This is a genomic window from Pantoea sp. Fr+CA_20, assembly GCF_024520835.1.
Taxonomy (GTDB): domain Bacteria; phylum Pseudomonadota; class Gammaproteobacteria; order Enterobacterales; family Enterobacteriaceae; genus Pantoea; species Pantoea allii.
Window position 1 is genome coordinate 57,906 of sequence record NZ_JALNPN010000009.1, and the last position, 57,671, is coordinate 115,576.

Below are 57,671 nucleotides of genomic sequence, written 5' to 3' on the forward strand. Positions count from 1 at the left end.
GTTCAATGCCCAGTAACTTCTGCACGTGGTGGCCGACTTCATGTGCAATGACATAGCCCTGCGCAAAGTCTCCGCCTGCCCCCAGTTTGGTTTTCATATCGTCATAGAAGGACAGGTCGATATAGACAGTCTGGTCTGCCGGGCAATAAAAAGGCCCCATAACAGACTGCCCGGTCCCACAGCCGGTGCGCGTGGCCCCGCGATACATCACCAGCTTCGGCGGCGTATACTGTTTGTTCATCTGTTTGAACAACTTATCCCAGGTATCTTCGGTCGTCGCCAGCATCACCGAGGTGAACTTCGCTGCCTCGTCCTGGTTCGGGTTAGTAGTGCGCTGTTGCTGGCTCACCGACACGCCCTCGCCTCCAGTAAGCAGTGGCGTCAGGTCATAACCGTAATACCCCGCCACCGCGACCAGAATCAGCATGATAATGCCCGCTTTGCCGCGCGGCAGAGGAATACGGCCTCCCCGGTTGCCCGATGACTGATTACGGCGATCTTCTACATTGTCGCTTTCGCGACGTCCTTGCCAGCGCATGTTTTGCTCCCTGTGGCAGGTTAACTCTGATGGCATGATTTTAGATGCGTGACGGAGCAATCACCAGCTTTACGCCAAAATGAAAAAAGGAGAGCCGGGGCTCTCCTTTCATTGATTCACTGAGTTTTATTCAGTCGAGTTTGACACCCAGACGCCGGGCTACCGCTTCATAGGCTTCAATCAGGCCACCCAGGCTCTGACGGAAGCGGTCTTTATCCATTTTATCCAGGGTTTCTTTGTCCCACAGACGCGCGCCATCGGGTGAAAATTCGTCACCCAGCACAACTTCACCGTTGAACAGCCCAAACTCCAGCTTAAAGTCCACCAGGATCAGACCCGCATCATCAAACATTGTGCTCAGCACGTCGTTCGCTTTGTAGGTCAGCTCACGCATACGTGCCAGATTCTCTTTGCTCACCCAGCCAAAGGTTTCACAGTAGGATTCATTGACCATAGGATCGTGTTTAGCATCGTCCTTCAGGAACAGGTCGAACAGCGGCGGGTTCAGCACCATGCCCTCTTCAACACCAAGACGCTTGACCAGCGAACCTGCCGCACGGTTACGGACCACACACTCAACCGGGACCATGTCCAGCTTTTTCACCAGCGCTTCGTTATCTGACAGCAGGGCTTCCATCTGCGTCGGAATGCCCGCTTCCTGCAGCTTCGTCATGATGAAATGGTTGAACTTGTTGTTCACCATGCCTTTGCGATCAAACTGCTCAATGCGGGCGCCGTCACCGGCTGATGTATCGTTGCGGAATTCAAGTATCAGCAGATCCGGGTTATCGGTGCTGTATACGGTTTTCGCTTTACCGCGATACAACTCAGCTCGCTTTTGCATCTTATTTAACTCCAAACATGAAAGATCCGGTTCTGAGGCAGACTATTTGCGTTGATTGCCGTGACGCAATCGATTACCTCGTCTGGCGCTATTATGCCAAAAAACGAAATAAAAAGGCCGGAGAATCTCCGGCCTGGGGTAATTTTTTATTTATTCAGTGCGGCCTGGAACACCGCCACTAACGCATCGTTTTGCGCCTGTGTCAGTACATGGCCTTTAGGATCAATAAATTGCAGGCTGGTCCGGTTGTCGAGGTCGCCAACCTGAACCTTGTAATCGCCGTTTGGCAATTCAGGATCTTTGGCACCTACGCTGTCCCAGGTGCTGCTGCCTGGCGACTTGTAGGTCACTTTCATGCTGCCAGTCGAACGCGTGCTGTCAGTCACTTCCATGCCAACACGGTTCATGGCTGCCGGTAAACGCTGCCAGGCAACGTTGAACGGCGTACGCAGCACCAGCATTGGCAGACCGGTATCATCGGCACCGCTTTGCACGTCAATCGCACCGCTGACGCGGCCCGCTGCGGCGTTTTCATTTATGGTGGCGATCTTATCCATTCCGGCGGCGATATCATTCAGCATTTGTGCGGTATAACGCTGAACCTGCACCGGCGACGTCACGCTATTGCCTTCCTGTTGCAGTTCAAGCAGACGCACGGTCAGGACCTGCTGATAACTCTGCGACTGAACGCTGATTTGGTAACGGCCACGATACTGCTTATCTTCGTCCGCCCGGTTCCACTGTACCCAGTCGGTCGTCAGCTGCTGTCCGGCGTCATTACGGGAAGCGATCGGGAAGTTATTCGACTGTACAACGCCTACAACCTGAGACCAAATCGAGCCGCGGCTGTTATCAAACATCAGCACGCCGGTGTTATTGCTGAACTGCGCACGTGAGCCGTTCATCAGCGCCAGAGGCTGAGCAGGTGGCCGAATATCGAGCTGCTTGCCCACTGGCGCCTTGCTGGTTGACGGTGGAATATCGTATTCGCCGTTCTGGACAGGCAGAATCATGCCCGACGGCGCTTTCAGTTCGCGCAGCCCGCTGGCCTGTAAGTAAGACTCATCACCGCTGACCTGACGTTTATAACGCTGATCGTTCGAACAGGCCGACAACAGCATCAGGGTGGAAAGCCCCACCACCGTTGCAACCGTTGACCGCTTTACTGAGTAATTCATTCAAACTCCCTAAATTATCGCAAACCCGCCTTCACCAGCGCCTGCTCCACTTTCGGCTGTGCAACCGCAGTCAGTGGCGTCATAGGCAGACGCAGCGTGTCATTAGCGATTAATCCTAGCTGTTTTGCCGCCCATTTAACCGGGATTGGATTAGGTTCACAGAAAAGCGTCTGGTGCAGGTGCATCAGACGCTGATTCAGACGGCGAGCTTCCACGAAATTACCCTGCTGTGCGAGCCTGCACAGCTCGGCCATTTCGCGTGCTGCTATGTTTGCCGTCACCGAAATGACGCCCTTGCCGCCCAGTTGCATAAAGTCCAGTGCGCTGGCATCGTCGCCGCTCACCAGGATGAACTCATCATTAACCAGCTCTTGGATCTGGCTGACACGCGATAAGTTCCCCGTTGCCTCTTTGATTCCGATAATATTTTTGATTTCAGCGAGGCGGGCAACGGTTTCCGGCAACATATCACAGCCGGTGCGCGAAGGTACGTTATACAGCATTTGCGGCAGGCTGGTACTGTCAGCAATCGCTTTAAAGTGCTGAAACAGGCCTTCCTGCGTCGGGCGATTGTAATAAGGCGTAACGGTAAGGCAACCGACAACACCCGAATTCTCAAAGCGTTTGGTCAGAGAGATACCTTCCGCAGTGGCGTTAGCACCGGTTCCGGCAATCACGGGAATACGCCCATCCGCCAGTTCCAGGGTTTGCAGCACCACATCACCGTGCTCGTCATGGCTCAGCGTGGCTGACTCGCCGGTGGTGCCGACGGAAACGATCGCCGCTGTACCGCTGGCGACATGGTAATCAATCAGTTTTTTCAAACTCGCACGGCAGACATTACCTTTGTCATCCATTGGCGTAACGAGTGCAACAATACTTCCCGTAAACATTGGCGATCCCCTCGACAAACAAGTGCTTCATGGTACGTTTTACACTTAGGGAAAAGCAAGCAAGCTCCGCCATTCCCGCGCTTGTCAGCAGTTTTTTTTATGTTTACCTTATGGTTATTAGCAAATGCACAGGGAATCCTATTTTGCCGCAATCTCAACCCCACCACCTGGTGATCACCGCTCTGGGTGTTGACCGCCCGGGTATCGTCAATACGATCACCCGCCACGTCAGCAGTTGCGGTTGCAACATCGAAGACAGTCGCCTTGCCATGCTCGGGGATGAATTTACGTTCATCATGCTGCTTTCCGGTAGCTGGAACGCGATTACGCTGATTGAGTCGACGCTGCCGCTGAAAGGCGCTGAGCTGGAGCTGCTGATCGTCATGAAACGTACCCATGCCACAGCCCGGCCGCCGATGGCGGATACCGCGTTTATTCAGGTCGAAGTGGCTGACTCGCCGCATATCATTGAGCGCTTTACGGATTTGACGGATAAGCACCAAATGAACATTGCGGAACTGGTGTCACGTATCCAGCCCGCCCAGCAGGATCGGCCCGCCACGCTGTATATTCAGATGACGGCGCACAGCCCAACGCGTAGCGATGGCCCGGCATTTGAACAGGCATTTAATGCACTGTGTCAGGAACTTAATGCCGAGGGCGCGTTACGCCTTTATAGCCTGAACGATGCCGATAACCGTGAACTGGTGATACCCGGCAGGTAAAGACGAGCGCCGCCTTGACTGTTCTGCTACGTTAAAAGTACGGTCAGGTGAGGAAATCGTCTGAAATTGATTATTTTCCATTTGGCAGTTTCTCGCCTCTTGGTGTATTAACCACAGCATGAACTCAAAATGGAGAGATGTGATGAATCCACTGAAAGCCGGTGATACCGCACCGAAATTTAGCTTGCCCGATCAGGATGGCGAACAAGTGAATTTAGCCGACTTCCAGGGGCAGCGCGTTCTGGTCTATTTCTATCCAAAAGCGATGACGCCGGGTTGTACCGTGCAGGCATGTGGTCTGCGTGACAACATGGATGAGCTGAAGAAAGCTGGCGTCGAGGTGCTGGGAATCAGCACAGATAAACCTGAAAAGCTGTCACGTTTTGCAGAAAAAGAGCTGCTTAACTTCACTCTGCTGTCGGACCAGGAGCATCAGGTTTGTGAGCAGTTTGGCGTCTGGGGTGAAAAAACCTTTATGGGTAAAACCTATGACGGCATCCATCGCATCAGCTTCCTGGTGGATGCGAATGGCAAAATCGAGAAGGTGTTCGACGACTTCAAAACGTCAAATCACCACGACATCGTGATGGACTATCTGAAATCAGCCTGATGTCTTCAGGGCGCGGCATCTACCGCGCCCTGAACGTTTAACGATTCAGCGTTTCATCCAGCGTGGCCTCAGGCCAGGCGTGCACCACCGCCTTGACCAGGGTTGCGAGCGGAATCGCAAAAAACACGCCCCAGAATCCCCACATCCCGCCAAAGATCACCACCGATAAGATGATAACCAGCGGATGAAGATTGACCGCCTCTGAGAACAAAATGGGCACCAGCACATTGCCGTCCAGCGCCTGAATCACCAGATAGACGGTAAGCAGCGTCCAGAACTCGCTATCCAGCCCCCATTGGAATAAGCCCACGCCAATAACCGGGATGGTCACCAGCATCGCGCCAATGTAAGGAATCAGAACTGAAACGCCCACCAGCACGGCCAACAGAAGCGAATAGTTGAGGCCGAGGAACATAAATGCCAGCCAACTGGCGATGCCCACCACCACCATCTCCAACACTTTGCCACGAATGTAGTTGGTGATTTGCTGGTTCATCTCCTGCCATACTTCACCCGCCAGCCCACGGTTACGCGGCAGGACGCGTCGCACGGCACTTAGCATCTGCTCTTTATCCTTCAGCAGAAAGAACACCATCAGCGGCACCAGCACCAGGTAAATCATCAGGGTCATTAATCCCACCAGCGATGCCAGGGAATACTTCACCAGAGAATCGCCCACGCCGCTGAGACGACCGCGCAGGTTCTCGACGATGACATCAATGATGCCGGCATCGACCAGGGCGGGAAAACGTCGCGGTAACCCCGCCGCATACTGATAGAGTTTGTTCAGCATGTTAGGCAGATCTCGCGTCAGGTTGATGCCCTGTTGCCAGGCCACGGGCGCGACGATCAACACCAGAACCAGCAGAATTCCGGCAAACAGCACCAACACAATGCTGGTCGCCCAGCTACGCGTACAGCCAATGCGTTGCAGCCGTACCGTTGGCCATTCAAGCAGATAAGCCAGTACCACCGCCACCAGTAAGGGGGCCAGCAAACCGCTCAGGAAGAAAAGAATGCAGAACCCCGCCAGCAGAATCACCAGCAGGCCAATCGCCTGGGGATCGCTAAAACGGCGTTTGTACCATTGAATCAATAAAGCCAGCATGCCGTCAGGTCCATAAGGTCAGAAAGGGCCATGATTGTACCGGATATTCTGGTGCTGGAAAGACGTGAAAATCAGTCCGTGACCTGACAGGCGCTAACGGATGATGAAAAACGGCACGCGGTGAAGGTGCGTGCGGCACCATTCCCCCCGGCCTCAGGCTTCCCGCCGTTACGCACTGGCAGGCAAATCGTCGCCGACGGGGGTCATTATCTTCACCGCAGGCCAGCAACACGCCCGGCCTGCTGTGGGTCGTTTTCAGGCGTCAGGCTTCATTCACCCAAATACGCATCTCCCCTTCTCCCCGGTTCGCCCAACAAAACCAGGGAATAAACGTCAGCGTCTGGGTTTGCTGCGCGGCAGGGGCGTGATCGAAGTGCCACAGCGGCTGGTGTTCAGGATCGCTGGCGGTTTTTTTCACCCCTTCAGCCTGTATTAACACCTTATGCGCAAAAACACCGCGTCCTTGAATGGTGGTGAACGATGCCGACGCGGGCAGCCACAGATTGTGTAACTGCTCGCCGTTATCGGCCTGCTCCAGGCAGTACACCAGCGGGCCGCGCTGAACCGCCACCTTGCCCACCACGTGACGCACTAACGGATTACCGTAAACCCGGCGCACCGGCATCGGGAGCGTCAGGGTGAGCGTATCGCCCTCTTGCCACTGTCGCTCAATGTAGAGATAACCCTTGCGGGCGCCATCGGTCACAGCGTCGCCGTTACAGCTTACCTGCGGCGCCTCACACCAGTCAGGCAGACGTAACGCCAGCGTATGTTGCACAGGCTGCGCGACATCGACGCTGATGGTGACCTTTTCATCCCAGGGGAAATTACCGCTTATGCTGATGCCCAAAGTATGCTCACCGACCGGTATTTCAACCCGGTTGCCGACATAGAGATTGATATAAAGCGCATCCTCGCGTGGCGTATAAATATAGTGGCCGAGTGAGGTCAGCACACGGGCAATGTTCGGTGGACAGCAGGCACAGCCGAACCAGCGCTGACGCACAGGTTTCACATGATCGTAGATATGATTAAAACTGAGGGTTTTCGGGTGCACCTCCAGCGGATTGACGTAGAAGAAGTGTTTCCCGTCCAGCGCCATGCCGCCCAGTACCGTATTATACAGCGCGCGTTCCATCACGTCGGCGTACTGGCTGTCGGCTTCCATTTCCAGCATACGTCTGGCAAACATCATCAGGCCAATGGACGCGCAGCTTTCGGCATATACCGTGTCATTCGGTAAATCGTAATCGCTGCTGAATGCTTCACCGCTGCCCTGGGAGCCGATGCCACCGGTAATATACAGCTGCCGCTGCGCCATGTTGTGCCATAGCCGCAGGCAGTCCTGACGTTTTTCTTCGTCCTGGCTCAGACGCGCAAGGTGCGCCACGCCGGTCATCAGATAAACGAACCGCACAGCATGTCCCACCGCGTGCTGCTGTTCTGCAAGGGGTTGATGCGCCTGGCTGTAAGCCTTGTCCTTCACCATCCAGGCCGGGCCATAGGTATTCCAGTAGGAGGTCTGCCCGCGCTTCTCGTACTCAATATCATAGAAGTGAGGCTGCGTTCCCCGCTGCGCGACAAAATAATCTACCAGCGCCATATAGCGTGGGTCCTGGGTCACTTCATACAGCCGCATCAACGCCAGCTCGACCTCCGGATGGCCTGGGTAGCCGTGCAGCTGATTTTCGCCGGGGCCAAACACGCTGTCGATGTGATCGGCAAGCTTGCACACCACCTCGAGTAAACGGCGTTTACCTGTCGCCTGGTAAAACGCCACGCCCGCCTCAATCATGTGTCCGGCGCAATACAACTCATGGCATTCGGCAAGATTCGTCCAGCGATCTTCCGGCGCTTTCACCGTGAAGTAGGTATTGAGATAACCATCCTCGCACTGCGCCGCCGCCACCAGTTCAATCACCTCATCCGCCGTCTTTTCCAGTTCTGCATCAGGCTTCTGGCAAAGTGACCAGGCCACGGCTTCCAGCCATTTCGCGACATCGCTGTCCTGGAAGACCATGCCATAAAATTCCCCTTCCTGCTGGCCAGCCGCGATACGAAAGTTTTCGATGGCATGGCTGGGATCGGCTTCGTCGATCCGATCGTTAAGCGCCTCCCATTGATAAGGAATGACCACCTCCCGCACCAGTCGTTGATACTGACCGAGAAAGGGATCGTGAATCGTCAGCTTATGCAGATCGACTTCATTGACAGACATTTTACTCTCCTCAGGACGGGACATGGCGAATTCGCAGGTCGCTGGAAATCTGCGCCATCATCGGGTTATTGAGCTTGCAGGCGCGGATGGCGAATAGCAGCAGCAGATGAAACAGGGCAGGCAACAACGTTTCCATTGCGGTAATGCCCTGCAAGGATGCCGGTGTCTGATGCGTAATTCCTGGCTTGTAAGCCACCAGGATAAACAGCAGGCTGATAATGACGCCGCTGGAGGCCCAGGCAAGTTTAATAAAGAACAGGTTAAACGCGAAATTCATGCCCGATGAGCGGACGCCGTTTTTCCATTCACCGTAGTCATCGGCAAAGGCCATCAGGGCAAAGTGCAGCGGGAGCGTGAACCCCAGAATGACGCCGTTGGCGAGGATCACCACCAGCCATAATACCTGCCATGACGGCCCCACCGGCAGGAACCACATCATGACCGCCAGCACGGCAAGCACACAATTGGTCCAGTAGTAGAGCCGGACGGTGTCGATGTGTTTTGCCAGCGGATTAACGATGACCGCACCTAAGATAGAGGCTAAGGTCACCATGGTAAAAAACAGCGAAGTGTAGGCGGTGCTGCCCTGTAACACATAGGTGATGAAGTACATGTAGCCGCCGCCACGGATATTGAACACGTTAATCAGCAAAAACGACATCACCAGCATCAGTAACAGCTGATCGTTTTTACGCAGCCCGGCCATATGTTCGCGCAGGGTAAACTTGCCCAGGCTGTCCAGCGGTACGCGCTCGCGAACCCAGAAGAAGCAGCACAGGAACATCACGACCGCCAGAGCGCACAAAATGCCGACGCCAGACTGATAGCCGAGTGCCGCATTCCCCTTACCTAAGACAGAAACCAGCCACGGCAGCCCTACCGAGACCAGAAATCCGGCCACGCCGCACAGCACAAACCGCCATGACTGGCACGCCAGCACTTCTGTGTGGCGGGTAGTCATGGTGTTAATCAGCGCGCAATAGGGCACATTAATGGCGGTATAGCTGACGGAAAGCAGCAGGTAGGTGGCAAACGCCCAGACGATTTTCATGTCCATGCTGACGGCGGGCACCGTGAACGTCAGGACACCAATGATGCCAATGGGGACCGCGACCCACAGCTGCCAGGGACGGAAACGTCCCCATCGGCTATGCGTACGGTCGGCAATCACGCCCATCACCGGATCGGATATCGCATCAAACACGCGCAGCGCCATAAACAGGGTGCCGACCAGCGCAGGTGTTAAGCCAAAGACATCTGTGTAGAAAAACGTCAGAAAGTTCATGATCAGGCAGGTGATCACCGTGCCGCCGGCGTCTCCCAGCCCGTAACCTATTTTTTCACGCAGGGACAGCGCACTCTGCGTCGCCGACTGGCTAAGATCGGCCTGAGCGATGGTGGTAGAAGTCATAAAAACGCCTCATGCAGGACAGAGAGGATGACCCGCTTTCTGGCGGGCTTATTGGTGTTTTAGCGCCTTACCCGATGTATTCTGTCAGGAATCCGTTAACCAACAAGAGCACAAAAAAGTATAAAAACGGGGTAATTCCGACCTGTGAAGCAAACTGTGAAGTGGATCAGATACATTCGTGATTTTTTGTTAATAATCATAGACAAAGGTGATTATCAGGGTTGTCGCAGCGGGAAAATGAATAATGATGTTCGAATTATCCATAGCGTTTCCGGTTCGGGTGCAAAATGGCGGGCTGTTTATTTCACGCGGTGTCGGGACACATCCGGCACGCAGGCTGACCTCGTGGGAGATCATCTTCGTTGAGCGCGGTCAGTTAACCATTCGCGAGGATGACGTGCTGTATAGCGTGCAGGCGGGCGAAAGCCTGCTGCTCAGGCCCGGGCATTTGCATGTGGGTGAAGGGATTTTTCCGGCGGATCTGAAATTTTACTGGCTGCATTTTGACTGGTTGAAACAGCCGAAGCCTCAACATGGGTTACACCAGGCGCTGCTGCATCTTCCCCAGCATACCCGCGTTGGCGATCCGGCCTATATCATCGCCCTGTTCAGGCAGTTCCTCAGCGAGCAGGAAAACATTCACCGGAGCGTCGCACTGGAATGTATTTTACTGCTGATCCTCCAGCAGCTCGCCGCTCCTGCCCTGCATGAGAACGTCGTTGACAGCCCCGGCGTTGACCTGGCCTGGAAAGCGAACCAGCTCATTCGTACCCAGTATCACCTGCCGCTTTCGACCTCCGCACTGGCAAAAATGCTGCATTGCAATGCGGATTATCTGGGACGCGTTTACCGGCGCGTATTCCGTCTGACGCTGACGGAAGCCATCCACCGGCAGCGCGTCTTAATGGCAGAAAAATTGCTGATCGGCGATAAGCTGCCGCTAACCGAGGTGGCGCGCCAGTGTGGGTTTAATGATGTGAGCTATTTTCGCCAGATATTCCGCAAGCACACCGGCTTAACGCCCGCCAGCTGGAAGCGGCGCTACTGCCGGGAACATATCAATTCCTGATGATTCGCCCCGGCCCGCGCGGGATTTCACTGCACGGGCGGAGCGCCAGGTCTGCCGACGCGGTTAACAATTAAGACGCTTTAACGCGTTTCGCGACCACGGTGCAGTTGCGTCCGGTGTTTTTAGCCTGATACAGAGCATCATCGGCCCGCTTCAGGCTGCTTTCCAGTGGCAACCGGCGCGCGTCCCATTCGGCCACACCGATGGATATGGTGATATGACCGACTTCCTCAATCTCTTTTTCCGCGATGCTGTTCCGAATCCGCTCGGCCGTGGCCTCTGCTTCTTTCAGAGAGGTATTCGGCAGCAGCATTAAAAACTCTTCGCCACCGTTACGGCTGACCACGTCCGACTGCCGGGCGCTCTGCCGTAGCGCCTGCGCCACCTGCTGAATCACCCGATCGCCAACATCGTGTCCCCAGTTATCGTTTACGCTTTTAAAATGGTCGATATCCAGAGCCAGGACGGCGAAAGGCTGGCGTATGCTCTGGTAATAATCGAGTACCGCGTTCAGCCCGCGCCGGTTCAGTAACAGGGTCAGTGAATCGGTCTGTGCTTCGGAGCTCAGGCGACCGATTTTATCCTGCACCAGACCAATGCCGGTGAGTAGCGCCCGTTTTACCTGCGCGGCCTCAAAGTACCATGCGCGAATGCCGCCAATTTCATAAGTGGCACTTGAGGCATCAATTTTGCTGGCCTTGCGGGCCAACTGCCAGAGCGGCATGGCGATCATCCGCGCCAGAATGACCGCCACCAGCAAGGTCAGCAGTGCAAAGGGCACAGAACGTTTCAGGACTTTCAGGAGCAGGCCCGACAGCGGTTGCAGCGTGACGTCGACAGGCTTCAGTGCCACTACCATCCAGCCGGTCGTCGGGACGATGGCGTAACCCGCCAGCCGGGTCGGTTTGTCGGTCTCCGTTAAGACCAGCGAGCCGTTATCTTTTTCCTGGCGCTCACGTTCGCTCATCAACGGCGGCATAATTTTGCCGACCATTTGACGATTCTGGTGATACAGCACCTGGTTATTACTGTCGAGAACAAACACGCTGGTGCCGTCACGATAAAACTGTTCACCCAGCAGCGCGTTCAGAATACTTTTCTTTTTAAGGTAAATCGTGCCGCCAATATAACCCAGATAGCGTCCCTGATTATTCCAGATCGGCCATGAGACAAAAATAAGCAGGTTATTCGCAGCGGAAACCGTCGGTTTGCTAATTAACGGCTGTCGGGTTTGCAGCGCTTCGCGGGCCGCATCGCTGGTCAGATGCATCCCCGTTAAAGTCAGGGATTCAGGTGATATCGCCCGAACGTTGCCGTTGTCATCCACCACGGCGACAGAGTTGAAACTGTCGGTCTGTTCACGTAAACGGTTAACTTCCGCTTTGAGCAGTGACGCATTATTGAAATCTTTTCCCAGTACATTGGCACTAAAGTGCAGTTGAGACTGCGCCAGACGGAAAAAAACCTCACTGGTGGAGGCCAGCTTGGCCGCATACGCGCGGTTGGCTTCCAGCGTGCTGTCAATCAGCACCATGCGTTGCACGCGCCAGGTCGCATATAAATTATTGGCAAGCGTGATGACAATACTGGTAATTACCAGCAGCGCAATAAGCGTGCGTAAGTCCGCCCGGGGACGGAAATTAATTAGCATGGCGTGGACGCCACAGTGCAAAGATTCATTTTGCTGTGCCTGACTCTGTTGTTTTTATGGTAATAGCGGTCCTACTGCGTGTAAGTCTACACGCTGTAGGACAATTTGAGCAGGTTTAAGCGCGGCATTCACCAAAAAGTCAGCCTGTACGGCCTTTAATCGATTAAACCGTTTTGGTCATAAAAAGGCCAGGGCCCGTCATAGTCACCAATGGCACATTGATGCGTCGTCATTCCCTGCTGTGGATGCCAGCGATGGAGCAAAAACCCAGCCGGTTCCAGCACAAAATTTGCGGGCCCATCCGGTTGCAGATCCAGCGCGACCTGATGGGAGACGCCAGGCGCAATACAGGCCAGCGTACCGGCAAAGCGCGTCTGAATGGCGCGATGCACATGGCCGCACAGCACGCGTTCTGTCTGCGGATGGCGGGCAATAATCGCCGCCAGTGCGTCGGGATCGCGTAATCGCTGGCGATCCATATGATCGATCCCGCAGGCAAACGGCGGATGATGCAGCATTACCAGCGTCGGCACGCTCGGTGACGCGGTCAGTGCTGCATCCAGCCAGCTAAGTTGCTGCTCATCAAGCTGGCCCCACGGTTGCTGCGGCACGCTGGAGTCGAGCGCCAGCAGTTGAATGCCCTTCACCTCCTGCCGCCAGTTGAGCGTTGGCCCCTGCTGCAAATAAGGATGATCGGGAAACGCCGCCCTCAATGCCTGGCGATCGTCATGATTGCCCGCCATCAGATAAAACGGCAGATCCAGCGTTGCCAGCGCCTGCCGTAACGTCTGATACTCTGCCGCCGTGCCAAAATCCACCAGGTCACCGGTTATCACCACGGCATCGGGCCGTGGCCTAAGCCCATTCAGGGTGTTAATCGCCCGTAGCAGGGCGTTATAGGTATCGACCTTTTTATACGACAGACGACCGTGGGCTTTAATATGCAAGTCGCTGATTTGCGCAATCAGCGTAGGTTCAACAGACAAACGTTGTCTCCTTAAACAGTAAATTCAAGCGCGGCCTGCTCAGCCACCGACCAGCTGACGCGCTGCCCGGCGTGCCAGGTTTCCCGTGCGTGTCGCTCTACCTGAATCGGCTTGTCCAGCCCGATATCGATCATCAAACGTTGGGATGCACCGAGAAAGGTGCTGGCAACGATATAACCGTGCTGTGCATAGCGGCCTTCGTCTGCCAGCAGCACATCTTCTGTGCGACAAAAACGCAGCGGATGGCCCTGCTCATCACGTGCGATACAGTTAATCGCGCCAACGAAATCCGCCACAAAGCGAGAGGCCGGACGCTGATAGATGGCCTGCGGCGTGTCGATCTGCACCAGGCGTCCCTGCTCCATGACGGCAATACGATCGCCCAGCGCCATGGCTTCCTGCTGATCGTGGGTCACGTACACGGCGGTGATAGCCAGTTTTTTTAACAGGCTCCCGATTTCCAGACGCAGCCGCTCGCGCAGTTTGGCATCCAGCGCCGCCAGCGGCTCGTCAAACAGCAGCACTTTAGGCCGCGCCGCCAGTGCTCTTGCCAGCGCCACGCGCTGTTTCTGTCCGCCGGAGAGCTTGTCAATGTGACGTTGGGCCAGGGAAGTGAGATCGACCAGTTCCAGCATTTCCTCAACACGCGCCTCTCGCTCGTGGCGCGGGATGCCCTGCACTTTCAAGCCATAAGCCACGTTCTGTGCCACGTTCAGCGTGGGGAACAGAGCATAGTTTTGAAAGACCATTCCCACGTTACGTTTCTCGACAGGCAGGTCGGTCACGTTGCGATCGTCAAACCAGACTTCACCCGGCGCATCGGTGCTCTCCAGGCCGCTGATAATGCGTAACGTGGTCGTTTTGCCGCAGCCGGATGGGCCCAGCAACACCAGGGTTTCGCCTGACCGCACGCTCAGATCGAGCGGATGGAGCGCCTGGTGATGATTAAAGCGGCGTGCGCAGCCGCGCAGCGTCACGTTTACAGCTTCAAGGATCATGCTTTCTCCTCCCTGTGTTGCTGACGAGACTGGCGTTCAAGCCAGTGATTACAGGCGTTGAGCATCAGCAACAGTGGTAAAATCATTAAAATAAAGATCAAGGTATAGGCCGACCCCACTTCCAGCCGCATGGAGGCATAGCTGTCGGCCAGGCCCACGGGCAGGGTTTTGGTGAGTGGCGTATGTAACATCCAGGTAATGTTAAATTCACCTACCGATAGCGTGATTACCATAAAGGCCCCGGCGAGAATGCCGTTGCGGCAGTTAGGCACCACCACGGTGAAAAAGCGACGCCAGAAGCCTGCGCCCAGGCTGGCGGCAGCCTCTTCAAGGCGCGGTAGCTGAATAGCCTGCATCACCGCCAGCACCGGGCGAATCATAAACGGCAGCGTAAAAAGGACGTGGCCGATCAAGATAAAAACCCAGCTGTCACGCAGGCTGCTGAACTGACCGTACAGCAGGATAATGCCCAGTGCGGTGGCCAGGCCCGGTAGCGCTACCGGCAACATCAGGCACTCTTCAATGCGTGATGACCAGCGCGACGGCGATTTCAGTAAGCCCCAGGCGGCTGGCACGCCGATCACCAGGGTGACCGCCAGACAGCTGACGGCGATTAACAGTGACAGCCAAAAGGTGTCGCTGTACATCTCCCAAACCTGTTCCACCCATTTCAGCGTCAGTCCGCTGCGCAGACCAACAAAGTAGTTCTGCGTCACGCCTGCCAGCATCGACAGGATGACCGGAACAATCATGAACAGAGCAGTCAGCGTGGTAATGGCGATTTGCAGGTAAAATAAACCACGACGTTTCATGACGACGTCTCCTGGCGGGATTGGGTGAGCACCCGCGCCAGCATTAAGCCTGCCCAGGCGACGGCTCCCATGACCACCGACAGCGCCGCAGCGGTGGCAAAGTTCGCGTAGTTGGTAAATTCGCCATAGATGGTGAGCGGAAGGACACTCAGGTCAGTTCCCAGAGTAAATGCGGTGCCGAATGCGCCCATGCTGGTGGCAAAGCAGAGCGCACCGCTGGAGAGCAGTGCCGGTTTAAGCCCCGGCACAATCGCATCCCAGACAATGCGCCACTGGCTGGCACCTAACGAACGGGCCGCCTCTTCCAGCGAGCGATCCAGTTTTTCGCTGGCGGCCACTAATGTCACTATGGCGCGCGGCAGTGAAAAGTAGAGATAACCAATGAACAGCCCGGTCAGTGAATAGGCCAGCGTCCAGCGCTCGTCAAACAGGCGCAGGCTGATCTGGGCCAGAACGCCCTGCCGTCCCGCCAGCATCACCACTAAAAACCCCACCACCACGCCAGGAAAAGCCAGGGGAAAGGTCAGCAGTGCCAGCAACGTTCCGCGCCCGGTGAAGCGCTGGCGGGCCAGAAAGCAGCCCACCACAGTGGCAATGACCAACGTCAATAGCGTGACCGACAGCGACAGCAGTACGGTATTCACCAGGCTTTGCAGATATTGCGGCTGGGTAAGCACCGTCCAGTAACCACTGTGCTGTGTGCTGCGATCTGGCGTCATGCCCATCTGTAATAAACGGGCGAAAGGCAACAGCCAGAACGCGGCAAAAAACAGTAACGCAGGCAGCAGCATCCATGGCCAGTTTGCCCCCTGCTCGCGTCGGCGTGACCGGCGGCGCGAAGCCACCGGTAAATCGCGGCGGGCGTCAGACGGTGCCATTACCGAATCTCACTCAGGTAACGGGCAGAGAAGGCTTTCTGTGCATCGGCCATCTGCTGGTAGTCCACAGTGTGCGCACGGGCGTAATCACTGTCTGGCAGAAAGTGCGTTTTAGCCTCAGCAGACATGGCTGAAGGACGCACCGGACGCAGATAGGCATTGGCCCAAATCGCCTGACCTTTATCAGACAGCACATAGTCCATGACTTTTTTGCCGTTGGCGGCATGGGGCGCGTTTTTCACCAGGCTGATGACGTAAGGCACCGTGACCGTTCCTTCCTGTGGGATCACAAATGCCACATTGGCATGGTCTTTATATTTGGCGCGATAGGCATTGAAGTCGTAATCCAGCAGAATCGGGATCTCACCGGAGATAAGACGCGCGTAGGCGGTCTGCTTAGGCACGACAGGCTTGTTCGCCTGTAACTTTTTGAACCAGGTCAGGGCTGGGGTGAAATCCTGCATGCTGCCCCCTTTCGCCTGGTTTACCGCCACGGCGGCAACATAACCGACAAACGCACTGGCCGGATCGAGATAGCCCACCATGCCTTTGTATTCTGGCTTCAGCAGATCGTCCCAGGATTTGGGAATGGGCGCGCCGCCCAGGGCATCCACATTCACCATAAAGCCCATCGTGCCGGAGTGCAGTGCAACCCATTTCCCCTCCGGATCTTTCATGCCTGTCGGCACCTGATCCCAGTTGGCTGGCTTGTAGTCAGCAATCACGCCTGCCTGCGCCGCCTGGATACCGAAGCTGACGCCGTAGTACACCACGTCAGCAACCGGATTACCTTTCTCGGCAACCAACTGCGCCAGAGCCTGTCCTGAGTTCTTGTTATCCTGCGGCACCACGATACCGGTGTCTTTTTTGATGGCCTGCAGCTCGGTGGCCCAGTCCGCCCATTCGGGTGGACAGTTGTAGCAGATCGCATTTTCAGCTGCCTGCACCAGCGGGCTGGAAAATGCGCAGGCGGTAAAGAATGCCGCCCTGGCAAGCAGCGTGATTTTATTGTGTGTAGACATGATGGTTCCCTGATGTTGACGAGTGAAATACGGTCGCGATGCTCTCGCCTGTACGCAGCCGGTGGTCCAGCAGGCGCGAGTCATCGTGAGAAGGTTGGAGAAGCATATCGATTGCGCAGGCACCCAACTGATCGCTGGGCTGCACTACGCTGGCGAGTGATGGCGAAAGCTGTTCGCCAATGGCAATGCCATCAAACCCCATGACCGACAGCTGTTGCGGCACCTGAATGCCTGCACGTGCCGCCGCGCCAATCAGGCTGATCGCCAGCAAATCGTTACTGCAAATCACGGCGGTCAGCGGGTCAGGGCCGTTGATCAGCGGTAAAAGCGGATCGAATCGGGATTGGATATGACTTGGCATGTCAATCAGCCCGCGAGGGGCCAATCCCGCCTGCTGCATGGCATCGCAATAGCCCAGATAACGCTGGCGTGCACGGTCAGACTGCAACATCGGCCCTGCCGCCATGGCGATATGCTGATGGCCCAGCGCAATCAGATGCGCCGTGGCTTCCGCCATCGCGCGGCGGTTATCCACGTACACGCAGCGCCAGTTTTGGTTTTGCGGGACGTTATGCGCCAGCACAAAGGGCATGTGCGCCGCTGCCAGCGTCGGTAATACGCTGCTGCTGTCCGCGTCGGACACGGTCAGCACCAGGCCCGCGACGCGCTGACGCAGCATATGTTCGACAATGGCCGCTTCGCGTTCTGGCTGGTAATCCGTCGTTGCCACCAGCAGGCCATAACCCGCCAGCCGCGCCTGTTGCTCCATGGCCTCAAGCTGCAAGGCAAATACCGGGTTACTGAGTGAAGGAAGTAAAACCCCCAGCGTGGTGGAGTGTTGCGTGCGAAGCTGGCGCGCAATATGGTTCGGTCTGAACCCCAGCTGTTCCGACGCATCCAGCACTTTTTTCAGGGTGCCAGGCTTGAGCAGATGGGGATCGGAAAAGGCACGGGCCGCGGTTGCTCGCGAAACGCCTGCCAGTACCGCCACACTGATTAAATCACTCATCTCACCCTCGTTTATCCGTAATGAGATCGATCTCATTGCTGCGTAAACTAACGGCGTTGTGTGACACGAACATCACGGCAAGATGACGTTGTGGTGACAGCAGCCCAAAATGCCGCCAACACGTCGCAGCCTGGGAAAGGCAACGTCCTGATTTTGCTGTAAGGCGCGGTGGCCTTGCTGGAGAGAGCCGGCATGAAGCCGGGAAGGAAACGTTCGGCGCGCAAGAACCGTGCGTCATTGCCGGGGCACGGAATAGAGATGCTGCCCGAGCTTTGCCCCTTCGTCGCCTCAGCTGAGAGGGATGATCATCGCCACGTCGGTGTCTTTACTCAGCCCGCTGACAGGCCAGCGTTGTGCATCCGTATGACGTTCTGTCGCCCACCGTGACCTCACAGGTCGCGTTTTACGCACAATCCCCTGCACCTGCTGCCACTGCGCCATTTCATTCTTCCCCACCAGTGGTTAAGATACGAAGAAGGCACCAATATTGACGTAAAAAAAGAACATTTCCGCTGCTTACCTGGCCAAATCAGGGATTCATTACAGGATAAAGGCATGTTGAACCGGTTAAAAAAGACGCTGATTGCGACGCTGCTCCCTGCACTGACATTATCCTGCCCGTTAACCTCGCACGCAGATATCAGTGACTCATTGCCGGATATGGGGACAACGGCAGCCTCGACCTTGTCGATTAATCAGGAACTGCAGATGGGCGACTTCTACGTCCGCCAGCTCCGCGCCAGCGCCCCGCTGATTAACGATCCCTTACTGAATCAGTACATCAACCAACTCGGGCAGCGCCTGGTTTCACATGCGGACGGGGTTAAAACGCCTTTCCACTTTTTCCTGATTCAGAACGATGAGCTCAACGCGTTCGCCTTTTTTGGCGGTAATGTGGTGCTGCACGCGGCCCTGTTCCGTTTTACGGATAATGAGAGCCAGCTGGCATCGGTGATGGCCCATGAAATTTCCCACGTCACGCAACGCCATCTGGCGCGCGCGATGGAAGATCAAAAACGCAATGCGCCGCTGACCTGGGTGGGCGCTCTTGGCTCCATTTTACTGGCAATGGCCAGCCCGCAGATGGGGATGGCGGCACTCAGCGGCACGCTGGCAGGCACGCAGCAGGGAATCATTAGCTTTACCCAGAACAATGAGCAGGAAGCGGATCGCATCGGTATTCAGGTGTTGCAGCGCGCGGGGTTTGATCCCCAAGCCATGCCTAACTTCCTGCAAAAACTGGCAGATCAGAGCCGTTTCTCTTCAAAACCGCCTGAAATACTGTTAACGCACCCGCTGCCTGACAGCCGCCTTGCCGATGCGCGCAACCGTGCCAACCAGATGCGTCCGGTGGTCGTGCAGTCGTCACAAGACTTCTATCTGGCCAAAGTGCGGTCACTAGGCATGTATTCGACGGGCCGCAACCAGTTGACGGACGATTTGCTCACGCAATATGCCAACGGTAATTCTCGCGAACAGCTCGCCTCACAGTACGGTAAAGCCGTGCAGTTTCTTCAGGCCAAAAGCTATGGCGAGGCGAAAAAGATCGTGGCGCCCCTGCTGGCTAAACAGCCTGAAAATGTCTGGCTGCTGGATCTGATGACGGACATTGATATCGGCCTGAACCAGCCGCAGCAGGCAATAGCCATGCTGACCGCCACGCAGGCGGCAAAAACCAGCCCGGTCGTGCAGCTAAACCTCGCTAACGCTTATGTGGAAGCGAAACAGCCCGCGAATGCCAGCCGCATCCTGAACCGCTATACCTGGACACATAAAGATGATACCAACGGGTGGGATCTGCTGGCTCAGGCCTCAGCACAGCAGGGACAGACAGATGAAGAACTCTTTGCCCGCGCCGAAAGTCTGGCGTTGAACGGCCAGCTCGATCAGGCCATTAGTGCCCTGAGCCGTGCCAGTGCACAGGTGCCGCTCGGCAGTCTGAAACAGGCCCGATACGATGCCCGCATCGATCAGTTGCGTCAGCTTCAGCAACGCTTTAAGCAGTATCAAAAAGGATAACAGGATGGTGACGCTTTATCATAATCCGCGCTGCAGCAAGAGCCGGGAAACCCTGGCGCTACTGGAGCAACAGGGTATTCACCCGACAATCGTGCGTTATCTGGACACACCGCCCGATCGCCAGACCCTGCAAATCCTGCTGCAGAAACTGGGTATGCAAAGCGCGCGTGAGTTGATGCGCCACAAAGAGCCATTATATGCGGCGCTGGGGCTGGATCGGCCAGAAATCGGGGAAAGCGCGTTGCTGGACGCCCTGCTGGAACATCCCAAATTGATCGAGCGACCCATTGTGGTTAACGGCGATCGCGCCCGACTGGGACGTCCGCCGGAAGCGGTGCTGGAGATTATTTAGAGACCGAGGGTTTCTTTCACGAAGGGAATCGTCAGCTTACGCTGGGCGCTGATCGACGCACTGTCCAGGCGATCCAGCGTATCAAACAGGGTACGCATTTCACGATCGAGCCGCTTCAGCAAAAACCGACCAACGTCTTCGGGCAGTTCAAATCCCCGCAATCCGGCACGCAGTTGTAAAGCCTGTAACTTATCTTCATCGGAAAGCGGCTGTAGACGATAAATTTGCCCCCAGTCGAGGCGGGATGCCAGGTCGGGCAAATGCAAATTAAGCTGACGCGGTGGGCGATCGCCGGTAATAAATAACCGGGTATTGCCGGTTTCCAGGATGCGGTTATAGAGATCGAAAATCGCCATTTCCCATGCTTCGTCTCCCGCAATGCACTGAATATTGTCGATGCAAACCAGCGGCAGTTGCTCCATGCCTTCCAGCACTTCCGGGACAAACCAGGTGCGTTTATCAAGCGGCACATAGCCCACGGCTTCGCCGCGTGCGGACATTTCAGCGCAGGCGGCGTGCAGCAGATGGCTGCGACCGCCCCCTTCACGAGACCAGAAATAGAGATAGCTGCCATGCTGCTGGCTAAGCGCACCCTTAATCGCGGCAATGAGCGACGGGTTTTCACCCGGCCAGAAGCTGGCGAAGGTTTCGTCGTCAGGTAAATAGAGTGGCAATGACAATTGTGCCGGCGTGTTCAGAAGCACCTCAGCAAGAGAACAAGCAAAAATCGGGGCAAGTCTATCATAGTTTTTAACCAGAGATGAATCGGGCATCCCTGCCCGCGTATTGACGTCTAGCTGCGCGATGACGACTCGGGGTTATCTTCTGCATCCAGAATCACTTCTTCCGGACGCAGTACGGAAATCACCCGAAAGATTAAGGACAGCGCAACGCCGACGAGTGTTGCCAGCGCCATGCCTTTTAGCTCGGCAGCACCGATATGCACTTTCGCCCCGCTAACGCCAATAATCAGGATAACCGAGGTCAGGATCAGGTTTTGCGCCTTGTTGTAATCCACTTTAGATTCAATCAATACGCGAATACCGGACGCACCGATAACCCCATACAGCAGCAAGGACACGCCGCCCATAACGGGCACCGGAATCGCCTGAATCGCGGCCGCCAGTTTGCCCACGCAGGAAAGTAAAATGGCGAAAATGGCCGCACCGCCAATCACCCAGGTACTGTAAACACGGGTAATCGCCATCACGCCGATGTTTTCGCCGTAGGTTGTGTTAGGCGTTGATCCAAAGAAACCTGAAATGACCGTCGATAAGCCGTTGGCGAACATCGAACGATGCAGTCCGGGATCGCGCACCAGATCTCTTTTCACGATATTCGCCGTGACCACCAGGTGGCCTACATGCTCGGCGATGACCACCAGAGCAGCAGGCAGAATGGTCAGCATGGCAATCCACTCAAAGCGCGGCGTATAAAAGGTTGGTAAGGCAAACCAGGGCGCATGTTCAACGCCGCTCCAGTCCACGATGCCCATGAATGCGGAAAGCGCGTAACCCACCAGCACACCGATCAGAATCGGAATGATGGCCATAAAACCACGGAACAAGACCGAACCAAACACGGTAACGGCCAGGGTGACGACGGAAATCAAGACGGTTGTGCCGTCCGGCGACTGGCCTTCGGCAGGAAGCAGTCCGGCCATATTCGCGGCTACGCCAGCCAGTTCCAGACCAATGACGGCCACGATGGCGCCCATCGCCGCAGGCGGGAACATCACATCCAGCCAGCCTGTCCCGGCTTTTTTAACGATCAGCGCAACCAGGCAGAACAACACGCCACACATAATAAAACCGCCCAGCGCCACTTCATAGCCCAGCGGCAGCAGCAGCAAGACGGGCGAAATAAAGGCAAAGCTCGATCCCAGATAAGCCGGGATTTTTCCTTTACAAATAAACAGATACAACAAGGTGCCAATACCGTTAAACAGCAATACCGTCGCCGGATTGATGTGGAACAGAATCGGTACTAATACCGTAGCGCCAAACATGGCAAACAGATGTTGCAGGCTGAGCGGAATGGTTTGCAGTAATGGCGGCCGTTCGCTAACGCCGATAGCGCGACGAGTCATTAAAAGTCCCCTTGAGTTAATCGTCTGTTTTTAGATAAAAAAAAGCCGACTCTGTGGTCGGCTAATTCATTTGATGGTCTGTTACGACAGAAAAAAGCGGCCCGGCCTGCTGCTGCAGGCTGAAAACACCGTGATGCGTGGAGCCGCGCATTTTCGTCATTACTTGGTGCCGAAGATTTTATCGCCAGCATCACCCAGGCCCGGGATGATGTAGCCTTTGTCGTTGAGTCCCTGATCCACAGAAGCGGTGTAAAGCTCAACATCCGGATGCGCTTTTTCCAGCGCGGCAATGCCTTCAGGCGCAGCGACCAGCACCAGCACTTTTATGCTGCTACAGCCCGCTTTCTTTAACAGATCGATCGTGGCGATCATCGAGCCGCCTGTGGCCAGCATCGGGTCAACCACTAATGCCAGGCGCTCTTCAATATTTGAAACTAGCTTCTGGAAATAAGGTACTGGCTCCAGGGTTTCTTCGTCACGGTAAACGCCCACGACGCTGATGCGTGCGCTGGGAACGTGTTCAAGCACCCCTTCCATCATGCCCAGACCGGCACGCAGAATAGGCACCACGGTGATTTTTTTACCTTTGATTTGATCAACCTGAACCGGGCCATTCCAGCCCTCAATTGTCACCTTTTCGGTTTCCAGGTCGGCGGTGGCTTCATAGGTCAGCAGACTGCCAACTTCAGAGGCCAGCTCGCGGAAACGCTTTGTACTGATATCATGCTCACGCATCAGTCCCAGTTTATGTTTGACCAGCGGGTGTTTAACTTCCACGATCTTCATTGTTGTTCTCCCGGAGTGAGTTGAGCTAAAAAAAATCGCCGGATTATACCGCCTTTTCGCCCCTGCGCCACATGTGCTTGCGCAATCAAATGCATTTTGTCAGGACAAAGTAAGGATTAATGAAAATCGCCAGGGACGCAATCTGAGACTCGCAAACGTTTGCCTGCGCTGGTAGAATTGCCGCGCTTTATATTAAACCACCAACCGCAACTCGCGTGGGGACCTCGCAGTGACCGATAAGACCTCTCTCAGTTACAAAGACGCCGGTGTTGATATTGATGCTGGTAACGCTCTGGTTGACCGTATTAAAGGCGTAGTGAAAAAGACGCGTCGCCCGGAAGTAATGGGTGGACTGGGCGGTTTCGGTGCGCTTTGTGCGCTGCCGCAAAAATACCGTGAACCCGTGCTGGTCTCCGGCACCGACGGCGTAGGTACCAAACTGCGTCTGGCGATGGATCTCAAGCGCCACGATGCCATCGGCATTGACCTGGTGGCGATGTGTGTCAACGACCTGGTGGTACAAGGCGCTGAACCGCTCTTCTTCCTGGATTATTACGCCACCGGCAAACTGGATGTGGATACCGCTTCCGCCGTTATCACCGGTATCGCCGAGGGTTGCCTGCAGTCAGGCTGTGCACTGGTGGGCGGTGAAACCGCTGAAATGCCAGGAATGTATCATGGCGAAGACTACGACGTGGCTGGCTTTTGCGTGGGCGTGGTTGAGAAGTCAGACATCATTGATGGCAGCAAAGTGCAGGATGGCGATGTCCTGATCGCATTAGGTTCCAGCGGCCCGCACTCCAATGGTTATTCACTGGTGCGCAAAATCCTGGAAGTCAGCGGTACCGATCCGCTGGTGGAACAGCTGGAAGGCAAACCGCTTGCCGATCATCTGCTTGAGCCAACCCGTATCTACGTCAAGAACATCCTGAGCCTGATCGAACAGGTCGATGTACACGCTATCGCTCACCTTACCGGTGGCGGTTTCTGGGAAAATATCCCACGCGTGCTGCCCGATAATACCCAGGCCGTGATTGACGAGAACAGCTGGCAGTGGCCCGCCGTGTTTAGCTGGATGCAGCAGGCCGGTAATGTCAGCCGTCATGAAATGTACCGCACGTTCAACTGTGGCGTCGGTATGGTGATTGCACTGAGCCCTGCCGATGCGGATAACGCCGTTGAACTGATGCGCGCCGCTGGTGAAAATGCCTGGAAAATTGGCGTGATTAACGCATCAGAAGCGGAAGAGCGTGTGGTCATCACGTCATGAAAAAGCTGGTTGTGCTGATTTCCGGCAACGGAAGCAATCTTCAGTCCATCCTTGACGCCTGTGCAAACGGGCGTATTCACGGCAGCGTCGCTGCCGTATTCAGTAATAACGCTTCCGCCTACGGCTTAGTGCGCGCCTCGCTCGCCGGGATTCCGGCGACCGCGCTGAATCCCCGTGATTTCAGCGATCGTGAACGTTTTGATCGGCAGCTTATGCATGAGATCGATGCTTATGCCCCGGACGTCGTCGTGCTGGCCGGTTATATGCGCATTTTAAGCCATGCTTTTGTGGCGCATTACGCTGACCGCCTGCTGAATATTCACCCGTCGCTTCTGCCCAAATATCCCGGTCTGCATACTCACCGCCAGGCGCTGGAAAACGGCGATGCTGAACACGGCACCTCTGTGCATTTCGTGACGGATGAGCTTGACGGTGGGCCGGTGATTCTACAGGCAAAGGTGCCGGTTTTTGCGGAAGACAGTGAAGCGGACATTACCGAGCGCGTACAACATCAGGAACATGCCATTTATCCACTGGTGATTAGCTGGTTTGTTGAAGGCCGACTAGCCATGCGTGAGGGTCAGGCCTGGCTGGATGGTAAACCATTGCCCCCTCAGGGTTATGCACACGAGTAACTCATAGGGAGCCTGGCTCCCTGCACCTGTCAGCCATACCGCCCGGTAATATAATCTTCCGTTCGCCGCACCTTCGGCGCAGTGAAAATGCGGTCGGTGTCATCAAATTCGACCAACGCGCCATTGTGCATAAAGGCGGTGTAGTCCGACACCCGTGAAGCCTGCTGCATATTGTGGGTGACCAGCACCAACGTGAAGTGCTGTTTCAGGGTGCTCATCAGTTCCTCAATCACCAGCGTTGAAATCGGGTCCAGGGCGGATGTCGGCTCATCCAGCAACAGCACGTCCGGCTCAATCGCGATAGCACGCGCAATCACTAACCTTTGCTGCTGACCGGTGGAGAGCGTCAGGGCATTCTGTGCCAGTTGATCTTTCACTTCCCCCCATAACGCCGCCGCCCGCAGTGCTCGTTCACAGGCCTCGTTCAGCACCCGCTTATCGCGCACGCCCTGTAAGCGCAGCCCATAAACCACGTTTTCGTAAACCGACTTCGGAAAAGGATTGGGCCGCTGGAACACCATCCCAACACGACGGCGTAGCGCGGAACGATCCTGAGTGGGCCGCATAATCGACTGCTGCTCAAGCAAAATGTCCCCGTCGACACGACAATTGTCGATCACATCATTCATGCGGTTAAAACACCGCAGCAGCGTTGATTTGCCACAGCCGGAGGGACCGATTAATGCGGTAATCCGGTTTTTAGGCAGTTGTAGCGAGATATCATGAAGCACCTGGCGCTCACCGTACCAGAGTGAAAGATGATCAACGGTTAGCGCAATATCAGTTTCGGGCATTGTAGTCATCGTCAGTTATTGAGTCATCAGGCGATAGCGTTCACGCAGACGGTGACGCAGGCCCATGGCTAACAGGTTCAGCAACAGAATAATTAACACCAGCAGCAGCGCCGTGGCAAAAACCAACGGACGGTCGGCCTCTGTATTAGGGCTTTGAAAGGCTAAATCATAAATCTGAAAGCCCAGATGCATGAATTTCCTGTCAAGGTGCAGATAGGGGAAGACGGCATCAACGGGCAATTCCGGTACCATTTTTACCACGCCAACCAACATCAGGGGGGCGGTTTCTCCCGCCGCGCGGGCCACCGCCAGAATCAGCCCGGTTAACATGGCCGGAACCGCCATCGGTAACACCACATTCCACAAGGTTTCGGCCTGGGTCGCCCCGAGCGCCAGCGATCCCTGCCTCAGACTATCCGGAATACGTGATAACCCCTCTTCCGTTGCCACAATCACCACCGGCAGGGTCAGCAAGGCCAGCGTCAGCGATGCCCAAAGTAAGCCCGGCGTACCGAACGTGGGATTCGGCAGTGCGCTGCTGTAAAACAGCCGATCGACCGTTCCGCCCACCAGCCAGACAAAAAAGCCCAGACCAAACACACCATAGACAATAGAGGGCACGCCCGCCAGATTCACCACCGCGATGCGCACCAGCCGAGTCAACGCATTACGTCCGGCATATTCATGCAGCCAGACTGCCGCGATGACCCCCAGCGGCATGACCACCACCGACATCAGCAGCACCATCAGCACCGTGCCGAACAGCGCGGGGAAAACGCCAAAATCGCTTTCGCCTTCGGCAGGTGAATCGCTGACAAAGCGCCACAACTGCTGTAAGAAGTGCCCTGTTTTTTCTGTTAGCGTCATGGCGTTGGGCTGCCAGGCGGCCACAATCTGCGACAGTGGGATACTGTGCTCAATGCCATTAACGTCACGCAGAATCAACACGTCACGCTCGCTTTCTTCTTGCAGGTTGTTGAGTCTTTCATTGAGCTGGATAAGCCGGCGTTCCAGGGCTGCCTGGTTGGCGTCGTATTCTGACTGCGCCTGTAAATCGAACTGCTTTTCCTCGCGCTGCTGTTCAGCCTGATCGTCTAACTGATCCAGTTGTTGATTCAGCTGGGCCATATCAATACGACGGATCTCGCTGGCCTGGCGCACAGTGAGCTGTACCTGTTCGAGTCGCTGCTGCAGTAGCGCATGGATGTTCTTTGCCGTCAGCGCCTCATTGTCTTCGCGCAAGCCGACAAGCCAGCCGTAAGCATTGCCGTGGCTGCGGCGCTGTAACACCATGATATCGTCCGGCTGACTGACCGCCGGTGCGGCTTTGCTGAGCGCAATACGAAAATCGGGCGCGGCCCAGTCGCGATTGCCGGTCTTGATCAGGTAGCGGTGCAGAAAGGCTCGCTGGCCGTCTGTCCCTTCAGCGGGTGCCGGATACTTCGACTGCCGCTCAAGGGTTTCACCCAGCAGGCGGGTTTGACTGCCGTCGGGCTGCGTAAACGTATAGAGCTCTACTCTGTGGGGCCAAAACGTCCGTAGCCCCTGCCATCCCAGCAACCCAATCAGTAAGGTAAACGCCAGCAGACACACCGTCACGGCCCCGGCCGTTAACCAGCGCCAGCGGTCGTTTTGTCGCATCACCTTCATGCCTGCTCCTTATACTGACTGAAGCGCAGGCGCAGGCGCTGGCGAATGAGTTCTGCAAAGGTATTAATGATCATCGTAAAAATCAGCAGCAATAGCGCACTTAAGAACAGAATCCGATAATGGGCGCTGCCCACTGCGGCTTCGGGCATCTCAATCGCGATATTGGCGGAAAGCGTACGCAGGCCGCTGAACAAGCCGCCTTCACTTTGCGGCGTGTTACCGGTCGCCATGAGTAAAATCATGGTTTCGCCGACCGCCCTGCCAAAGCCAATCATCAGGGCGGCAAAGATGCCCGCCGAGGCGCCCGGCAGCACCACGCGCGTCAGGGTTTGCCAGGGCGTGGCACCCAGCGCCAGTGAACCTTGTCCCAACGAGGCCGGTACGCTAAACAGCGCATCCTCTGCCAGGGTAAAAATTAAGGGCACCAGCGCAAACCCCATCGCCAGCGCTGCCACCAGCAGGTTACGTTGCTCGTAATGCGGTAGCCAGTCGCCGGCATCCGGTACGATCAGCGTCGGCAGCCACAACGTTAGCAGAGTGACAACAAGCAGCACAGGCAGTAATAACAGCACCTCGCGCCCCGGCTGCCGCCAGCGTTCAGGCAGACGATGGCTCACTACGCCGCACCCGAGCAGGCTACCGGCAAGTGTGACGGGCAGCAACAGCACGCCAATTAACGCCTGACCTACATGGGGCGCTAACCATAATCCTGCTATCAGTCCGATCACCACGCTGGGCAGTGCGCCCATCATCTCAATCGCGGGCTTAACCCAACGGCGCAAGCCCGGCGCCATAAACCACGCAGTATACATGGCAGCCGCCAGCGCCAGCGGTGTCGCAAACAACAGTGCCATGCTGGCCGCTTTCAGCGTGCCCACGACCATGGGGATTAAGCTGAATTTTGCCTGATAGCTGTCGCCAGCATTCGTGGATTGCCAGACCCAGTCGGGTTTAGGGTAGTTTTCATACCAGATTTTTTGCCAGAAATTACGCCAGGTCACATCCGGCCAGGCATTCGTCAGCTTCAGCGTTTCCCAGCCTGACTGCCGTTCCAGCAACAGGCTGTCGCCATGGGGTGAGAATTGCGCCTGAAGAATGCCGGGGGCCAGCTGACGTTGCAGGATCGGCCCATTCTGTTTACTGGCAAAGACTTTCAACATGCCGGCGTGATCAAAAGTGGCGAAAACCCGTCGCTGTGGCTCGCTGATGATCGTGGCCTGTCCGGCGCTGTGTTCAAAGGTACGCACAGGGTGTAAGCGCAGACCGTGCTCACCTGCGATGGAAAACCACTGGGTAATGCCGCTGTCATCCCGGATCAGCAGGGTTTGCCCTCCAGCCAGTAACTGCAGCTGCTGAGGCACCTGAGGCAGCGTCTGCGTTTCGCGCAGCCATGCTCGCCCGTCATCAATTTGCCAGACCCGCAGCAGGTGACCTTCGGTGGTATACAGCAGATCACCTTCGGGCGACAGTAACAGATGTTGGGGCTGCTGGGCTGGCAGCGTAATCAGCGATGCCTGCTGGTTAGTGCCCAGCGTCAGTATGCTTAATCCTGCGTCACCTGAGGCGGCAATGCGCCACTGTTCCGGGGTTATTGTGGCGAGCGCCATCTTTTTTATGCCACCCTGCGGCAGCCGAAACACGTTATCGCCTAGCGGAAAATGCCACTCGCCCTCGCCCTGGCTTATCACCGGTTGCAGCAGCGTTAAGTTGCCCTGGGCATTAAGCAGTAATGTCCTGTCGTCTGCGCTGGTCACGATTTGCTGTGGAACGGATGACAGCACTAAAGCCGGTGCCGCCGGTTGGCCATTCAGCGGAATAAATCGCGCCTTACCATCACTGCTGATGCGCCAGCCCAGGGTTCCCTGGTTGCCAATCGCCAGGGCCGGGGCCGAGTCCCACAGTCGTTGGCTGCTGATGCTTTGCACGCCCGGCGCGCTGAACAGCGGCAGGACCACCCAAAGCAACCAGAAGAACAGCAGCATCATCAGTAGCAGAATAGCCACCCCGCAAGACGTGACGAGGCGCCGCGTAAAGCGGTCAATCGCACGTCGTCGGCGATCGCTAAACTGCACAGGAATATGGTTTACGCTCATGCGGCCCTGATTATCCGGCGGAAATGAGTCGCTATGTTGCCCGTAGCTGGTTGATAAGACAACTTTTGCCGTTGGACAACCTTGCCATACTCTCGCCATAATGCAGTTGGATACTGTATCGTCGTCAGTCCTGCAACCGTCATACGGAGTGAGAATGGGTCAGGTAAAGCTTTATATCGAAAAAGAAATGAGCTGGTTGTGCTTTAACGAACGTGTTTTGCAGGAAGCGGCAGATAAAAGTAATCCGCTGATTGAACGTATGCGTTTCTTAGGTATTTACTCGAACAACCTCGACGAATTTTACAAGGTACGTTTTGCCGATTTGAAACGACGTATCCTGATTGGCGAAGAGCAAGGCTCTGCCAGTACGCCACGTCATTTATTAAAGAAGATTCAACAGCGCGTCCTGAAATCAGATCAGGAATTTGATGCCCTGTATAACGACCTGCTGCTGGAGATGGCGCGCAATCAAATCTTCCTGATTAATGAGCGTCAGCTTTCCCCCAATCAGCAAAGCTGGCTGCGCCACTATTTCAAGCATGAACTGCGTCAGCACATCACGCCGATTCTGATTACCCATGAAACCGACCTGACCGAGTTTCTTAAAGACGATTACACGTACCTGGCCGTTGAAATTATTCGCGGTCAGGATATTCAGTACGCCCTGCTGGAGATCCCCTCCGACAAGGTGCCGCGCTTTATTAATCTGCCAGCTGAACCGCCACGTCGCCGTAAACCCATGATCCTGTTAGATAACATCCTGCGCTATTGCCTGGATGATATCTTCAAGGGGTTTTATGACTACGACACGCTCAACGCTTATTCGATGAAAATGACGCGTGACGCAGAGTACGATCTGGTAACGGAAATGGAATCCAGCCTGCTGGAACTGATGTCCTCCAGTCTGAAACAACGTCTGACGGCTGAACCTGTGCGGTTTGTTTACCAGCGCGACATGCCGGACTCGATGGTGGCGCTGCTGTGCGACAAATTGTCGATTTCAAATTATGACTCCGTCCTGGCGGGCGGCCGTTACCACAACTTTAAAGATTTTATCGGCTTCCCTAATGTCGGGAAAAACAACCTGATTAACCGGCCGATGCCGCAAATCCGTCATATTGGCTTTGATGGTTTCCGCAACGGTTTTGATGCTATCCGTAATCGCGACGTGCTGCTTTACTATCCGTATCACACCTTCGAGCATGTGCTGGAATTGTTACGTCAGGCGTCATTCGACCCGAGCGTGCTGGCGATTAAAATCAATATTTACCGCGTCGCCAAGCATTCCCGCATCATGGATGCGATGATTCATGCCGCCTATAACGGCAAGAAAGTCACGGTTGTGGTAGAACTTCAGGCCCGCTTTGATGAAGAGGCCAATATTTACTGGGCGAAACGTCTGACTGAAGCCGGTGTACACGTTATTTTCTCGGCACCCGGCCTGAAGATTCACGCCAAACTGTTTTTAATTTCCCGACGTGAAGGCGAAGAGATCGTGCGCTACGCCCACATTGGCACCGGTAACTTCAACGAAAAAACGGCAAGGCTCTACACGGACTATTCCCTGTTAACCGCCGATGCTCGTATCACCAATGAAGTGCGCCGGGTGTTCAACTTTATCGAAAACCCTTACCGTCCGGTGACCTTTGACCATTTAATGGTTTCTCCGCAAAACTCACGTCGGATGCTGTATGATTTGATCGATAACGAGATAGCCAATGCCCAGCAAAAACGCCCCAGTGGGATTACGCTGAAAATTAACAACCTGGTGGACAAAGGGCTGGTAGACAGGCTTTATACCGCATCCAGCGTGGGCGTAAATGTTAATTTACTGGTGCGCGGAATGTGCTCATTGATTCCAGACTTGCCCGGGATCAGTGAAAATATTCGCGTAATCAGTATCGTTGACCGCTTCCTGGAACACGACCGTGTTTATATTTTTGAAAACGGTGGTGATAAGAAAGTGTTTCTTTCATCCGCTGACTGGATGACGCGTAACATTGATTATCGCATCGAAGTTGCCGTAGCGATCCTTGATCCACAAATAAAGCAGCGCATTCTGGACATTATTGCTATTCAGCTCAGCGACACCGTTAAAGCCCGGGTTGTCGATAAAGAGCTGACTAACCAGTACGTTCAGCGCGGCAATCGTCGTAAAGTGCGGTCGCAGATGGCCATTTACGATTACATTAAGAAGCTGGAACAACCTGAATAACGCCTATGCCAATCTCCCAAAAAAGTACGCCGAAACCTCAAGAGTTTGCGGCAATTGACCTTGGTTCCAATAGTTTCCACATGGTAATTGCCCGCGTGGTGGATGGTGCTTTGCAGGTTCTGGGGCGTCTGAAGCAACGGGTACATCTGGCCGATGGTCTGGATGCCAAAAATTACCTGAGCGAAGAGGCAATGGAACGCGGGCTGAACTGCCTGGCGCTGTTTGCTGAACGCCTGCAGGGTTTTAACGCCAGCAACGTGACGATTGTGGGCACCCATACGTTACGCCAGGCGGTGAACGCCGAAACCTTTTTGCAGCGTGCAGCAGAGGTCATTCCCTATCCGATTGAGGTGATTTCCGGCCACGAAGAAGCTCGCCTGATTTTTATGGGCGTCGAGCATACTCAGCCAGAAAAAGGCCGCAAGCTGGTGATCGACATCGGCGGCGGGTCAACGGAATTGGTTATCGGCGAGGATTTTGAGCCGCAACTGGTGGAAAGCCGTCGTATGGGCTGCGTCAGTTTTGCCCAGCTTTATTTCCCTGGCGGTGAAATCAGCGTAGAGAACTTTCGTCGCGCTCGCCTGGCCGCCACTCAAAAGCTGGAAACGCTGGCGTGGCAGTATCGTCTGCACGGCTGGCAGTATGCGCTGGGCGCATCGGGCACCATCAAAGCGGCCTGCGAAGTGCTGCTGGCCATGGGCGAGAAAGAGAAGCTGATTACGCCCGAGCGCCTGACCATGCTTTACGATGAAGTCATTAAGCACAAATCCTTTGCGGCACTGAGTCTGCCGGGTCTGTCTGAAGAGCGTAAAAGCGTATTTGTTCCCGGCTTAGCCATTCTCTGTGGCGTGTTTGATGCACTCGCCATCCGTGAGCTGACGCTGAGTGATGGCGCCCTCCGGGAAGGCGTGCTGTATGAAATGGAAGGCCGTTTCCGTCATCAGGATATTCGCAGCCGTACAGCCCAGAGCCTGGCTAATCACTATGCCATTGACAGCGATCAGGCCCGGCGCGTACTGGAAACGACTGAACAGCTTTATCTGCAGTGGCGCGATCAAAATCCCAAACTGGCGAATCCACAGCTGGCTGCGCTGTTAAAATGGGCAGCCATGTTGCATGAGGTCGGGCTGACCATTAACCACAGTGGTTTACAGCGCCATTCTGCCTATATTTTGCAGAACACTAACCTGCCGGGCTTCAATCAGGATCAGCAAATGCTGTTGGCGGCGCTGGTCAGATTTCACCGTAAAGCGGTGAAGGTGGATGAGCTGCCACGCGTGACGCTGTTCAAGAAGAAGCAGTTTTTACCCCTGATCTTTCTGCTTCGTCTGGGCACCTTACTGAACAACCAGCGCCAGGCCACGACGCGCCCGGATTCGTTAAAACTGACCTGCGATGACGGTCACTGGACGCTCACCTTCCCGGCAGGCTATTTCAATCAGAATAACCTGGTGCAACTCGATCTTGAGCGTGAGCAAACCTACTGGGATGAAGTAACCGGCTGGAAACTGATTCTCGCAGAAGCCTGATAATGCGGGCATTGACTGCCCGCATCACTGAACCGACGACGATGACATTACGAACCGATAATTATTTTGCCGAGACCTACGGCTTAACACCGACCCATTCTGAAGTGGTCGAAGCCTTACCTCAGTTGACGCCCGGAAAAGCGCTTGATCTGGGATGCGGAAGCGGGCGTAACACGCTGTTCCTGAATCAACATGGTTTTGAAGTCACGGCCTGGGACCATAATCCCGCCAGCCTGGATCGCCTGAATCACATTATTGCCACCGAAGGCCTGACCGGCATTCATACGGCCCAACAGGATCTGAACCAGGTGCGTTTTAATGGAGCCTACCAAGTGGTGCTCTCCACGGTGGTAATGATGTTTTTACAACCGGGAACGATCCCGCAGCTTATTGCCGATATGCAGGCCTGTACGGTGAAAAACGGCTTTAACCTGATTGTTGCGGCCATGAATACCGAGGACGCGCCCTGCCCGTCTGACTTCCCGTTTGCCTTTAAATCGGGTGAGTTAAGTCATTACTACCGCAACTGGCATATTGTGAAGTACAACGAAAACCGGGGACAGCTACATCGCAAAGATGAAAACGGCAACCGGATTAACTGCCGCTTTGCCACGCTGTTGGCGCAGAAAGCCAGTTATTAACACAGTTGTGTTTTTTTTAAACAACGGTTGATTTCACTGGGCGACTGTGACTAAATATTGCTGTCGCCCGGTTTGGGTTATTACAGGAATTACCCTGCGTGAACAGCGCCCTTTCTCCACGAAGACGTAAAAAAAGCGTCAGCATGACGCGGATTGTTTTACTGATCAGTTTTATCATTCTGTTTAGTCGCCTCGTTTTTATCCTGCCTGCGGCCTTCGAGCATCACCAGCAAAAACAAACTGAATCACCGCCGGTGATCACGACGCTTTCTGACAGTCGTTAATCGAAAGGTGTCATTAACCTGATTAAACGACGCGCAATCCCGCTGCTTGCGCCATTTTTTACATCCCTTTTCCAGTCAAAACGCTACACTTCGTGCAGGTGCTTTCAGACTAAAGGGATGCAATGTGTCTGCCTCACACTCTCAACGTTTAAGTGAAATTCGTCATCGTATTCTGACGCTGCTGCTCAATGAGCACGACCTTGTGGATGAATTACTGGATAAAGCCAGTCATCTCTCCCCTGAGCAGCAACGTGAAAATGCGATACATCGGGAAATACTCCAGCAAGACATCAGCCAGCTTCACGCCGCTGACCTTGCCGATATTCTTGAAGCCTTGCCTGAAGAAGCCCGACTGGCACTCTGGAGCCTGGTTCCGGGTGAAAAACGCGGCCGCGTACTGGTTGAAGCCTCAGAAACCGTCTGGGACAGCCTGACCGAAGAGATGAGCGATCGCGCCATCCTGCAGGCGATGGAACCGCTGGATATTGACGATCAGGCCTGGCTGGTGCGTTACCTGCCGCGCGACCTTACAGGACGCCTGCTGACCTCTCTGGAGCCGAACCTGCGAGCACGCATCCTGAGCGTGATGCAGTTTGACCGTGATCGCGTGGGTCGGGTCATGGACTTTAATATCCTCACGGTACGCGAGGATGTCACATTAGCCACTGTGCAGCGCTTTTTGCGTAAAGGCAAAAGCATGCCGGATGGCACAGACAAAATCTTCATCACCAATGAAAACAATCAGCTGCTGGGCGAGCTACTGCTAACCGATATCCTGCTGAACAAACCTAAGACTATGGTGAGCGACGTGATGAATTCGCATCCCACCACCTTTCAGCTCGACGACAAAGCCGAAGACGCGGCCAGTGCCTTTGAACGTTATAACCTGATCTCAGCGGCGGTGACCGATGCGCAGGGTAAACTTATTGGCCGTATTACCATTGAAGACGTTGTCGACCTGGTCAACAAAGAGAACGAAAGCAATATCCGTAAAATGGGCGGGATTAGCCAGGAAGAGGATGTTTTCGCCCCGGTGCGTAAATCTGTGCGTAATCGCTGGGCCTGGCTGGCGATCAATTTATGTACGGCGTTTATTGCATCCCGCGTCATTGGCCTGTTTGAAAACACTATCTCGCAAATTGTCGCCCTTGCCACGTTAATGCCGATTATTGCCGGTATTGGCGGTAATACCGGCAATCAGACCATCACGATGATTGTCCGCGCCCTTGCGCTGCATCAGGTTGAACCGGGCAACTTCTCGTTCCTGTTTATGCGCGAACTCGGCGTAGCCTTGATCAACGGCCTGTTCTGGGGCGCGATTATGGGCGGTATCACCTGGCTTATGTACGACAACATGGCGCTGGGCGGCGTCATGATGCTGGCCATGGTGCTGAATCTTCTGCTGGCAGCCATAATGGGTGTGATGGTGCCGCTGGTCATGACCAAAATGAAACGCGATCCCGCCGTGGGCTCCAGCGTATTAATTACCGCCATCACCGATACCGGTGGTTTTTTTATTTTCCTGGGCCTGGCGACGATCTTCCTGATACCGCATTGATTACTGGTTTTGATAACCGTAGCGCTGCAGCGATCCCATGACATTCAGTCGACGTGTCACCTGTGCCAGTTCGCAGGTGACCGCGGGCAGCTGGTAGTGATTGCGCTGCCCCAGCCACTCCAGCACATCAGCTAAATGCCAGATAGCCGTTTTGCCATCGTGTACCGGTAACGGAAACTGTTTACTGTGCGTCAGCATCAGTTTGCGCATGTTCTGACGTGATACACCAATCAGGTCTGCAACATCAGTTAAGCCGACAAAATCAGGCGCGGCTTCAACCATCAATGCGCCAGGAATAGCAGACTGCACATCTGCTATCGCACTGCTGAGTGCGTGGCTCGCCGAGTCGGCGTGGCGCGTAAATTCCAGCGCCAGCTTGCCTGCCACACCGGCACCGACCAATGCATCATCGCATCCTGCCTCCGCCAGTTTTTCCAGTAACGCATCAATGGACCCCGCTGATTCAGGCAATTCAAACCGCAAGATGAAATGATATTCCGTCATATTAATTCCCTCTTTTTAACGTATCAGTAACGGTACAGTTATCTACCACGCGCCGCAGCGCTCTGGCATGGTTATGGGCATTTTTTGGCGTGCGCCAGATACAGGTCAGACAGTATTCCCCACAGCGGCACGTCGCCAGATTTGCCGGACAGTACATTTTGCCCCATGCGTGATGACCCGTAGCCACCACGAGCCACCCCTGTGATTCTGCGTAACATAAGGCGGCTTCAATCTCTTTGCTGGGATGTCGCTTTCTGTCCACCATGGCGCCTATCATTCCTTGTCTTTAGAGGGTTGTCAACTGACAACTAAAGTGTCATTCGTGCGGTACAGGGGCAGCATGCGGGCTGTCTGGCGGCAGGTAAAACAGGTTGCGACTAAAATGGAAAGGATTACGCAAAAAAGTGTCAGCCTGACGTGATGGACGACAATCGAAGATAACAACGGAGGAAATATGTTTAAAACTGATGACCTGGTACAAGCGAAAACGGGCGGACCCAAAATGGTCGTACTGCGTGCCGATGGTGAAACACTGTGGTGCGCTCGCGTGGACGATGCCAGCAAAAAGGAAATTGAAGTTAACGCAGAAAGCGTCAATCTCTACCATGAAGAGGGCGATTTTGGCGTCTGTTAAAAGGGATGACGTGACTCACACCGACCGCAACGGTTAAGGCAACCGGCCATTCGGTTACCCGGGAGCCTGGCTTCCGGGTAACCTTTTCTGATTGCCCTATTCCGGGCTATTCGGCCGTCAGATTTTATTTTCCTGCAGGTTATTGCTGCCTAAACCACCGATAAAGGGCAGCCGCAACCGAAACGGGAAAAAGCCTATTCCCGCGCTTAACCCCAAAAGATTGAATTCAATCCCCTCTTCCGCCCCTAAGGTGATGCCTGCTACGCCGAGTATCGACACCTGAACCCCACGACCTGAAGGCGGTAACCCCACCGGACGCCATAATGGCCGGTAGTCTTTTCCCAGTGCGTTGGCGGGCAAGTCAAGCTGCAAGGCGGGCACGTTACGACCGATGTGCGCCATAAAGGTATTACTGTTGGGTCCAGGCCAGGCATGATAGGTGGTAGGCCAGGGATAGGATTTTATGGCGGCTTCAATTTGCGGGATCATTTTTTGCGCATCGGGGCCGCGATGCTCAACCAGCAGCCGCGGTTTTGCTCCGTACCAGTAGCCATCAGGCAGGGATGAATTGCGCCTGACTTTATCGCCACTGCCCCAGCTAATCACTTCGTAACGTGTATAGCGGGTTTCACCTGCACGTTTAAAGATAATCCACGGATGCACTGCGATTGCGCCTTTCCAGCCGTATGTCGGTGCGGCATAGACCTGAACAATAGCCTGACTGGCATGAGCATGAGGATCGGGCGCAACGCCAGCCGAATCCCGGCGAGCCGTCGCCCAGCCACCCTGGCCGGTAGCGTTGTTACCATGAGTGGCTTGCGCCAGGCTGGCCGCAAGCGACAGCAAAATCACGGTGAGAAAACAGAGACTGAAGATTTTCAGAGGCAGCATCGCGGTTCCTGCAGGTAAAAGATAAGGGATGATTTTGCAATGAAATATAGGGTTTGTATTCACTAACTATGCTGCGATGTCATCGCAATATTCACTCCCGCTGGTTAGTGGCTGCTGACGTAATGCCCGCCATCACGCAACGTTAAAAGGCCGTGATGGCTTTCACCACCAGCATGCTCAGAGGCGGGCTATACGCAGAATCAGCCAGCCTGAAACCCGCCCAGGCTCAGGAAGTAAACAGGGATACTCGCCGCCCGCATTCAGCGGGCGACCGGTCTGGGCTGCCCTTTGCTTTGCGGTCAGTACGGAAGGCGTCAGATCCAATCCCGAAGGCACGCGAAGCCTGCACTTCACCCATGCACGAGGCGGATAACAGATTCCAGGTGCATTTCATGCCTGGCGATTTCAGCAACAGCATAGGTTATCTTGAACCCGCCGTCTGAAAACTAGCCTGTTATCGCCTTTTCCGCTACACGTTGCAACCACGCTTCATAGCGCTGCTGCGCCTCCGGCGCGGCAGGTTGGCTGCGTGAGTTTATCTCACCTTCGATGCCAAATATTTTCCACATCAGCGGCGCGAGTCCTGCGATCACGCTGTGTTGACTGCTCTCCATTCTCAGCCATTCCAGACTGGATGTCTGGTAACCCGGCAGTGCCTCGGAGTGATAATCGAAAGCTTTGCCCAACCCGGAAAGATACATGATTTTAGCGGCAGTCAGGGATGGCCAGCGAAGGGAAATATTCAGCGGCAAGTCCAACATAGCGCGCTCATTCCAGACCTCCGAATACGGAACCTGTTGGTTAGCCAGCAACGTCAGCATTAACGATTGCCCCAGCCCGGTCAGATAGACAGGCAACGCGTCAGCCGGAGGACGTTGATGAAAGGCATCCAGTGGATGTTCGCGCTTCAGGCCGGCCTGCATCAGTAATTTTCGCTCCAGCTCCTGCATCACGTTGCCTAACCCGGCATCCGTTGCCTCTTCAGTTTCAGTCAACTGTTTACTGCGCGTGGTGCAGTTCCACAGCGACAACGCAATCTGCCAACGACGCTGTTCGCCCTCGCCAGTGCAGCCAATTTCCCCCGTCACCACATACTTCATGTCAGGAGGCAGGATCTCATAAATATCCTCACCCACCATCGGTTGGCCAGTGAGAACAGGACCATGGCCCTCCGCCATCAGAAAATAGGTGCACGCCGCATAATCACTCCAGTAATGTACGGCTTCAGCCAGATAGAGCGGAATCGCGCGCGACAGGCGGCCAAGCTCGTCTTCACGCTGTATGCCCTGGGCTGCTAATCCATCAGGTATTTTTGATAACGCAAAGAAACCGATCTTCGCTGTCTCTTCGGATTTTTGGTTAAACAGCCAGTCGGCTTTGCATAAGCCGTAATGCCAAATGGGCTGCGTGACAGATAACGTTGTGATTTTCACATCATCAGGCGCCACCTGCTGAACGGGTTCCGTTTGGCGACGTTTCTCTTCAAACGCTTGTCTGTAATAATCAAGATGCTGCTTGATCGGGGCAAAATTGAGTGCATACAGCTGGTTAAGAAGCTTGAGCCCCTGCTCCGTCTGGTCCTGCTCAAGATAAGCCTGCAATAAATTTATACCGGCCATAGGATCGTGCTTTTGAACATCGTAATGAGGCGCAACCAGCGAAATCAGAAGGGGAATCTCGCCATTTCGTCCCAGGTCACCAGAGATCATATACAGCGCGTCAGAATCGTACCGTCCACCCGACAGTACCTCGTCATAAAGTCCGCGAGCCTTGTCGGTTTCGTTATGCTCCAGATAAAAACGGGCCATCCAGAGCTGTGCCCGCCAGCTTCCCGGCATCGCGGCAATGCTGCGTAAGCCCTCGATATAGGCCTCATCACCACCCCGCTCGCGCTGGATGCTCGCCCACCAGAGTAAGCCATTGTCGAGGTTGGGGTCCGTTTGAATGGCCTGCCAGAGCGTGTCATCTGCCTGTTTATCCTCACCACGCTCGGAAAAGACTTTCGCCAGATTAGTGAGTAAGGTTCCTGTCGCGCCTGATTTATCGATTCCCTGGCGCAGGGTTTGTTCTGCCGCATCCAGTTGGCCGGTTTTCATCAGTACGATGCCGTGAAGGGTATGACTTCGCTCGGGATTGCTGTCAATGTCCACCAGGCGCTCCGCTGCCGCAACCAGATCGGAAGCAAAGGCGTCTTTCAACCCCATCAGAATCGCGGTGTACAACGCGTCCGCATCATCCCACTTCTTTTCCAGATCCGGCAGAAAGACCTTCTCACGCCATTCATTGCGTGCAATGTACATTTCCTGTCCATGAGCATCGTAAGCAACAATCATCTCCCGTTCTTGAGCGGGCTCGTCTGGTGCGGTATCGGCGGGTTGGTTTTTATTGCGCAGAGAAGAGAGAAGACGCTTAAACATGGTTAATTCAATCCTTGAGTAGTGAGACATCAGACAGCCTGATTGCCAGCCTTCATCATGCCGCCTGTGTTCGCGCCCTGAGGCGGTTTTACCGACTGACAGCGTAGCGGCACAGATATGAGTGTAGCGCTCAAAAAAACAGCTGGCACGAAATTGATTAACCAACGGGCAAATAGTTAAAAAATGCCGTCCAATAGCGATGCCGCGCCTCTTCCTTTTGCCTTTCGTCATTCACATTCTTATCGCATCAGAGAGAAAATATTAAGTAGCGCACTATTTAATAGTTTACAACACGATAAAATCCTGCCATCTTAGCCAAACTAAATAGCGCACTACTTAATCGCAAACACAAGGAAATCAAAATGAACGTGAAACTCACCGCAGGTGCTTTATTGTTAGCCAGCCAGATCACATCAGCATGGGCCAGCCCTGTGGAGAATGCGCCTGAACCTACCGTTGGTGTCGCCGCCTTTCTTAAAGCCCTTAACAGCGGCGGCGGCAAGCCCATCGAAACCTTAACGCCGAAAGAAGCACGCGCAGTGCTGACAGGCGCGCAGCAAGGCGCCGCGCTGCCGCCAGCACAGATTTCTGAAAAAACCATCACAGCATTGGGCAAACCACTCAAACTAACGATTGTTAAACCCGAACACGCCAGCGGAGTGCTCCCGGTATTCATGTTCTTCCACGGTGGCGGCTGGGTGCTGGGTGACTTCCCGACGCACGAACGTCTGGTGCGAGACCTTGTGAACGAATCCGGCGCTGCGGCGGTATTTGTGAATTACGAGCCATCACCGGAAGCCCATTATCCGGTCGCGATTAACCAGGCTTATGAAGCGACAAAATGGGTAGCCGAACACGGTGCGGAAATTGGCGTTGACGGTAAGCGCCTGGCGCTGGTCGGTAACAGCGTGGGAGGCAACATGGTGGCCGCCGTCGCGCTGCAGGCCAAACAACATAAAACCCCGGCGATTCGTTACGATGTGATGCTGTGGCCTGTTACCGATGCCCGCTTTGATGATGCTTCTTATCAGCAATTCGCCAACGGCTATTTCCTGACCCGAAACATGATGAAGTGGTTCTGGGATAACTACACAACGTCAGATAAAGATCGGAATAACATTCTGGCTTCTCCGCTGCGTGCCACTGAGGCACAACTGGCAGGTTTACCGCCAACGCTGATTCAGACTGCCGAACTCGACGTGCTGCGCGATGAGGGTGAAGCCTTTGGTCGTAAGCTGGATGCCGCCGGTGTACCGGTGACGGTTACCCGCTATAACGGCATGATTCACGACTTTGGTTTGCTGAATGCCTTGAGTAAAGAGCCTACCGTGCGTACGGCGATTGGCCAGGCGTCAGCGGAATTGAAGGAACATTTAAAATAAGTTCATTTCTTTCCAGAGATAAGATGGCTCATAAAAAATTGTGGCCAGAACAACATTAATGTAAACGATAACGTTTGACCAGCCGAAGAATAACGGCTGGTTATTTATTTGTCTCAAAGCTACCAAAGGGGCTTTTTTCTTAATAAGTCGATTATAAATTCGGGTATTGGTTTTCTCATAATGGCACAAGCCGTTATCTGTCGTTTTTTAGATACTCATGCCGGTCCTACTTATTATTGGCGTTAAAATCCAACAGATTACCTCTGTAATGAAAGCCATGCTTACACATCGGTTAAACTTAACCCACTGATTATATTGAGTTTTAATTAATTTCGTTGCCCAACACCACGATTTTCGACGGCGAGTCATTTCTATAACGTATAGTCACCTGCCGTCCCGGCTTGAACTCATCTGCATTGAAAATTTTCACCACTACGTCTTTTTGCGTCAGGATTTTTTCAGTCCCAGCGGTGAATTCGACGGTAAGATTGATTGAGAGGCGTCCCTCAGCATTCTGATTGCGATGCTGCACTGCATTAATAATTAGGGCCGTCGTTTCCGTACCATCCTGCATTGTGGACTCATTGCCGCGTGCCGCCAAAACGGAATTGCGAATGCCTATAATAACGATCATTACAATAATCGCCGTTGCGATTATCAGACTCCACATAGCTAAATTTGCCATTTTCATCTTCTTAAACAAAAGTGGTTAACGCGCTCAGAAAAGAGCGAAAACTAGATAGTGTTGTTTCTGTTCCACTAACAAACTGAATTTTATTGTCGTGGCGTTTAAGCTCGAAAGGTTTGTTTTTTATTGAAAATGCACCAACTGACACACTCATGACGGATGTACTAATTGTTGAGGTCGTAAAGCCAAAAGAAGCGCCAGTAAAACTTTCTGAAAACCCAGTAACGCTGAAAGAGTTTCCAGTAAAACTTTCATTATGAGCTTTTGCTTTGCTTTTAATATTTGGTGCGTCAAGGTTTATTTTCGTGGTGCTACGTAAGGTAATATCATGCGGACTATATATAGTGATAGTGCCGTCATTAACGTTCTGCGTCCAGTTTCCGCTATTAATATTTACTAGTACACCGTCATTAATGGTTTCAACTTTACCACCACTATCGATGGTCGTATTCAAGCCCTGATTATACGTTTCTGTCAGTTTGCCGGTTACGTGATGGGACTCTCTACCGTTAATGGTAGTATCACGGTAACTTGTTACCTCGACGGTATCTCCACCATCTAAGACTTTTAGCGTTCTTCCTTTTTGTATAGTCGTGTGCTCACCATTATTGAAGTTTTTCGTTTCGATATTATCAACGGTAGTCGTACGCTTTTGGTGATAATGAAAGGTTGCATCCCCGGAAATATTATCGTTTTGTTCTTTTTTTATCGCGGTGTTACGGTTGCCATCAATACTTACGTTCTGATCATTTTCAACTGAAACCTTCATATCCTTTTCTGAATGCAAATCAACAAGTTCATAACCTGGATTATCTTCAAAAAAAAGGTGGCTGGCATTGTCTTTATTACCATCTTTACTTCGAGTCATAAAACCCATCACTGTCGCGGCGGCTGGCAATTCCCATGGAGGCATACTGGCTTCGTTATATACTCGTCCAGTAATTATTGGCCTGTCTGGATCGCCGTTAATAAAGTCGATAACGACTTCGTCTCCAACTCGAGGTACTTGTACACCGCCAAAGCCCTGACCAGCCCATGCACTTGATACACGAACCCAGCAAGAGCTAGTGTCATCGCCTTTGGCATGCCTGTCCCAGTGAAACTTCACTTTTACCCTACCATACCTGTCAGTCCAGATGGTCTCTCCAACAGGTCCAACGACGCGAGCTGTTTGCGGCCCATGGGTTCGTGGCCATTCTGTTCGTTGTTGCGAGCGAAAATTAATATCTGCAGGAATCACTGCAAAATTTATCTTATGGATACTATCGGTGACGCTACCGCTAGCATAGCTGTTTTCTTCAAATGTATAATCTGCGCTGACAACAAGGTATTCATTACTATTAGCTTTATAGGGCGGCGCAGAGAGAGTAAAAGTGTATCCTGGCGCAATGCCAAGTGCCGTACCGGAAGCATCAACGCGTTGCTGTTCTGCCTGCCATTCTTCCTGGCGAATACGTGCATAAAATTCACCATGCTGCTGATCAACAAATCTTCCCGGCCACTCATAATAATCTATTTGACCTGGCGAGGGTGAAGCGGGGTTCTGCCGAGCCTGAAACATCCAGGCATGAGGTTTCCTAAAATCATAGTCATCTATGCTGTAAAGACCTGGCATTACTCGTTCACTTATAGCCCATTTCCCTATGCCTTCCTCACTGGTTGTACCACCTGACGGGCTGATATGGTAAGGAATAACTTCATAACCATTGAAAGGTTGATGACTCACTGCTGAATCCATTAGCACAAGCGTATGCGATTCCGCATCGTGTCGGAAAAAGAAATATATTCCTTCAAGTTCCATCAACCGTGAAATAAATTCGTAGCTACTCTCCTGATACTGAACACAATATTCCCAGTTACGGTATTCGCCAGTAAGCTTGTCTTCAACCTGTACATCATATTCGGACAGGATGGTCTTAACAATATCAGGAACCCGCTGATTCTGAAAAATACGCTGATCTCGATTTCGGAGTAGTGGCCATAAATCAGATTCAATTTTGAAGAGATAAACCGCATAACGAATCCCGTTCAGCTCAGTCCCCTGAAGGTTTACCTCCGTTATTTTACCGTTGAAATAACGAGGCTGCAGACTCTGAGTGGGAACGAACACTGTCAACGATTTTCCAAGTAGCGCTTTACGATCAATATTTTCATCTTGGCTGAGCATAGTAACGTTCAGGGTGAATGATCGGGACATTACTTCTGTACCATTCAATTTCCAGAACAGCAAGGATTCCGCGCCTGCTGGCGGGATTACTGTAATGCGGTTAAACATTCATTACCTCCTTGAAACATAACCAACCGAGATTGAGTTGAAACATCCAGCGTAAATGTAGTGCGTACTTAACAATTAAGTGCCTAATACTGCTATCAAGCTGATAAAATATGTAATGATAGTACCGTTATGGATTCTATTAATCACATATTTCTTGTGGGTATGTGGGGTTCATACTACGTTTACAGAAAATTCTTAATCCGTTATGCTAATATTGTTAAAACATAAATAGTATGCAGTATGGTTCAACACTGTAACATTGAAGCACGATATTATATCAGCCATCATATAAAACTACCGCAGCTACTTTCAACATCTGCAATAGCCTGAGCTAAATAATCAGGACAATCGATGATGTAAGCTGCATGCAGATAATCTGCGCCTGACTCCTTTCCCTGTCATCTCCCCCACGAAACGATTGTAAAGCTGAATGGCGTTGCAGTAAGTTTTCAGTTGTGCACTGCATAGAGAAGTTTTGATGATAATGTACAGTTTTAGAGCTATTTTCAGGCTCTTCAGCATGCCGATAAGGCAAAAATTATTACCGACGCTAAATCGAGTCTTTCAACAATGGATAAAAAGAAAAAGCCACCAGCAAAGGCTGATGGCTCAAGGTTTTTACAGTTCGGTGTCAATCGTCAGCAAAAGGCTGTAAATCATTCCCACTCAATCGTCGCCGGTGGCTTGCCCGAAATATCATAAACTACCCGGGAAATGCCGTTAACTTCGTTGATAATGCGATTGGATACGCGTCCCAGGAAGTCATACGGCAGGTGCGCCCAGTGGGCGGTCATGAAGTCGATGGTTTCGACGGCACGCAGTGAGACAACCCAGTCATATTTACGGCCATCGCCCATCACGCCAACGGAACGCACAGGCAGAAACACGGTAAAGGCCTGGCTGACTTTGTTGTAGAGGTCGGCTTTGTGCAGCTCTTCAATAAAGATGGCATCTGCGCGACGCAGCAGGTCACAATACTCTTTCTTCACTTCACCCAGCACGCGCACGCCAAGGCCAGGCCCCGGGAACGGATGGCGATAAAGCATATCGTAAGGCAAACCTAACTCCAGACCGATCTTACGCACTTCGTCTTTAAACAGCTCGCGCAGCGGCTCGACCAGGCCCATCTTCATCTCTTTTGGCAGGCCACCCACGTTGTGGTGCGACTTGATCACGTGCGCTTTACCGGTAGCCGAGGCTGCGGATTCAATCACGTCAGGATAAATAGTGCCCTGAGCCAGCCACTTCACGTCCTGCAGGCGCAATGCCTGCTCGTCAAACACTTCGACGAAAACGCGGCCAATGATTTTGCGCTTCGCTTCCGGATCGTTTTCCCCTGCCAGGGCATTCAGGAAACGTGCTTCACCGTCAACGTGCACAATATTCAGACCAAAATGGTCGCCGAACATGTCCAGCACCTGCTCAGCTTCGTTCAGGCGCAGCAGCCCGTTATCCACGAATACGCAGGTCAGGTTTTTACCGATGGCGCGATGCAGCAGCATGGCAGTCACTGACGAATCCACACCGCCGGATAAGCCCAGGATCACTTTGTCGTTGCCGACCTGCACACGCAGACGCTCGACGGCATCCTCAATGATTTTCGCCGGTGTCCAGAGCGCTTCACATTCACAAATATCCATCACGAAACGTTCCAGCATGCGCAGTCCCTGACGCGTGTGCGTGACTTCCGGGTGGAACTGCACGCCATAGAAGCGTTTCTCTTCGTTAGCCATGATGGCAAACGGACAGGTTTCTGTGCTGGCGACCGTAACAAAACCATCAGGGATAGCAGTCACTTTATCGCCGTGGCTCATCCAGACATCCAGCAGCGGTTTACCGGCCGCGCTGATGGCATCTTCGATATCGCGAATCAGCGCGCTTGCGGTGTTGACTTCAACCTGCGCATAGCCAAACTCGCGCTCGTTGGACCCTTCCACCTTGCCACCCAACTGCATCGCCATGGTTTGCATGCCGTAACACACACCCAGAACCGGTACACCCGCAGTAAACACATAGTCAGGTGCGCGCGGGCTGTCGTTTTCGGTGGTACTTTCCGGGCCGCCAGACAGGATGATGCCGCTTGGATTGAACTGGCGAATCTGCGCTTCGGTGACATCCCACGCCCAGAGTTCACAGTACACGCCAAGCTCACGTACGCGGCGCGCGACCAACTGAGTATATTGAGAACCAAAATCGAGAATCAGAATGCGGTGCTTATGGATATTTTCCGTCGTCATTGAGGGGTTTCCAGAACGGTGACTTTAAGTAAAGCGCCCGGCTGTTGCCGGGCGGGAAATCTTACGAGGTTATGAACCCATGCGGTAGTTTGGTGACTCTTTGGTGATGGTCACATCATGCACGTGGCTTTCATTGATGCCCGCACCGCTGATACGCACGAATTCGGCTTTGGTTCGCAGATCATCAATGGTCTGGCAGCCGGTCAGGCCCATACAGGAGCGCAGGCCGCCCATTTGCTGATGCACGATCTCTTTCAGGCGGCCTTTATAGGCCACGCGGCCTTCGATACCTTCTGGCACCAGCTTGTCAGCAGCGTTATCGGTCTGGAAGTAGCGGTCTGATGATCCTTTAGACATCGCGCCCAGCGAGCCCATTCCACGGTAGGATTTAAAAGAACGGCCCTGGTAAAGTTCGATTTCACCCGGCGATTCTTCGGTACCTGCCAGCATCGATCCCACCATCACACAGGACGCGCCCGCCGCAATCGCCTTAGCGATATCACCAGAGAAACGAATCCCGCCGTCTGCGATAACCGGAATACCCGTGCCTTCCAGCGCGGCAACGGCGTCAGAAACGGCGGTAATCTGAGGTACACCTACACCGGTAACAATACGGGTGGTACAAATTGAGCCAGGGCCGATACCGACTTTGACCGCGCTCACGCCAGCTTCAACCAGCGCCAGCGCACCTGCACCTGTCGCCACGTTGCCGCCGACGATTTCAAGCTCAGGATATTTAGCGCGGGTTTCGCGAATACGTTGCAGCACGCCTTGGGAGTGGCCATGCGATGAATCAATAAGCAGTACGTCCACACCCGCTGCAACCAGGGCATCCACGCGCTCTTCATTGCCCGCACCTGCACCCACGGCGGCACCGACACGCAGACGACCCTGCGCATCTTTACAGGCGTTAGGTTTACGTTCGGCTTTCTGGAAGTCTTTAACGGTAATCATGCCCAGCAGGTGGAAACTGTCATCCACGACCAGCGCTTTTTCTACACGCTTTTCATGCATTCTGTGCAGCACGACATCACGGGCTTCGCCCTCTTTCACTGTAACCAGACGCTCTTTCGGCGTCATAACGGCAGTGACGGGCTGGGTGAGATCGGTAACGAAGCGCACATCGCGACCGGTGATAATGCCCACCAGTTCGTTGTCCGCGTTAACCACCGGATAGCCGGCAAAGCCGTTACGTTCGGTCAGCTCTTTGACTTCTGCCAGCGTGGTGGTTGGCAACACGGTCTGCGGTTCGGTGACCACGCCGCTTTCATGCTTTTTAACCTTACGCACTTCATCTGCCTGGCGCTCAATCGACATATTTTTGTGAATGAAGCCCAGACCGCCCTCTTGCGCCAGCGCAATAGCCAGACCCGCTTCGGTCACGGTATCCATCGCAGCAGAAAGCATTGGAATGTTCAGACGAATGTTTTTGGTCAGTTGAGTGCTGAGATCGGCCGTATTCGGCAGGACGGTGGAGTGTGCAGGAACGAGCAGGACGTCGTCAAAAGTGAGTGCTTCTTTAGCGATTCTTAACATGGCAATACTCCACCTTGGGTGCGTGAGAATAGATAAAATATTGCCGCGGCATTATACAGGCCGTAATCGATTGCCTCCACTATTATTTAATAAAAAGTCTTGATCCGCACAATCAGCAATGTAGTATCGACTGATTAACCTACTGATTTGGAATTTGATCTTCGTCACATGTCGCTGCCGCCAAACGCCAATATTTTTACCGTCAGCCGTCTCAATACCACAGTGCGTCAGCTGCTGGAAAATGAGATGGGTTTGGTTTGGCTCAGTGCCGAGATCTCCAATTTCACCCAGCCTGCCTCGGGTCACTGGTACTTCACCCTAAAAGATGATGGCGCACAGGTACGCTGTGCCATGTTCCGCAATGGCAATCGTCGCGTCACGTTTCGTCCTCAGCACGGTCAGCAGGTCCTGGTGCGCGCGAACATCACCTTGTATGAACCGCGCGGCGATTATCAGCTGATTATTGAAAGCATGCATCCCGCTGGTGAAGGCCTGTTGCAGCAGCAGTTTGAGCAGTTGAAAGCTAAGCTGGCACAGGAAGGCTTATTCGAGCCCGGGCACAAAAAACCCTTGCCCCAACCGGCTAAACAGGTTGGCGTTATTACTTCCGCGACCGGTGCAGCCCTGCACGATGTACTGCGTGTGCTGCATCGTCGCGATCCGTCATTGCCTGTGGTGATTTACCCCACCGCCGTACAGGGCGTGGATGCGCCTGCCGCTATCGTGCGCGCCATTGAGCTTGCGAACCAGCGTGCAGAGTGCGACGTGCTCATCGTGGGGCGCGGCGGCGGTTCGCTGGAAGATCTGTGGAGTTTTAACGACGAGCGAGTCGCGCGTGCGATTTTTGCCAGTCGCATTCCCGTGGTCAGCGCGGTGGGCCATGAAACCGACGTGACTATTGCCGATTTTGTTGCGGACCTGCGCGCGCCAACGCCTTCTGCCGCGGCAGAGATTGTCAGCCGTAATCAGCTTGAACTTCTGCGTCAGCTGCAGTCACAACAGCAGCGGCTGGAAATGGCGATGGATTATTATCTGGCACGCCAGCAGCGGGGCTTTAGCCGTTTAGATCACCGCCTGCAACAGCAGCATCCGCAGTTGCGCCTGGCCCGCCAGCAGACTGCACTGTTTCGCTTACAGCAGCGCCTGAGCGAAGCGATGGAAGTGCGGCTGCGCAACGCCAGCCGCCAGCAGGATCGCCTGTCACAGAGGCTGGCACAGCAGCAACCACAGAAGCGCCTGTATCTGGCGCAACAAAGCCTGCAAAGCTGGCATTATCGCCTGCAACAAAGCATGGAGAAATTGCTTAACCGCGACAAAAACCGCTTCGGTCAGCTTGCGGCCCAGTTGGAAGGCGTCAGCCCGTTAGCCACCCTGGCGCGTGGCTTCAGCGTCACCACCGACAACGCGGGTCAGGTGGTGAAAAAAACACGTCAGTTAAGCAACGGCGATTTACTGCGTACCCGCCTTGATGATGGCTGGGTAGAAAGTCAGGTCACTCAGCTGATTCCTGAAAAACCGAAACGAAAGAAAAGCATTTCTTAACTATACTTCCTGGTACATCCCTCGTGCCAAGGAGTCTACAATGGCTTTCAGCGTTATACCTCCCTACATTCTTCGTAAGATTATTGCTCACGGTTCCGGCTATCAGCAGGAGCAGGCGCGCCGTACGCTCACCCACGTTCAGCACCTGATGGCGGAGCACTGGCAAAAGACCGCTGCACCCAAGACCACGCAGGCCGGGAAGATTGAGCGTGAAATCTATGACGCCAAAAATCAGGAAACGTTTCCGGGCACCCTGGTGCGTAAAGAAGGCCAGTCCTCAAATGGTGACATTGCCGCCGACGAGGCCTGGAACTATCTTGGCGTAACTCATGACTTTTTCTGGCAAATCTATAAACGCAATTCTCTGGATAATAACGGTTTGAAATTAGCTGGCACCGTGCATTATGGCGAGAAATATCAGAATGCCTTCTGGAATGGTCAGCAGATGGTATTCGGAGACGGCGATGGTGAAATCTTTAACCGCTTTACCATCGCAATCGACGTTGTTGCGCATGAGTTATCGCACGGTGTCACAGAAACCGAGGCCGGTTTGATCTATTTTGAACAGGCTGGCGCACTGAATGAGTCGATGTCCGACGTATTTGGCTCTCTGGTGAAGCAGTTCAGTAAGAAACAGACGGCGGAGAAAGCCGACTGGATCATTGGTGAAGGCTTGCTGGCGAAAGGTATCCACGGTAAAGGCTTGCGATCGATGTCGCACCCCGGCACCGCTTATGACGATCCCATGTTGGGTAAAGACCCGCAACCGGGCCATATGGACGATTATATTAAAACGCGTGAAGATAACGGCGGTGTGCATCTGAATTCTGGCATTCCTAACCGTGCCTTTTATCTGGCAGCAAAAGCATTAGGTGGATTTGCCTGGGAACAGGCAGGGCAAGCCTGGTATGACACCTTATGTGATGATAATTTGCATCAGGATGCTGACTTTAAAGCCTTTGCACAGTTGACCGTGCAGCACGGTGAAAAGCGCTTTGATCGTTCTGTTGGTAGCAAAATTGAACAGGCGTGGAAAGAGGTAGGCGTATTATGAGTCAACTCCCCGAACTTACCGATGACGCAACCATTGTGGTTACGCGTGAAGGTGGCTTTGCTTTTATTCCCGGCTTACGTAGCGAGCGTCGTTTTCCTTTGGGTGAACTTCCTGCGCCAGAGAAACAGCGCGTCTGTAAAGTGCTGGAACAGGCGATGCCGCTGTGCGAACCAGAGGAAAAAGCGGCTAAGGTAGGCGGCGGGGACCAGCGCTATTTTCGTATCCAGATCCAGTACGCCACGCGCCGTGAAGCAGGCACTGTAGTGCTCCTGATACCGGAGCAGTCGGCACCGCCGGAGCTGGCGTCGCTCTTCCGCGACGGAAAATAAGCAGAAAAAAGGGCCGCTAGCGGCCCTTTTCTTTTATCCGTTACGACGTGCTGTTACTTGCTGTCAGGCAGCGCATAAGCAATCACGTAATCACCGCGATCCGGTGACTGACGTGCACCGCCTGCCGAGATCAGAATGTACTGCTTACCGGTTTTTGGTGAGACATAGCTCATCGGGCCGCCCTGACTTCCCACAGGCAGACGCGCTTTCCACACCTCTTTACCGGTTGCGCTATCGAATGCCCGCAGATAGTAATCCTGGGTGCCGGCAATAAAGACCAGACCGCCCTGAGTTGCCAGCGTGCCGCCCAGCGTTGGCATACCGATTGGCATTTTGGCGCGCATTTTAATCCCAAACGGACCGGTATCCTGTACGGTACCAACCGGGACCTGCCAGACGATTTTCTGGGTTTTCATATCGATAGCTGACAAGGTACCAAACGGCGGTGCCTGGCAGGGAATGCCCAGCGGTGACATAAAGCGGTTCTTGTTCACCGCATAAGGTGTGCCTTTCAGAGGAACGGCGCCCATACCGGTATTAATCGCTTCACCGCCGTTGCTGCCACGGGAAACCTTGCTGGTATCCACCGGAATCATCTGTACCCACAATCCTAAACGCATGTCGTTGACAAACAACAGGTTGTTATTTGGATCGGTGGACATGCTGCCCCAGTTCATCCCACCCAGCGAGCCAGGGAAGCTCAGCGACTTATCGGTGCCCGGCACGGTAAACAGGCCGTCATAGCGCATGGATTTAAACGCGATACGGCAGGCAAGCTGATCGAACGACGTGGCGCCCCACATATCAGACTCTTTCAGTTTCTGATTGCCAATCATTGGCATACCGGTCGAATGCGGCTGGGTTTTCGTATATTGCTCGTTCGGGATATGCCCCTGCGGCATCGGCAGCTCTTCCACTTTAGTGAGAGGCTTGCCGGTCAGACGATCCAGCACAAAGATCATGCCGGTCTTGCCACCGATAACCACCGCAGGTTTGGTGCTGCCGTCCTTCATCGGGAAGTCGATCAGGCTGGGCTGCATCGGCAGATCGAAGTCCCAGAGATCGTTATGTACGGTCTGATAAACCCACTTCTCTTTGCCGGTTGTGGCATCAAGCGCCAGTACTGAGGCACCGTATTTATGGTCGAGTGCGTTGCGGTTCGCCCCCCACAGATCGACTGAGGAGCTTCCCATTGGAATAAACACGGTGTTCATGGCCGGATCATAGGACATGGGTGCCCATGAGTTCGGCGTACTCCGCGTGTAGTCCTTACCCGGCATCAGAATGGCATTGGGATCGGTATTGCCCGGGTCAAAGGCCCAACGCATCTGGCCGGTGATCACGTCAAAACCGCGCAACACACCGCCTGGCATGTCTGTTTTAACGTTGTCAGCCACGCGCCCGCCTACAACAACCGTTGTACCGGCAATCGTGGGTGCAGACGTGAGCTGATAAAGGGGATCGGGCGCATCACCCAGGCCCGCTTTGAGATCGACGATGCCGTGGTTTCCGAAGTCCTCACAGAATTCACCGTTGTCGGCATTGATAGCAATAAGACGTGCATCAATGGTATTCATCAGAATACGGCGCTGGCAGCTGTCTCCGGCAGCCAGAGTCACGCCTGGGACCGGCGTTGATCCCGGTTGAGTTGGCTGGGTAAGCGGTTTGGTGGCATCAAAATAGGCCAGTCCACGGCAGCGCGGCCAGACTTCTGCCTGGGCATTAATTTCACGCTTCCAAATCTGCTTGCCGCTGTCGGCTTCAACCGCAATCACATTGTTATGCGGGGTGCAAAGATAGACGGTATTTCCCACCTGCAGCGGGGTTTGCTGATCTTCAGCACCATTGCCGGTTGGGCTTTCTGGAATATCGCCAGTGTGGTAAGTCCAGGCGACCTGCAGATCCTTCACGTTATCGCGGGTGATCTGGTCCAGCGCAACAAACCGGCTTCCCCCTGCGGTATTCCCATAGTGATCCCAGTTTTGCTGTTGCTTTGACTTATCCACCGGGATCAGCGGCAGTTCCTGACCGGTTGAAGCAACGGTAGGATGAGGCTGGAACATCTGCACTAATGTGGCAACCATGCCTACGGCAATGACGGCAGAAAAGGCATACGAGACTTTTGCCAGAGAAGGCTTATTTTCACGCTTACGCAGCGCGGGCCATGTGATGAATGCCAGGATCATTAAACCCGCAGGCACCATCAGACGGGAAACCAGTGGCCAGAAATCCAGCCCGGCGTCGATAACGGCCCAGATTAACGTCCCGACAAACACCAGCAGGAACAGAACCACTGCCGATGATTTGGCACGGACAAACTGAATGGCGGACAGCACCATCACGATGCCTGCAATCAGAAAATACCAACTGCCGCCCAGCGTCGCGAGTTTTCCCCCGCCAACAGCAAAGAACAGGCCGGTTGCCAGTAGCACCAGCCCGAGCAGCACGGACCATATTCTCAACCCTTTACCGGATCGAGATGATGTTTCAGCCATAACACTTACTCTCCTGATAAACAAAGCCGCTCCCGTCCTGTGCGACCCGGCTCATCGCCGGTCACGGTGCAGGAAAAAGAAACAGCGTTGTTTTATTCCAATTAAAGCGGACCCGCGTTCATGAAAAGAATGATGTGTTCCGGAGGCAGCCTATGCTGGCGTGACTCCGTCATGACGCGGCAAAAATTGTACCACCTGGTACGTTATCCCGTGAAGGTTTATACGTGTTCGTTACGAAGCAATAGCATTTTCGCTACAAATTTTTACGCCGTTACGGCTCGCAGCGTTTGGATCGTTATGTGTTGCAGGTTGAAGCACCCAAGCGTCAGGCAGGAACAATCCTGTAAGTCAGACGGTGTTTTGAAACTAAGCCGTGACCATGATTACAAAAGTAGTCAGTCGCGCCGCAGCTTCTGAGTTGCTCAAGGGGCTGATGGCAGTCGGGGCAGACAGGCTGATAGTGATAACGGACACCACAACCGGTACAGATAAGATCGGTGGCGTCCGGGGCTAAGGGTTGCTGACATTTTTCACAGGTTGCGCTCATTTTTTTCATCCGGCCAGGCAAATAAGCGCAATTCTATGACAAAAAAAAGAGGGCCATCTGGCCCTCGATCAGTTAACGCTTATTTTTCTTCATATGCGCCATCAAACGCTTGCGCTTTCGCTGTTGCGTCGGCGTCAGCAGATTGCGTTTACCTTCATAAGGGTTTTCACCCTCTTTAAACTGAATGCGGATTGGCGTCCCCATCACGTTCAGTGAACGACGGAAGTAGTTCATCAAATAACGTTTGTAGGAGTCCGGCAGGTCTTTAACCTGATTACCGTGTATCACCACAATCGGTGGGTTATAACCGCCCGCATGGGCATATTTCAGTTTAACGCGACGACCGCGAACCAGCGGTGGCTGATGGTCTTCCGCTGCCATGTTCATAATGCGCGTCAGCAGTGACGTGTTTACTCGCTTCGTGGAGCAATCGTATGCTTCCGTGACGGACTCAAACAGGTTGCCTACGCCGCTGCCATGCAACGCCGAGATAAAGTGCACGCGCGCAAAATCGATAAAGCCCAGACGGAAGTCGAGCGTTTCTTTGACTTCGTCACGGACTTCCTGCGACAAGCCATCCCATTTGTTCACCACGATCACCAGTGAACGTCCGCTGTTCAGGATAAAGCCCAACAGGGACAGATCCTGATCGGAAATGCCGGCACGCGCATCGATCACCAGCATCACGACGTTAGCGTCTTCAATCGCCTGCAACGTTTTGATTACCGAGAATTTCTCGACCGTATCCGTGATTTTTCCGCGCTTACGTACGCCAGCGGTGTCGATCAACACATACTCGCGACCGTCACGTTCCATGGGAATGTAGATACTGTCACGGGTGGTGCCTGGCATGTCGTAAACGACCACGCGATCTTCACCGAGAATACGGTTAGTCAACGTAGACTTACCGACGTTAGGACGGCCAACAATCGCCAGCTTAATTGGCAAGGTTGTAGGATCGAAATCATCCTCTTCTTCCTCTTCCTCACCGTTTTCTTCTGCCGCTAAGGCTGCCCAGTAAGCTTCGTTTTCGTCTTCTTCGGTCATCTCGACCGGATCGACCTTCTCCATCCACGGCAGCAGGGCCGTTTCAATCAGGCTGGTGACGCCGCGGCCATGAGAAGCGGCGATGGCGTGAATCTCACCCAGCCCCAGAGAATAGAAGTCTACGACCGCCTGATCCGGATCCAGTCCGTCAGTTTTATTCGCGACCAGAAACGTCGCTTTTTGGCGAGAGCGAAGATGTTTTGCAATTTGCCGATCGGCGGCCATCATGCCTGCGCGCGCGTCCACCATAAACAGCACAACGTCTGCTTCTTCAATCGCCAGCAGCGACTGCTCTGCCATACGCGTTTCAACACCGTCTTCGGTGCCATCAATACCGCCGGTATCGATAACAATAAATTCGCGCCCTTCCACTTCGGCGCGACCATATTTGCGATCGCGAGTCAGTCCAGGAAAATCCGCTACCAGCGCATCTCGTGTGCGGGTTAAACGGTTAAACAGCGTAGATTTTCCCACATTGGGACGCCCAACCAGCGCGACCACAGGTACCATAACAATGCCTCAATAATGTATTAAATCGCCCGAATGGCGTGATTATAACGGCTTTAGCCACTCAGTTCAGGCTTAAGGCGCTAAGGATACCATGCCTGACTAAAAACGAAACGGCCCCTGATGAAATCAGGAGCCGTTGTGCCGGAAGGATAACCCTGCCTGACAACTTACCCGTTAGCGGGTAATGGCGTAAACTTCACCGTCTTTTGACTGAATCAGCAACTTGTCGCTGGCGACGACTGGCTCAGTCTGGAAGCCTGAACTGTCCAGCTTTTGCTGGGCAACAAAACGGCCGTCGGTGGTGTTCAGCCAGTGCAGATAGCCTTCGCTGTCACCGACCACAAGGTAGCCGTTATACAGGACCGGTGAAGTCAGATTGCGATGCAGCAGATCGCTTTGACGCCAGATAGCCACACCGCCATCCGCGTTGAGGGCAATCACGCGATCGTCCTGATCCACCAGGTAGATACGACCCGCATCCACAATCAGATCTTTCACACCGCCGATTTCACGTTTCCACAAAATCTGACCAGAACGTAAATCCAGTGCAGTCAGGTTACCGTTGTAGGCCAACGCATACACAACGCCGTTAACAATGACCGGCGTGGTATCCACATCGCTCAGACGGTCGATTTCTGTCGCACCGCTCGGCTGTGAAATACGCTGCTGCCAAATCAGCTGGCCCTGGTTCAGAATAACGGCGCTTACGCGGCCGTTATCGCCACCCACGATTGCGCCACCAAAGGCTACAGACGGGGCAGATTCACCGCGCAGTGACAGCGCAGGCATATCCAGGTTAACGGTCCATTTTACTGCACCGCTGGTTTGATCAAGTCCCTGCAGCATACCGTTGCTGGTGTGAACCAGTACCAGGCCATCGCTGACCACCGGACGCGACAGCGCTTCGCCCGCGGCTTTGGCTTGCCATGCAATCGCACCATCGCTGGTGTTCAATGCATAGACCTGGCCACGTTCGCTGCCGATGTAGAGGCGGTCGCCACTCACGGTGATACCGCCAGACAGCATGGCAGAGCGGTTTTTCGAGAAGAAGCCGGTTTTCTCAGAGAGATCGACTTTCCATTTTTCTTTACCATCCGCCGCGTCGAGCGCTTTTACGATACCAAAGCGGTCAGCAGCATAAACGGTGCCGTCTTGCCAGGTCGGGTGCAGGTTAGAGTAGAAATCACCGATTCCATCACCCACGCCAGTGCTCCACACGGTCTGAGGCGTGAACTGATTTTCCACCTTCGGCAATGGGGCCATTTTCACTACATCTTCTTCGCCGCTGAACAGCGAGCAACCACTGAGCAAGGTGACTGAGATCAGCCCCGGCAGCAGGTATTTACGTAATTCCATGCGCTCTCTCTTGACTGGCTTAGCTTAAGTTATTCATCTTCATCTGCATCATTTGCTTCAGTGCAGGAGACGCATCAGATTCGACGCCTTTGCTCCATGCATCGCGCGCGCCCTGCTTATCGCCTTTGCTCAGCAGCGCTTCGCCGCGGATGTCAGCAACAATGGCTGTCCAGCCATCACCCTTCACACCGTCAAGGGTTTTAAGTGCTGCATCAGCCTGATTTTGTTGCAGTTGAATGCGTGCCAGACGCAGGTTAATGACCGCCTGCAGGTTGGCATCTTTCGTGTCTTTCAATCCGTTTTGCAGCAGGGTTGCGGCTTTGTCCAGCTGATTGCTGTCGACATACTGCTTCGCCAGATCC

The 57,671-nt window shown here is 53.9% G+C and carries 51 protein-coding genes (2 of these 51 cut by a window edge); 17 read left to right on the forward strand and 34 right to left on the reverse strand.

The features are described 5' to 3' along the window. The 4 genes from NR177_RS12955 to dapA form a co-directional block, all read right to left on the reverse strand. Nucleotides 1-538: the 5' portion of a neutral zinc metallopeptidase gene (locus NR177_RS12955; RefSeq protein ID WP_256853021.1), read on the reverse strand. The gene continues 323 nt to the left of window position 1, outside the view; 538 of the gene's 861 nt are visible here — the first part of the coding sequence; its start codon is at nucleotides 536-538; its stop codon lies beyond the left edge, outside the window. A 130-nt stretch (nucleotides 539-668) separates the two neighbouring features. After that, nucleotides 669-1,382, reverse strand: coding sequence for a phosphoribosylaminoimidazolesuccinocarboxamide synthase (gene purC, locus NR177_RS12960; protein WP_256853022.1), 714 nt, complete (start codon nucleotides 1,380-1,382; stop codon nucleotides 669-671). 146 nt (nucleotides 1,383-1,528) lie between these two features. Continuing rightward, a complete protein-coding gene (bamC, locus tag NR177_RS12965) occupies nucleotides 1,529-2,560 on the reverse strand; it encodes an outer membrane protein assembly factor BamC (RefSeq protein WP_109717566.1) in 1,032 nt (343 codons plus the stop codon). Nucleotides 2,561-2,574: 14 nt separating this feature from the next. Then, nucleotides 2,575-3,453 carry a 4-hydroxy-tetrahydrodipicolinate synthase gene (gene dapA / locus NR177_RS12970; RefSeq protein ID WP_063880525.1) on the reverse strand — a complete coding sequence of 293 codons (879 nt, stop codon included), beginning with the start codon at nucleotides 3,451-3,453 and terminating at the stop codon, nucleotides 2,575-2,577. 110 nt (nucleotides 3,454-3,563) lie between these two features. Between dapA and NR177_RS12975 the strand changes: the two genes are divergently transcribed. Both NR177_RS12975 and bcp read left to right on the forward strand, forming a co-directional pair. After that, nucleotides 3,564-4,178, forward strand: coding sequence for a glycine cleavage system transcriptional repressor (locus tag NR177_RS12975; RefSeq protein ID WP_306278027.1), 615 nt, complete (start codon nucleotides 3,564-3,566; stop codon nucleotides 4,176-4,178). 142 nt (nucleotides 4,179-4,320) lie between these two features. Then, entirely contained in the window at nucleotides 4,321-4,788 is a 468-nt protein-coding gene (bcp, locus tag NR177_RS12980; RefSeq protein ID WP_014605294.1) for a thioredoxin-dependent thiol peroxidase, read from the forward strand. Nucleotides 4,789-4,825: 37 nt separating this feature from the next. On the opposite strand, the gene NR177_RS12985 is transcribed toward bcp, so the two are convergent. From NR177_RS12985 to NR177_RS12995, 3 genes are all read right to left on the reverse strand, one after another. Further along, complete coding sequence (locus tag NR177_RS12985) at nucleotides 4,826-5,896, reverse strand: AI-2E family transporter (RefSeq protein WP_063880527.1); 1,071 nt, start codon at nucleotides 5,894-5,896, stop codon at nucleotides 4,826-4,828. A 262-nt stretch (nucleotides 5,897-6,158) separates the two neighbouring features. Further along, a complete protein-coding gene (locus tag NR177_RS12990; RefSeq protein WP_256853023.1) occupies nucleotides 6,159-8,114 on the reverse strand; it encodes a glycoside hydrolase family 127 protein in 1,956 nt (651 codons plus the stop codon). A gap of 10 nt (nucleotides 8,115-8,124) precedes the next feature. Continuing rightward, the gene (locus NR177_RS12995; protein WP_145394063.1) at nucleotides 8,125-9,525 is read right to left on the reverse strand and encodes an MFS transporter; all 1,401 of its coding nucleotides are present in this window, start codon (nucleotides 9,523-9,525) and stop codon (nucleotides 8,125-8,127) included. Nucleotides 9,526-9,772: 247 nt separating this feature from the next. Between NR177_RS12995 and NR177_RS13000 the strand changes: the two genes are divergently transcribed. Then, complete coding sequence (locus tag NR177_RS13000) at nucleotides 9,773-10,594, forward strand: AraC family transcriptional regulator (protein ID WP_256853046.1); 822 nt, start codon at nucleotides 9,773-9,775, stop codon at nucleotides 10,592-10,594. A 70-nt stretch (nucleotides 10,595-10,664) separates the two neighbouring features. On the opposite strand, the gene NR177_RS13005 is transcribed toward NR177_RS13000, so the two are convergent. The 8 genes from NR177_RS13005 to NR177_RS13040 form a co-directional block, all read right to left on the reverse strand. After that, nucleotides 10,665-12,245: a sensor domain-containing diguanylate cyclase gene (locus tag NR177_RS13005; RefSeq protein WP_109717561.1), complete on the reverse strand. Its 1,581-nt coding sequence runs from the start codon at nucleotides 12,243-12,245 to the stop codon at nucleotides 10,665-10,667. A gap of 155 nt (nucleotides 12,246-12,400) precedes the next feature. Continuing rightward, on the reverse strand, nucleotides 12,401-13,231 hold the full coding sequence (locus NR177_RS13010) for a phosphodiesterase (protein ID WP_063880531.1): 831 nt from the start codon (nucleotides 13,229-13,231) through the stop codon (nucleotides 12,401-12,403). A gap of 11 nt (nucleotides 13,232-13,242) precedes the next feature. Beyond that, entirely contained in the window at nucleotides 13,243-14,229 is a 987-nt protein-coding gene (locus NR177_RS13015; protein WP_256853024.1) for an ABC transporter ATP-binding protein, read from the reverse strand. Then, entirely contained in the window at nucleotides 14,226-15,041 is an 816-nt protein-coding gene (locus NR177_RS13020) for an ABC transporter permease (RefSeq protein ID WP_096012838.1), read from the reverse strand. Before NR177_RS13020 ends, NR177_RS13015 begins: the two co-directional genes overlap by 4 nt. Then, nucleotides 15,038-15,919: an ABC transporter permease gene (locus tag NR177_RS13025; protein ID WP_256853025.1), complete on the reverse strand. Its 882-nt coding sequence runs from the start codon at nucleotides 15,917-15,919 to the stop codon at nucleotides 15,038-15,040. The genes NR177_RS13020 and NR177_RS13025 overlap by 4 nt, the downstream gene beginning before the upstream one ends. Then, on the reverse strand, nucleotides 15,919-16,941 hold the full coding sequence (locus NR177_RS13030; RefSeq protein WP_256853026.1) for an ABC transporter substrate-binding protein: 1,023 nt from the start codon (nucleotides 16,939-16,941) through the stop codon (nucleotides 15,919-15,921). Before NR177_RS13030 ends, NR177_RS13025 begins: the two co-directional genes overlap by 1 nt. Continuing rightward, a complete protein-coding gene (locus NR177_RS13035) occupies nucleotides 16,925-17,950 on the reverse strand; it encodes a substrate-binding domain-containing protein (RefSeq protein WP_241567966.1) in 1,026 nt (341 codons plus the stop codon). The genes NR177_RS13030 and NR177_RS13035 overlap by 17 nt, the downstream gene beginning before the upstream one ends. Before the next feature lie 288 nt (nucleotides 17,951-18,238). Then, a complete protein-coding gene (locus NR177_RS13040) occupies nucleotides 18,239-18,391 on the reverse strand; it encodes a hypothetical protein (protein ID WP_186440809.1) in 153 nt (50 codons plus the stop codon). Nucleotides 18,392-18,505: 114 nt separating this feature from the next. On the opposite strand from NR177_RS13040, the gene NR177_RS13045 reads away from it, so the two are divergent. Both NR177_RS13045 and arsC read left to right on the forward strand, forming a co-directional pair. Continuing rightward, on the forward strand, nucleotides 18,506-19,969 hold the full coding sequence (locus NR177_RS13045; RefSeq protein WP_096012834.1) for a M48 family metallopeptidase: 1,464 nt from the start codon (nucleotides 18,506-18,508) through the stop codon (nucleotides 19,967-19,969). A 4-nt stretch (nucleotides 19,970-19,973) separates the two neighbouring features. Beyond that, on the forward strand, nucleotides 19,974-20,321 hold the full coding sequence (gene arsC, locus NR177_RS13050; RefSeq protein ID WP_145394066.1) for an arsenate reductase (glutaredoxin): 348 nt from the start codon (nucleotides 19,974-19,976) through the stop codon (nucleotides 20,319-20,321). Here the strand turns inward: arsC and hda are convergent. The 3 genes from hda to upp form a co-directional block, all read right to left on the reverse strand. Next, complete coding sequence (gene hda / locus NR177_RS13055; protein WP_216639872.1) at nucleotides 20,318-21,019, reverse strand: DnaA inactivator Hda; 702 nt, start codon at nucleotides 21,017-21,019, stop codon at nucleotides 20,318-20,320. The two genes, arsC and hda, sit on opposite strands and share 4 nt — an antisense overlap. Nucleotides 21,020-21,114: 95 nt before the next feature. Then, nucleotides 21,115-22,410 carry a uracil permease gene (gene uraA / locus NR177_RS13060; RefSeq protein ID WP_096012832.1) on the reverse strand — a complete coding sequence of 432 codons (1,296 nt, stop codon included), beginning with the start codon at nucleotides 22,408-22,410 and terminating at the stop codon, nucleotides 21,115-21,117. Nucleotides 22,411-22,569: 159 nt separating this feature from the next. Beyond that, nucleotides 22,570-23,196: a uracil phosphoribosyltransferase gene (gene upp / locus NR177_RS13065; RefSeq protein ID WP_013026702.1), complete on the reverse strand. Its 627-nt coding sequence runs from the start codon at nucleotides 23,194-23,196 to the stop codon at nucleotides 22,570-22,572. 229 nt (nucleotides 23,197-23,425) lie between these two features. Between upp and purM the strand changes: the two genes are divergently transcribed. Both purM and purN read left to right on the forward strand, forming a co-directional pair. Continuing rightward, nucleotides 23,426-24,466, forward strand: a complete 1,041-nt coding sequence (gene purM / locus NR177_RS13070) for a phosphoribosylformylglycinamidine cyclo-ligase (protein ID WP_096012831.1) — start codon at nucleotides 23,426-23,428, stop codon at nucleotides 24,464-24,466. Continuing rightward, entirely contained in the window at nucleotides 24,463-25,101 is a 639-nt protein-coding gene (purN, locus tag NR177_RS13075; protein ID WP_256853027.1) for a phosphoribosylglycinamide formyltransferase, read from the forward strand. Before purM ends, purN begins: the two co-directional genes overlap by 4 nt. Before the next feature lie 29 nt (nucleotides 25,102-25,130). Here purN and pstB read toward each other — a convergent pair whose 3' ends face one another. Genes pstB through NR177_RS13090 form a run of 3 tightly spaced genes read right to left on the reverse strand, consistent with a single transcriptional unit; the run spans nucleotide 25,131 to nucleotide 29,638 of the window. Continuing rightward, a complete protein-coding gene (gene pstB, locus NR177_RS13080; RefSeq protein ID WP_063880543.1) occupies nucleotides 25,131-25,904 on the reverse strand; it encodes a phosphate ABC transporter ATP-binding protein PstB in 774 nt (257 codons plus the stop codon). 6 nt (nucleotides 25,905-25,910) lie between these two features. Continuing rightward, complete coding sequence (pstA, locus tag NR177_RS13085; protein WP_145394068.1) at nucleotides 25,911-27,545, reverse strand: phosphate ABC transporter permease PstA; 1,635 nt, start codon at nucleotides 27,543-27,545, stop codon at nucleotides 25,911-25,913. Further along, nucleotides 27,542-29,638, reverse strand: coding sequence for an ABC transporter permease subunit (locus NR177_RS13090; protein WP_256853028.1), 2,097 nt, complete (start codon nucleotides 29,636-29,638; stop codon nucleotides 27,542-27,544). The genes pstA and NR177_RS13090 overlap by 4 nt, the downstream gene beginning before the upstream one ends. 154 nt (nucleotides 29,639-29,792) lie before the next feature. On the opposite strand from NR177_RS13090, the gene ppk1 reads away from it, so the two are divergent. From ppk1 to mgtE, 5 genes are all read left to right on the forward strand, one after another. Beyond that, entirely contained in the window at nucleotides 29,793-31,853 is a 2,061-nt protein-coding gene (ppk1, locus tag NR177_RS13095; RefSeq protein WP_063880546.1) for a polyphosphate kinase 1, read from the forward strand. A 5-nt stretch (nucleotides 31,854-31,858) separates the two neighbouring features. Next, nucleotides 31,859-33,382 (forward strand): exopolyphosphatase, encoded by a 1,524-nt coding sequence (ppx, locus tag NR177_RS13100; protein WP_063880547.1) that lies wholly within the window; start codon nucleotides 31,859-31,861, stop codon nucleotides 33,380-33,382. A gap of 2 nt (nucleotides 33,383-33,384) precedes the next feature. Further along, a complete protein-coding gene (tehB, locus tag NR177_RS13105; protein ID WP_256853029.1) occupies nucleotides 33,385-34,023 on the forward strand; it encodes a tellurite resistance methyltransferase TehB in 639 nt (212 codons plus the stop codon). 98 nt (nucleotides 34,024-34,121) lie between these two features. Beyond that, entirely contained in the window at nucleotides 34,122-34,307 is a 186-nt protein-coding gene (locus tag NR177_RS13110) for a YfgG family protein (RefSeq protein WP_063880548.1), read from the forward strand. A gap of 124 nt (nucleotides 34,308-34,431) precedes the next feature. Next, a complete protein-coding gene (gene mgtE, locus NR177_RS13115; protein WP_256853030.1) occupies nucleotides 34,432-35,865 on the forward strand; it encodes a magnesium transporter in 1,434 nt (477 codons plus the stop codon). Here the strand turns inward: mgtE and NR177_RS13120 are convergent, their stop codons facing one another. Continuing rightward, nucleotides 35,866-36,369 (reverse strand): AlpA family transcriptional regulator, encoded by a 504-nt coding sequence (locus NR177_RS13120; RefSeq protein WP_096012827.1) that lies wholly within the window; start codon nucleotides 36,367-36,369, stop codon nucleotides 35,866-35,868. 1 nt (nucleotide 36,370) lies between these two features. Continuing rightward, a complete protein-coding gene (locus NR177_RS13125; RefSeq protein WP_082875218.1) occupies nucleotides 36,371-36,634 on the reverse strand; it encodes a hypothetical protein in 264 nt (87 codons plus the stop codon). Nucleotides 36,635-36,823: 189 nt separating this feature from the next. On the opposite strand from NR177_RS13125, the gene NR177_RS13130 reads away from it, so the two are divergent. Further along, nucleotides 36,824-37,003 carry a DUF2158 domain-containing protein gene (locus NR177_RS13130; protein ID WP_063880551.1) on the forward strand — a complete coding sequence of 60 codons (180 nt, stop codon included), beginning with the start codon at nucleotides 36,824-36,826 and terminating at the stop codon, nucleotides 37,001-37,003. Nucleotides 37,004-37,120: 117 nt separating this feature from the next. Here the strand turns inward: NR177_RS13130 and NR177_RS13135 are convergent, their stop codons facing one another. Both NR177_RS13135 and NR177_RS13140 read right to left on the reverse strand, forming a co-directional pair. Beyond that, on the reverse strand, nucleotides 37,121-37,894 hold the full coding sequence (locus NR177_RS13135; RefSeq protein ID WP_256853031.1) for a DUF3750 domain-containing protein: 774 nt from the start codon (nucleotides 37,892-37,894) through the stop codon (nucleotides 37,121-37,123). Between the two features lie 446 nt (nucleotides 37,895-38,340). Continuing rightward, nucleotides 38,341-40,311, reverse strand: a complete 1,971-nt coding sequence (locus tag NR177_RS13140; protein ID WP_256853032.1) for a lipopolysaccharide assembly protein LapB — start codon at nucleotides 40,309-40,311, stop codon at nucleotides 38,341-38,343. A gap of 362 nt (nucleotides 40,312-40,673) precedes the next feature. Between NR177_RS13140 and NR177_RS13145 the strand changes: the two genes are divergently transcribed. After that, complete coding sequence (locus NR177_RS13145; RefSeq protein ID WP_096012822.1) at nucleotides 40,674-41,693, forward strand: alpha/beta hydrolase; 1,020 nt, start codon at nucleotides 40,674-40,676, stop codon at nucleotides 41,691-41,693. 322 nt (nucleotides 41,694-42,015) lie between these two features. On the opposite strand, the gene NR177_RS13150 is transcribed toward NR177_RS13145, so the two are convergent. The 4 genes from NR177_RS13150 to guaB form a co-directional block, all read right to left on the reverse strand. After that, nucleotides 42,016-42,378 carry a hypothetical protein gene (locus NR177_RS13150; protein ID WP_218995370.1) on the reverse strand — a complete coding sequence of 121 codons (363 nt, stop codon included), beginning with the start codon at nucleotides 42,376-42,378 and terminating at the stop codon, nucleotides 42,016-42,018. 10 nt (nucleotides 42,379-42,388) lie between these two features. Continuing rightward, complete coding sequence (locus tag NR177_RS13155; protein WP_256853033.1) at nucleotides 42,389-44,656, reverse strand: type VI secretion system Vgr family protein; 2,268 nt, start codon at nucleotides 44,654-44,656, stop codon at nucleotides 42,389-42,391. A gap of 656 nt (nucleotides 44,657-45,312) precedes the next feature. Beyond that, complete coding sequence (gene guaA, locus NR177_RS13160; RefSeq protein ID WP_096012821.1) at nucleotides 45,313-46,893, reverse strand: glutamine-hydrolyzing GMP synthase; 1,581 nt, start codon at nucleotides 46,891-46,893, stop codon at nucleotides 45,313-45,315. Between the two features lie 69 nt (nucleotides 46,894-46,962). Beyond that, a complete protein-coding gene (gene guaB, locus NR177_RS13165; RefSeq protein ID WP_256853034.1) occupies nucleotides 46,963-48,429 on the reverse strand; it encodes an IMP dehydrogenase in 1,467 nt (488 codons plus the stop codon). 168 nt (nucleotides 48,430-48,597) lie between these two features. On the opposite strand from guaB, the gene xseA reads away from it, so the two are divergent. The 3 genes from xseA to NR177_RS13180 are packed head-to-tail and all read left to right on the forward strand — an operon-like array spanning nucleotide 48,598 to nucleotide 51,354. Beyond that, nucleotides 48,598-49,971, forward strand: coding sequence for an exodeoxyribonuclease VII large subunit (xseA, locus tag NR177_RS13170; RefSeq protein ID WP_096012873.1), 1,374 nt, complete (start codon nucleotides 48,598-48,600; stop codon nucleotides 49,969-49,971). 40 nt (nucleotides 49,972-50,011) lie between these two features. Next, nucleotides 50,012-51,025: a M4 family metallopeptidase gene (locus tag NR177_RS13175; RefSeq protein ID WP_256853035.1), complete on the forward strand. Its 1,014-nt coding sequence runs from the start codon at nucleotides 50,012-50,014 to the stop codon at nucleotides 51,023-51,025. Next, a complete protein-coding gene (locus NR177_RS13180; RefSeq protein ID WP_063880558.1) occupies nucleotides 51,022-51,354 on the forward strand; it encodes a protealysin inhibitor emfourin in 333 nt (110 codons plus the stop codon). Before NR177_RS13175 ends, NR177_RS13180 begins: the two co-directional genes overlap by 4 nt. A gap of 53 nt (nucleotides 51,355-51,407) precedes the next feature. Here NR177_RS13180 and NR177_RS13185 read toward each other — a convergent pair whose 3' ends face one another. From NR177_RS13185 to NR177_RS13205, 5 genes are all read right to left on the reverse strand, one after another. Next, on the reverse strand, nucleotides 51,408-53,849 hold the full coding sequence (locus NR177_RS13185; RefSeq protein WP_256853036.1) for a glucose/quinate/shikimate family membrane-bound PQQ-dependent dehydrogenase: 2,442 nt from the start codon (nucleotides 53,847-53,849) through the stop codon (nucleotides 51,408-51,410). A gap of 325 nt (nucleotides 53,850-54,174) precedes the next feature. Next, nucleotides 54,175-54,396, reverse strand: coding sequence for a zinc ribbon domain-containing protein (locus NR177_RS13190; RefSeq protein ID WP_074181031.1), 222 nt, complete (start codon nucleotides 54,394-54,396; stop codon nucleotides 54,175-54,177). 72 nt (nucleotides 54,397-54,468) lie between these two features. Further along, entirely contained in the window at nucleotides 54,469-55,953 is a 1,485-nt protein-coding gene (gene der, locus NR177_RS13195; protein ID WP_256853037.1) for a ribosome biogenesis GTPase Der, read from the reverse strand. Nucleotides 55,954-56,127: 174 nt separating this feature from the next. Continuing rightward, on the reverse strand, nucleotides 56,128-57,309 hold the full coding sequence (bamB, locus tag NR177_RS13200; RefSeq protein ID WP_063880561.1) for an outer membrane protein assembly factor BamB: 1,182 nt from the start codon (nucleotides 57,307-57,309) through the stop codon (nucleotides 56,128-56,130). Nucleotides 57,310-57,328: 19 nt separating this feature from the next. After that, a protein-coding gene (locus NR177_RS13205) for a YfgM family protein (protein WP_063880562.1) crosses the window boundary here: on the reverse strand, nucleotides 57,329-57,671 show its 3' portion. The gene runs 275 nt beyond the window's last position; only the last 343 of its 618 coding nucleotides appear in the window; its start codon lies off the right edge, out of view — the gene reads right to left on this strand; the stop codon is at nucleotides 57,329-57,331.

Coding starts and splice junctions, on each gene's coding strand:
- bamB (WP_063880561.1), bottom strand. CDS start 57,309: ATGGAATTACGTAAATACCTGCTGCCGGGGCTGATCTCAGTCACCTTG.
- der (WP_256853037.1), bottom strand. CDS start 55,953: ATGGTACCTGTGGTCGCGCTGGTTGGGCGTCCCAATGTGGGAAAATCT.
- NR177_RS13040 (WP_186440809.1), bottom strand. CDS start 18,391: ATGGCGCAGTGGCAGCAGGTGCAGGGGATTGTGCGTAAAACGCGACCT.
- NR177_RS13020 (WP_096012838.1), bottom strand. CDS start 15,041: ATGAAACGTCGTGGTTTATTTTACCTGCAAATCGCCATTACCACGCTG.
- NR177_RS13190 (WP_074181031.1), bottom strand. CDS start 54,396: ATGAGCGCAACCTGTGAAAAATGTCAGCAACCCTTAGCCCCGGACGCC.
- arsC (WP_145394066.1), top strand. CDS start 19,974: ATGGTGACGCTTTATCATAATCCGCGCTGCAGCAAGAGCCGGGAAACC.
- tehB (WP_256853029.1), top strand. CDS start 33,385: ATGCGGGCATTGACTGCCCGCATCACTGAACCGACGACGATGACATTA.
- NR177_RS13155 (WP_256853033.1), bottom strand. CDS start 44,656: ATGTTTAACCGCATTACAGTAATCCCGCCAGCAGGCGCGGAATCCTTG.
- pstB (WP_063880543.1), bottom strand. CDS start 25,904: ATGACTACAATGCCCGAAACTGATATTGCGCTAACCGTTGATCATCTT.
- NR177_RS13005 (WP_109717561.1), bottom strand. CDS start 12,245: ATGCTAATTAATTTCCGTCCCCGGGCGGACTTACGCACGCTTATTGCG.
- NR177_RS12995 (WP_145394063.1), bottom strand. CDS start 9,525: ATGACTTCTACCACCATCGCTCAGGCCGATCTTAGCCAGTCGGCGACG.
- NR177_RS13180 (WP_063880558.1), top strand. CDS start 51,022: ATGAGTCAACTCCCCGAACTTACCGATGACGCAACCATTGTGGTTACG.
- NR177_RS13175 (WP_256853035.1), top strand. CDS start 50,012: ATGGCTTTCAGCGTTATACCTCCCTACATTCTTCGTAAGATTATTGCT.
- NR177_RS12975 (WP_306278027.1), top strand. CDS start 3,564: ATGGTTATTAGCAAATGCACAGGGAATCCTATTTTGCCGCAATCTCAA.
- NR177_RS13030 (WP_256853026.1), bottom strand. CDS start 16,941: ATGTCTACACACAATAAAATCACGCTGCTTGCCAGGGCGGCATTCTTT.
- NR177_RS13000 (WP_256853046.1), top strand. CDS start 9,773: ATGTTCGAATTATCCATAGCGTTTCCGGTTCGGGTGCAAAATGGCGGG.
- NR177_RS13035 (WP_241567966.1), bottom strand. CDS start 17,950: ATGAGTGATTTAATCAGTGTGGCGGTACTGGCAGGCGTTTCGCGAGCA.
- bamC (WP_109717566.1), bottom strand. CDS start 2,560: ATGAATTACTCAGTAAAGCGGTCAACGGTTGCAACGGTGGTGGGGCTT.
- NR177_RS13135 (WP_256853031.1), bottom strand. CDS start 37,894: ATGCTGCCTCTGAAAATCTTCAGTCTCTGTTTTCTCACCGTGATTTTG.
- NR177_RS12985 (WP_063880527.1), bottom strand. CDS start 5,896: ATGCTGGCTTTATTGATTCAATGGTACAAACGCCGTTTTAGCGATCCC.
- bcp (WP_014605294.1), top strand. CDS start 4,321: ATGAATCCACTGAAAGCCGGTGATACCGCACCGAAATTTAGCTTGCCC.
- guaA (WP_096012821.1), bottom strand. CDS start 46,893: ATGACGACGGAAAATATCCATAAGCACCGCATTCTGATTCTCGATTTT.
- NR177_RS13120 (WP_096012827.1), bottom strand. CDS start 36,369: ATGACGGAATATCATTTCATCTTGCGGTTTGAATTGCCTGAATCAGCG.
- xseA (WP_096012873.1), top strand. CDS start 48,598: ATGTCGCTGCCGCCAAACGCCAATATTTTTACCGTCAGCCGTCTCAAT.
- NR177_RS13125 (WP_082875218.1), bottom strand. CDS start 36,634: ATGGTGGACAGAAAGCGACATCCCAGCAAAGAGATTGAAGCCGCCTTA.
- pstA (WP_145394068.1), bottom strand. CDS start 27,545: ATGAAGGTGATGCGACAAAACGACCGCTGGCGCTGGTTAACGGCCGGG.
- NR177_RS13090 (WP_256853028.1), bottom strand. CDS start 29,638: ATGAGCGTAAACCATATTCCTGTGCAGTTTAGCGATCGCCGACGACGT.
- dapA (WP_063880525.1), bottom strand. CDS start 3,453: ATGTTTACGGGAAGTATTGTTGCACTCGTTACGCCAATGGATGACAAA.
- NR177_RS13185 (WP_256853036.1), bottom strand. CDS start 53,849: ATGGCTGAAACATCATCTCGATCCGGTAAAGGGTTGAGAATATGGTCC.
- NR177_RS13025 (WP_256853025.1), bottom strand. CDS start 15,919: ATGGCACCGTCTGACGCCCGCCGCGATTTACCGGTGGCTTCGCGCCGC.
- NR177_RS13145 (WP_096012822.1), top strand. CDS start 40,674: ATGAACGTGAAACTCACCGCAGGTGCTTTATTGTTAGCCAGCCAGATC.
- upp (WP_013026702.1), bottom strand. CDS start 23,196: ATGAAGATCGTGGAAGTTAAACACCCGCTGGTCAAACATAAACTGGGA.
- purC (WP_256853022.1), bottom strand. CDS start 1,382: ATGCAAAAGCGAGCTGAGTTGTATCGCGGTAAAGCGAAAACCGTATAC.
- NR177_RS12990 (WP_256853023.1), bottom strand. CDS start 8,114: ATGTCTGTCAATGAAGTCGATCTGCATAAGCTGACGATTCACGATCCC.
- NR177_RS13015 (WP_256853024.1), bottom strand. CDS start 14,229: ATGATCCTTGAAGCTGTAAACGTGACGCTGCGCGGCTGCGCACGCCGC.
- ppk1 (WP_063880546.1), top strand. CDS start 29,793: ATGGGTCAGGTAAAGCTTTATATCGAAAAAGAAATGAGCTGGTTGTGC.
- guaB (WP_256853034.1), bottom strand. CDS start 48,429: ATGTTAAGAATCGCTAAAGAAGCACTCACTTTTGACGACGTCCTGCTC.
- purN (WP_256853027.1), top strand. CDS start 24,463: ATGAAAAAGCTGGTTGTGCTGATTTCCGGCAACGGAAGCAATCTTCAG.
- NR177_RS13140 (WP_256853032.1), bottom strand. CDS start 40,311: ATGTTTAAGCGTCTTCTCTCTTCTCTGCGCAATAAAAACCAACCCGCC.
- uraA (WP_096012832.1), bottom strand. CDS start 22,410: ATGACTCGTCGCGCTATCGGCGTTAGCGAACGGCCGCCATTACTGCAA.
- ppx (WP_063880547.1), top strand. CDS start 31,859: ATGCCAATCTCCCAAAAAAGTACGCCGAAACCTCAAGAGTTTGCGGCA.
- NR177_RS13130 (WP_063880551.1), top strand. CDS start 36,824: ATGTTTAAAACTGATGACCTGGTACAAGCGAAAACGGGCGGACCCAAA.
- NR177_RS13045 (WP_096012834.1), top strand. CDS start 18,506: ATGTTGAACCGGTTAAAAAAGACGCTGATTGCGACGCTGCTCCCTGCA.
- NR177_RS13150 (WP_218995370.1), bottom strand. CDS start 42,378: ATGGCAAATTTAGCTATGTGGAGTCTGATAATCGCAACGGCGATTATT.